We start from the raw sequence: 57,671 nt of genomic DNA on the forward strand, positions 1-57,671 counted from the left end.
GCCAGATCGCCTTCAATTTCATCAGGGGAGGCCAGTTTAGGTTTCACCAGTTGCTGATACATATTGCCGGTAATTTCACTGCCCACGGATTCAAAACTTTCATGCGGGTCAAGGCTGGTAATGATGTCGAGCTGAATCGCCATCACCAGTATTGATGCCGGCGTGGCAGCAAACACGGCATCAAATTTCAGGTAGGACAGCACAGGTATTGCGGAAAAACCGGTAACAAATTGACGCCTGGTAACCATAACTACTCCCATCATGTTGATATATAAAAGTAAAATTAAAAATTACAGTGGCAAACCCTTGACTTAACTCCGGGCAACTGGCTTAAATGAAAAACCGTTGCTTTGCACTCGTCGACGTTTCATATCGAAAAAACTAATGTGAAGCGTACTGTGTTTGTTCAATGCTGGTGCAACATCACGCTGTGACTGCACCCTGTATGAACAAATCTCCGTTGTCTTAGTCATGCTTAATCAAAGGTAGACCTTTTTTATGAATAACGTAGCGCACGGAACTGAAGAATTAATGCCGGTTTTTGATGGACATAACGATGTTTTGCTACAACTTTGGACAGAACATCGTCAGGATCCGGAACGTGCATTCCTTCAGGGACCCGCCAGCGGACAATTGGACCTGCCGCGCTGTCGTGAAGCAGGCTTTGCTGGCGGGCTTTTCGCCGCCTGGGTGCCAACGCCTGACGTTGACCTTGCAAGTAGCGTGCCTGATCGCGCAGTCGATCCCCGTTTTTTGCTGGAAGGTACTCAAAAACATCCTGATTTTTCCCCGACGCCTTCTTTCGATTTTGCACGTGATGTCACATTTGGCATGATGGCGTTCCTGCTCCGAATGGAAGAACACTCGCAGGGAAAGGTGAAAATTTGCCGTACTGCGCAGGAAATCCGTCAGTCGATGGATAACCATGTATTAGCTGTGGTTATGCATATTGAGGGCGCGGAAGCGATTGATGAGGATTTGTATAATCTCGACGTGTTGTACAGCATGGGGCTGCGGTCGCTCGGCCCGGTGTGGAGTCGTCCGAATATCTTCGGCCATGGCGTGCCTTTCAAATATCAGACCTCGCCGGATACCGGTCCGGGGCTGACAGAAGCGGGCGTGCGTCTGGTGAAAGCCTGTAACCAGAAACGCATCATGATCGACCTGTCGCATCTCAATGAAAAAGGGTTCTGGCAGGTGGCAGAACTGAGCAATGCGCCGCTGGTGGCCAGCCATTCCAATGCGTTCAGCATCTGTCCGCAATCACGCAATCTGACGGATAAACAACTGGGCGCCATTAAAGAAAGTCAGGGATTCGTCGGGCTGAACTTCGCGGTGCCATTCCTGCGCGAAGACGGTAAACGCAACGACGATACCGGCACCGATATCATGGTGCGTCACGTCGATTATCTGGTGGAACATCTGGGTGAGGACAGCGTCGGATTCGGATCGGATTTTGACGGTGCGACGATGGCGCCCTTTATGAAAGACGTGCGGGGACTGCCGGTGCTGGTGGAGGCGTTGCGAAAGGCGGGTTACGGTCAGGCACTGCTGGAAAAAATCTGCTACAAAAACTGGGTGAATGTGCTGGAGCGCACCTGGGGAAACTGAGTCAGCAGGCAGGGCAGTAAAAGAAAAGGCAGCCACAACGACGGGCTGCCTTTTTGCTGTGTGCTGCGCAGACTTATTTGAAGAAGTCTGCGCTGACGGTCAGGTTGCCGCCGCTTTTGTTCTGCCACTGGCGGGTAATGTGGTAGAACTTGGCGCCTTTCGCTGCGGCACGGTTTGCCACTTCCTGCGACACGTCGGTGGTGCTGTTGTAGTGACCGGTGAAGGTCGTGGAATCAAACGGCACCATCTGCGCGGCGGTCACGTCATTCACTTCCTGAATTTTCGCGCCGTTGGTTGCAGTGACAGTGTAACGCTGACCGGTAGAGGACTGCGTCTCAAAGAAGCGGCCGACATCACGGCTTGGGCTGCCGGAAGAGGCCACGCCCGGGATTTCAACTTTCGCTGCCGCTGCGCCACCGGCTGCCAGTGCGGCTTTACCGGCTTCAGAATCAGCAGGGATCGCATCCGGAGACTGTACAACGCGTTTTGCTGCATCTTTCTTATAAATAAACGCTGTCACGTACTGATTGCCGCCGCTGTTGGCATCAATCTGGCGAACGATAAAGAAGGAGTATGCCCCTTTCTCTTTCGCGGCTTTGGTGATGGCATCATTGACGTCTGGCTGGCTGCGGTAGAAACCGCTGACCGTCACGGTGTCATATGGCTCAAGGCCGTACGCCACATCTTTCGGCAGCTCGACCACGCCATTGATCACGCGGTAGTGAGTATCTTTACTGACTTCTGGCGCATCTTTTTTATAGATATCTGCAACTACGCGCCAGTTCCCGCTATTGTTAGTGGTGTTGGTATCTTGAATATAAAAATAATCTGCACCCAGCGTATCGGCACGGCGGGAAACAGCGTCAGACGCGTCGCCCAGTGTGTTGAATCGCCCGGTAATAACAATGCGATCAAAAGGCTTGATGGCTGCTGCTTTCTGCGGGCTGATTTCCTGCGCGGCATGTGCAGCAGACAGCGCAGAAACAGAAAACAGGGCCGATGCGATGATCGTTTTTGTCAGCTTCATAAAAAATCCTTTCACCTTGCGCAGTAATGTTGAAACGTGCTGAATTCTTGATGTGTAACAGGTTAGCGGCCGATTATTGCATGTAACAATGCCGAGTGTCTCAGCAATTTATGGCAATAAATAGGGGGTTACCGGTTTAACACCGTTCTTTTTTTACTGCGCATAACTTATATAAGTTTGCTGCATAATCCAAGAGGTGAAATAAATGTTAATTATTCACTATTTTCTAACTTTTATGCCCGAACTGAGCGGCTCAGAATGAACAAATCCTGAGTGATTGATCCGGTATATTGGCCGTTCTCAGGTGGATTAAAGGCATGTTTCTCAGGGTTTGCAGCAGGTTTGCGGACCATATCAACTTTTTTATTATTAATTGCCTGACTATCGCTGTGATACGTAGATTATTGATTAGATATTCAGTAGGTTATACCCAGCCTGAAAAAACTGTTATCGGTGACCTCTATTAACCGACAGGCTTGTACTTGAATTGTTATGTCGATGACACAAATCATCAATGAAAAGGGTGAAGGGAATACTATGCGTATTGGTGTACCAAGAGAGCGGTTGACCAATGAAGCCAGGGTCGCAGCCACGCCGAAAACGGTGGAACAGTTGCTGAAACTCGGCTTTACGGTCGCTATCGAACAAGGTGCCGGTAAGTTAGCCAGCTTTGAAGACTCCGCGTATGAGCAAGCTGGCGCGTCGGTTGTCAACGGTGATGATGTATGGCAATCAGACATCGTTTTGAAGGTTAATGCCCCAGAAAACGATGAAATCGATAAATTACAGGCAGGAACCACGTTGGTCAGCTTTATCTGGCCTGCGCAAAACCCGGAATTAATCCAAAAACTGGCCGACCGTCAGGTGACGGCGATGGCTATGGATTCAGTGCCGCGTATTTCCCGCGCACAATCCCTCGATGCCCTCAGCTCAATGGCTAACATCGCCGGTTACCGTGCGATCGTTGAAGCGGCACACGAATTCGGTCGGTTCTTCACCGGGCAAATCACTGCCGCCGGTAAAGTGCCACCGGCAAAAGTGATGATTATCGGCGCCGGTGTGGCGGGCCTGGCTGCTATCGGTGCAGCAGGCAGCCTCGGTGCCATCGTGCGTGCTTTTGATACCCGCCCTGAAGTGAAAGAGCAGGTGAAAAGTATGGGCGCAGAATTCCTCGAGCTGGATTTCGAGGAAGAAGCGGGCAGCGGCGACGGTTACGCCAAAGTGATGTCCGAAGCGTTCATCAAAGCAGAAATGGCGCTGTTTGCCGCGCAGGCCGAAGAAGTCGACATTATTGTCACCACGGCGCTGATCCCGGGACGTCCGGCACCCAAACTGATCACCCGTGAAATGGTCGCATCCATGAAGCCGGGCAGTGTGATTGTCGATCTGGCGGCGCAGACGGGCGGTAACTGTGAACTGACTGTGGCAGATCAGATCACCACCACCGAAAACGGCGTGAAGATCATCGGGTATACCGATTTGCCGAGCCGTTTACCGACACAGTCTTCTCAGCTTTACGGTACCAACCTGGTTAACCTGCTGAAATTACTCTGCAAAGAGAAAAACGGTGAAATCGAGATCGATTTCGACGATACCGTTGTGCGCGGTGTGACTGTCGTGAGAACCGGTGAAGTGACCTGGCCGGCTCCGCCGATTCAGGTTTCTGCTCAGCCTCAGGCAGCGAAAGCGGCAGAACCTGTCGCGAAAGTAGAAGCCAAACCGGCATCGCCGTGGACCAAATTTATCATTATGGCCGTGGCTGTTGTGCTGTTTGGCTGGCTGGCGAATGTGGCCCCGAAAGAGTTCCTGTCCCACTTTACCGTGTTCGCGCTTTCATGCGTGGTCGGTTATTACGTGGTGTGGAATGTCAGCCATGCGCTGCATACTCCGCTGATGTCGGTCACTAATGCCATCTCAGGGATTATCGTGGTCGGTGCCGTACTGCAAATCGGTCATGGCGGTTGGGTGAGCTTCCTCTCCTTTATCGCGGTGCTGATTGCCAGTATCAATATTTTCGGCGGGTTCACCGTCACTCAGCGCATGCTGAAGATGTTTCGTAAGAACTAAGGGGAATATATGTCTGGGGGTTTAGTAACAGCAGCATATATTGTTGCCGCCATTCTGTTTATTTGCAGCCTGGCCGGGTTGTCAAAACATGAAACATCCAAGCAGGGTAATATTTTCGGTGTCACCGGGATGGCGATCGCGTTAATCGCGACCATTCTCGGGCCTGATTCCGGGAATGTGGGCTGGATCATCGTGGCGATGGTGATCGGCGGTGCGATCGGTGTTTATCTGGCACGTAAAGTCGAAATGACGGAAATGCCGGAACTGGTCGCGATTCTGCACAGCTTCGTGGGTCTGGCAGCGGTTCTGGTGGGCTTTAACAGCTATCTGGATCACGGTGCGGTACCGATGGAAGGCGTGATGGAAAACATCCATCTGACCGAAGTGTTCCTCGGTATCTTCATCGGTGCAGTGACCTTTACCGGTTCGATTGTGGCGTTCGGCAAACTGCGCGGGATTATTTCTTCCAAACCGCTGGCATTACCGCATCGTCATAAACTGAATCTGGCGGCGCTGGTTGTTTCTTTCCTGCTGATGGTGATGTTCGTTCGCACTGACAGCGTGGGCCTGCAGGTAGTGGCATTACTGATCATGACCCTGATTGCGCTGGCGTTTGGCTGGCATCTGGTGTCATCCATCGGTGGTGCGGACATGCCGGTTGTGGTCTCCATGCTGAACTCGTATTCCGGTTGGGCCGCAGCGGCGGCGGGCTTTATGCTCAGCAACGACCTGCTGATCGTCACCGGTGCGCTGGTCGGTTCTTCCGGTGCGATCCTGTCCTACATCATGTGTAAAGCGATGAACCGTTCGTTCATCAGCGTGATTGCAGGCGGTTTTGGTACTGACGGTTCCTCTACCGGTGATGCGGAAGAGATGGGCGAATATCACGAAGCCAGTGCGGAAGACGTGGCAGACATGCTGAAAAACGCCAGCTCTGTGATCATCACCCCGGGCTACGGCATGGCGGTGGCACAGGCGCAGTATCCGGTTCACGACATTACTGCAAAACTGCGCGCGAAAGGCATCAAGGTGCGTTTTGGTATCCACCCTGTTGCTGGGCGTCTGCCAGGCCACATGAACGTTCTGCTGGCCGAAGCAAAAGTGCCGTATGACATCGTGCTGGAAATGGATGAAATCAACGATGATTTCAGCGATACCGACGTGGTGCTGGTTATTGGTGCCAATGACACCGTGAACCCGGCGGCGCAGGAAGATCCGCGCAGCCCGATCGCGGGTATGCCGGTACTGGAAGTGTGGAAAGCGCAGAACGTGATCGTGTTTAAACGTTCAATGAATACCGGTTACGCCGGTGTGCAGAACCCGCTGTTCTTCAAAGAAAATACCCAGATGCTGTTTGGCGATGCCAAAGAAAGTGTAGAGAAAATCCTGCGCGCTCTTTAATGCCAGTCCGCTAATGAAAAAGGCCAGTCAGATGACTGGCCTTTTTTTATCGCTCACTCAAACCTTACTCGTCGTCATCTTCTTCTTCATCATCGGACGTAATAGGGCATTCGAAATCATCTGGCTTGATGGCCAGCAAATCGCATTTCAGATGGTCGATCACCTGTTCGGTGGTATTACCCAAAAATGCGGCGGAAAGTCCGGTACGGCCAATGGCGCCCAGCACCACCACCCCCGCCTGAAGATGTTCTGCCAGGTCAGGAATGACTTCTTCCGGCAACCCTTTTTCTACGTGCGTGAATTTCTCATCAAGCTGGAATTTCTGGCGCAACGCCTTCATGGCGATCAGATGCTGACCACGAATGGCATCGTTATACACGCTCGGGTCGAAATCAGGCAGTTCGATGGCAATATTGATCGGCGTGACCGGATACGCGCCCACCAGATGCACTTCCGTCTGATTTACATGAGAGGCCAGTTCGATGGTTTCTTTCACCAGTTTATTGTTGAGCGGGTCATGGTACGGCTCTTCACTCGACAGATTAACGGCGACCACGGCTTTGCCGCCTTCCGGCCACGGCTGGTCTTTCACCATCCAAACCGGACACGGGCACTTACGCAATAAATTCCAGTCGGTCGGGGTGAAAATCACTGACTCAAGGCGGTCATGCTGATGGGCCATCTTCAGCAGCAAATCGTGATTGTGGGTAACGACTTCCTGGATAATGGCTTCGAAAGGTTTGTTGTGCCAGACGACTTTGACATCAATCGGGATGCCTGCTTCGACATAATAATGGCACTGTTCTTTAATCCACGCTTCCCGTTCACTGATCACACTTTGTCGCATGCTGGTTCGCTCGTCCGGCGACAGCATGGTGGTCATCTCGTAAGAGAAATCATAAATGGAAAGGAATGCTTTGATGCGGCCGCCGTTACGTTGCACCAGATAAACGGCACGACGCAGCGCGGGTTGGTCATCCTGATTGGGGTCTATAGCAACCAGTAAATTCTGATACTTAGCCATGGGGACTCCTTAACACCTGTAAGAGAACGGCGGTCAGTGTATTAAGTACAGAGTAAACCAAGAATAAGCAATCGGACAGCGGAGAAATTGAGTCGGATCAACAAATTATTCCTTGCTGACCCGACAGCAAATCTATCAGGCAGAAACCGGAGCAGATTGACCGGCTAATTGAGAAAGCATTTCATGATTCTCAATGGTGATGTATTTCCCTTTCACACTCAGCATTTCTGATTTCTGGAAACGGCCTAACAAGCGGCTGATGGTTTCCACGGTCAGACCGAGGTAGTTACCGATATCGCCACGGGTCATGGTCAGGCGGAATTCGCGCTGAGAAAAACCACGTTGTGCGAAGCGGCGGGAGAGGTTGTAGATAAACGCTGCCAGTCTTTCTTCGGCGTTTTTCTTCGACAACAACAGGATCATGTCCTGGTCGCCTTTGATCTCGCCACTCATCAGACGCATCATCTGCTGGCGCAGATTCGGCATTTTGCCGGAGAGGTCATCCAGCGTTTCAAACGGGATTTCACAGACCATGGACGTTTCCAGTGCCTGAGCAAAACTCGGGTGCTGCAAGCCACCAATAGCGTCAAAGCCCACTAAATCACCGGCAAGATGGAAACCGGTAATTTGCTCGTCGCCTTGTTCTGTAATGGTATAGCTTTTAATGGTGCCTGAACGGATCGCATAAAGAGACTTCAGTTCATCACCGGCTTTAAACAATGCCTGACCTTTTTGGATCGGCTTTTTCCTTTCGATAATGTTGTCCAGCTGATCGAGTTCATGCTCGTTCAGGGTGAAAGGAATACAAAGCTGGCTGATGCTACAGTCCTGACAATGGATTGCACAGCCACCAGATTGGATACGTCGAATAATACGTTTTTCCGGGATCATAAGAGTCACTCTGGCAATATTGATATGGGTCAATTTTAACATCTTTTGCAGTGAGTGATAAGTAGCTGAAAGGTGCTAAAAGGGCGAAATGTTAAAAAACCCCGTTTTTAAACAGGTTTTTTTTCTAATTATTTTGATCTGCGGAGGGAATTAAGTCGAATTGAGAATCAGTGAGATTTAGAGCAGGGTCAATTTATTAAGAAAAAGAATAACGAAATTTTAATGAATAACACGAATGAATCAATTTATGACGAGAATAGCCTTTAATTTATTATCCGTTTCGGTTCGTTATTTTGTCAGTTTTTTTAACACATTTGATTCGTCTCACTGCGAGGCGGATTATGGCATAAACCGCGACAGCGATCGACTTTGATACCCATTCTCCTCACAACCGCTTACAATGACTGAATTCGTTTAGCTTTCGTTTACTTTTAGGAAAGGTGTAATGCAGTCTGACTCTCTGGGTTTTCCGTTTGAAACCACTCTTGTGTTCGTTATTATCGCCGTTGCCGCGCTGCTGATCGACATCTTTGCCCACCGCAGTCATAAGCCTATCGGCCTGAAAAGTGCCTCCCTCTGGACGGTCTTCTGGATCGCTGTTTCTCTGAGCTTTGCCGGATTCCTGTATATCCACCACGGCAAAGAAGTCGCCAGTCTGTTCCTGACCGGTTATGCGCTGGAGCAGGTGCTTTCTATTGATAACCTGTTTGTGATTATGGCGATTTTCGCCTGGTTTAAAGTGCCGGACGGTTACCGTCACCGCATCCTTTACTGGGGCGTCATTGGCGCGATTGTTTTCCGGGGCATTTTCGTGGTGATTGGTACCAGCCTGCTGGCGCTGGGGCCGTGGGTGGAGATGGTGTTTGCCGTGGTCATTCTCTGGACGGCGATTCTGATGATGCGTGCCGGAAATGACGATGACGAAAATGATGATTACTCTGATCACATCGCCAACCGAATGGTACGCCGTTTGTTCCCGGTGTTTCCGAAACTGGTGGGGCCACATTTTCTGGTCAGCAGCGAGCAGGTCGAAGCCGAACTGGCAAAACCGGAAAATCAGGGTTTCAGCTTTACGGTGAAAAAGGGCGTGCGTTACGCCACGCCGTTGCTGTTGTGTATTGCGGTGGTGGAAATCTCCGACCTGATGTTTGCGTTTGACAGTGTTCCGGCCGTGATTGCCGTCAGCCGCGAACCGCTGATTGTCTATTCTGCCATGATGTTTGCTGTACTCGGATTACGTACCATGTATTTCGTGCTTGAGGCATTACGTAAATATCTGGTGCATCTGGAGAAATCCGTCATTTTCCTGCTGTTCTTCGTTGCCGCAAAACTGGCGCTGAACTCCAGTAATCACCTGTGGCATCACGGCGTAGAAATCAGCGCGATGACCAGTTTGTACGTGGTGCTCGGCGTTCTGGCGTTAGGGATTATTGCCAGCCTGTTGTTCCCGGGCAAAAAAGAAACCGCATAACGTCTTGTCGTGCTTCCCGATGAAAAAACGCTGCCATGGCAGCGTTTTTTGTTGGGGGACGGCGTGGGGAAACCGGCGTTACACGTCACCCTCGTTATCTTTTTCCACCGCCTCATGGATGCGATCCAACATATCCGGGAAGGCGGACTGCACGCGGCTCCAGCTCGGGATAAAGGGCTTTTCGCTGGGCGTATCCACAAAGGCCTGACCGGCTTCCATAATCGCGCCGGAGAACAGTTCCACCGCAGATTCTTCACTGTGCCGGTCAAAAGATAAGCCGTTCATTCGCGCATCGTTTTCAAACCCGTCAATCATATCCAGCGCGTTGCGGTAATACGTGGCTTTAAGGATGCGGAACGACTCGCTGGTAATATTCACGCCGAGAATAGCCATCTTGCGGTACAGCGCCTTGGTGATATCAATACTCATGCGCTGCAAACCGTTCGAGGCATCTTCTTCCGACATAGGCTGATGTTTGTGGTCGTAATTGTCGGCAATATCGACCTGACAGATACGTTTTGTCGCCGTGTTGCGATGCAGTTCAGACAGCACGCCGATCTCCAGCCCCCAGTCGCTCGGGATACGCAAATCATTCAGCACGTCCGTACGCATGGCGAACTCACCCGAAAGCGGGTAACGGAAGGTGCGCAGGTATTCCAGAAAATCGGAATGGCCGTAAACGATTTGCAGGGATTTCAGCAGCGGGAACACCAGTAACCGGCCCACGCGGCCATTAAATTTCCCGTCTGCCACGCGGGCGTAATAGCCTTTACAGAAATCGTAATGGAAATTCGGATTGGCGACCGGATACATCAGGCGGGCCAGCATATCGCGGCTATAGGTGACAATGTCACAATCATGCAGCCCGACCACCGAGGTGCGGCGCGACGCCAGGGTATAGCCGACACAGAACCAGACATTTCGGCCTTTACCCGGCTCGTTGGGCGAGAGGTTTTCTTTTTTCAGCTCCTGATCCAGCGCCGTCAGACGTGGTCCGTCATTCCATAAAATGCGGTGACGCTGGGGCAGACGGGAGAAAAATTCGCGGGCAAATAAAAACTGGTCGCGGTCAGCCCGGTCCAGACCAATAACGATCTCTTCCAGATATGGCACTTTTGTCAGTTCATCGACAATGCGGGTCAGCGCCGGACCTTCAAGTTCTGAAAACAAGGAAGGTAATATTAATCCCATCGAACGGCGGCCGGAAAACACCTGCAAATCGTATTCGAGTTCTTCGACTTTGCGGTTCGTCAGATTATGAAAATTAGTAATGACACCATCCTGATAAAAATCGCTCATACGGTATTCTCCAATTTTAGAATAGATAAAATTATTGGAAGTCTTCTCTGTAAACACAGAACGATAAACAATACAGAAACAAATTTTTAATAAAGACGTTTACCTTTTCAGTTTTGCCTTCAGCGGCGAGCGATAAAATGATCCAGCCCTTGCGACCAGCCCTGCGGGCCAAATTCCGTCGTGCGAAATACGTGTGAAGGAAAATCGCGTTCAAGTGGCATCGGGTGGTCGTGATGACCTTTAATCACGACCGCATGATCCACCGTGTCGAGCATCGATAAATCATTCGGCCCGTCACCCAGCCCGATACTGATCACCGGCTGTCCCCGTTTTTGCTGATACTGTGCCGCCAACCATTGCACGGCCTGTCCTTTCCCGGCACCGGCTCCCATCACATGCCAGAAACGACCGCCGCGCGTCAGGGCCAGACCTTCCCGCGCCAGACATTTTTTCAGGTGCGCAAAATCCAGATCGTTACCAAACCAGACCAGCGGTTCAGAGGCCTCACGTTGCATCGCCAGGGCGGCATCCGTTGCCGACAATCCTGTCCAGACCGCGACCTGTTCCGGCGTGACATCACCGAAACCACGAAACTCAAAATCGTAACGCTGGCGCAATTCCACCAGTGTCTGGCGGATCTCCGGATAGGCTGCGCCGTGAATGTGAAACGGTGCAGCGTCTGCGGTTTGCCACTCCGACGGCAAATGAATGATCGCGCCATTTTCAGCAATATACGGCTGATGAGTCAGATGCAATGCGGCCTGCAAATTCGCCAATTCGGCTGTCGTTTTGCTGGTGGTTAAAATCAGCGGTATCCGTGCCGCCGCGAGTTTATCCAGCCAGGGCTGAGCGGGTTGCCAGCTGTAATCATGATGGTCGAGCAGTGAACCATCCAGGTCAGTAAAAATAATCAAGGGATCATCAAGGTAAGGCATCTTTTCTCCTCAATTGTGCCGGGGAACCGAAGCGAAACCTTGCCGGTTTACTTCTGCCCCAGCAGCTAAGTATAGATATAAAAATGGGTTTTAACGGCAGGCAGGGCATTTCCGGAATTTTTACCGGCCGCGTTTCACCGGCATGCGACTTTACCCGCAGCGGGTTTGCGGTAATAATTTGGCGCAGTTCCACCGCTGAAAAAGGGGTAAGCAGATGAGCGAAGATGATGATTTATTCAGTCAGGAAATGGCCGGAGTACAGCCCCTGGCGTCGGATAAGCGGGTGGTCTACCTCAAAAACTCAGCCACCGGGAACAAGGTCAGTGCGGAGGCGGTGACAGAAATTCGCGAAAACCCGCTGACCACCGGTTTTCTCAATATTCAGCCGTGTGATGAGCCTCTGGAATACAAACATGATGGCGTGCAGCAGGGCGTTCTGGATAAACTCCGGCAGGGAAAATACCCCCTCGCCGCCAGTCTGAATTTGCTGCGCAAGCCCGTTGAACAATGCCGTCAGGAACTGTTTGCCTTTTTCTGTCAGGCGCAGGCCGAAAACTTACGCACGCTGTTGATCATCCACGGAAAGGGACGGGAAGACCAAAGCCACGCGAATATCGTGCGCAGTTATCTTGCCAAATGGCTGAAGCAACTCGATGACGTGCAGGCTTTCTGCGTCGCCTTGCAGAAAGACGGCGGAGCCGGTGCCTGTTACGTCGCGCTGAAGAAAACGGCACAGGCGAAGCAGGAAAACTGGGAACGCCATGCCAAGCGCAGCCGCTGATTCTCTCTGTCCTCCGCAAAGTCACGGCGTGTTTGTTGCGCCGTGGTTTAAGCGTCAGCCTTTACTGTCCTGATACTTTTCAAGCCCGGCGACGGGCACTTAACCGAGCTATTCTCATGTTTTTAAAACCGGTTTATCTGCGCTGTACTCTGTTGTTGTGCGGCGTCAGCCTCTTATCTGCCTGCGATCGAGACGCTTCTGAACAGGACACTCCGCTGGTCATTGAGGGCAAAACCATGGGCACGTTTTACCGTGTCAGTCTGGCTGGCGTGGATAAAAGCCGCGAGGCCGCGCTGCGTGAGCAGATAGAAGCGCAACTGAAAGAAGACGATCATCAGCTCTCCACCTACAAAGACGATTCCGTGCTGTCGCGCTTTAATCAGTATCAGGGCAATGTGCCGCAGCCTGTCAGTGAAGGCATGGCCGACGCCGTTGTCACGTCTCTGCGGATTGGTCGTCTGACCGGTGGCGCGATGGATATTACCGTCGGCCCGCTGGTTAATCTGTGGGGTTTCGGCCCGGATAAACAGCCGGTGAAAACCCCGACGGCGGAGCAAATCAGCGCCGCACGGGCGCTCACCGGTTTACAGCATCTGAAAGTGATCCAGCAAAGTGACGGGCAATACCTGCAAAAAGATCTGGCCGGTATGTATGTCGATCTCTCCACGGTGGGCGAAGGCTACGCCACCGACCATCTGGCGCGTCTGGTTGAAGGGAATGGCATCAGCAATTATCTGGTGTCCGTCGGCGGCGCGGTGGTATCACGCGGACACAACGCGCAGGGCAATCCGTGGCAGGTGGCGATTCAGAAACCGACGGACAAAGAAACCGCCGTACAGGCGATTGTGGATTTGCAGGGCATGGGGATCAGCACCTCCGGCAGCTACCGCAACTATTACGAACTGAACGGCAAACGCCTTTCCCACATCATTGATCCCGCCACCGGTTCGCCCATCACCCACAAACTGGTGTCCGCGACGGTAATTGCGCCGACCGCACTGGAAGCGGACGGCTGGGATACCGGCCTGATGGTGCTCGGCACACAAAAAGCGCTGGCGCTGGCGGAGCAACAGCATCTGGCGGTGTATCTCATCACCAAAGAGGGGGACGGCTTCAAAACCTACATGTCGCCACAGTTCAAAGCCTATCTGAAAGACCCGCAGTCCTGATCCCTGTTGCTTACAGCGCGCCGTGCAGTTTTCCGGAAAGGTAATCGAGAAACGCACGCAGGGCTGACGACTGGCCTTTATGACTGGCATATAACGCCGAAATGGACGATGGCGGCGTATGCCAGTCGGGCAGTAAGTGCAGCAATTTCCCCTCAGCCAGATCCTGTTTGCAGGCCATTTCCGGTAACAGCGCGATCCCCAGCCCGTCCGCTGCGGCCTGACGTAATACCAGCAGATTATTACTGACCAGCCGCGGTGTGAGCGATATTTTGCGCATACCGTCCTGCAAATGCGTCAGTTCCCATTCTCCGCCCGCCCAGGGGGTTTTCCGTACCAGCGTGGGCAGATAACTGAGTTGTTCGATCGCAGGCGGTTGCGGCAGGGCGCGGATAAAGGCCGGACTGGCAACCAGCACATAGTTCAGCGTGCCGAGTGCCTTGCGGTATAACCCGGAGTCTTCCAGCGGTTCATTGTGTGAACGGAGGGTGACATCGAAATTTTCTTCCAGCAGATCCACCGCACGGTTTATGGCCAGCAGCTCCAGCGTGATGCCGGGGAAGCGTGTCAGAAATTCTGTCATCAGCGGGGCGATCACCATTTCAGCCATCATCACCGGGGTGCAAATCCTCAGTAAGCCACGCAGGTTTTGCTGCAAATCGTCGATCACCTGTTGTGCGGCCTGAGCCTGTTGCAGCAACTTCTGGCATTCGGCGGCGTAACACTCGCCGATGCTGGTGACCGAAAAATGGCGCGATGTACGCTGCAATAAACGGACGCCGAGATGGGTTTCCAGTGCATCGACGCGGCGGCTGAGCAGCGATTTCGACACGCCCAGCGCCCGTCCGGCAGCGGTGAAGCCCTGATGCTGAACCACGGCGGCAAACAGGGCCATATCATTTAAATTGTCGTTCATCGTTTCACCTGTTTGTTCTGAATCATGGTTGCGTTGTCATCGTTTTAGAATAGCAACGATGTGTTGCGATAATAGGTATTTCTGAGGATATCAACAACGATTATCCTGCTTGCATTCAACCAGAATCATGAAAACAGGACAGCCAATGAACATTTTGCATATTGATTCCAGCCCTTTTACCGCCGGTTCGGTATCCCGCGAACTTTCCGCCATGATTGTGACGGAACTGTGCGCGCGCCATCCGGAAACCACCGTGACTTACCGCGATCTGGGGGTCACGCCGCCGCCGCATCTTTCTGCTGCCGCCATGAGCCTGCTGCACAACGCCCAGGAAGAAGTGATCACCCCGCAATTGCAGGCAGAACTGGACGGCATTTACCAGTCCATCGAACAACTGACCGCCTGTGATGTGATGGTGATTGGCGCGCCGATGTACAACCATGCGATCCCCGGCAATCTCAAAGCCTGGATCGATCAGGTATGTCAGAAGGGGAAAACCTTCCGCTATACGCCGCAGGGCGTGGTCGGGCTTATTCCGGGGAAAACCGCGTACATTGCCTCCGCACGGGGCGGTGTCTACAGCACGCCGGAAACCCTGCCACATGATTTTCAGGAACCCTATCTGGCGTCCATTCTCGAACTGATGGGCGTGAAGGATTGCCATATTATCCGTGCGGAAGGCGTCAGCCGTCAGGCGATTGGCCGGGAAAAAGGGCTGGCGGAAGGGCGGGAAATGCTGCTTCAGATCCTTAATGCCTGAAGCAGCGTGGGGCGTTTAGTGTTTTGCGGAACTGATCAGCTCAAATAACACCACGGTGCGTGACGTGCAGATATATTCGCGACCAAACTCAACGTTGTGCTCGTTGATGTCCTCCGGCTGGAAGGTATCGAAAATATGCCGCCAGCTTTCACCGTGCGCCACTGAAGGCAGGGTGAACACCACATCTTCGTGGGAGGCGTTGAACAGCAGCAGCACCGTACTTAACGATCCCTGACGCACCAGACCGGTTGGCTGGGCGCGGCCATCGAGCAACATCGCAATGCATTTGGCGTGCGGATCCTTCCATGCCGCGTCAGACATTTCCTGCCCCTGCGGCTGGAACCAGCTGACATCTTTCACCCCCAGTTTTTCATGCAGGGCACCGGTCAGGAAACGCCCGCGATGCAAGATGGGAAAACGCTTGCGCAGGGCAATCAGACGGTAAGCAAACAATAAAAGCGACTGGCCTTTTTTACCGATATCCCAGTTGACCCAGGCAATTTCCGTGTCCTGACAGTAGGCGTTATTGTTGCCGTTTTGCGAGCGGCCAAATTCATCACCGGCAAGCAACATAGGCGTTCCCTGCGAGAACAGCAGTGTCGCCAGCATATTGCGCATCTGACGCATGCGAAGTTCATTGATGGCCGGATCGTCCGTCGGGCCTTCCACGCCGTAGTTCGCCGAAATATTGTTATCACTGCCGTCCTTGCCGTTTTCACCGTTCGCTTCGTTATGTTTATTGGCATACGACACCCAGTCATTGAGCGTAAAACCGTCGTGTGCGGTAATAAAATTCACGGAAGCATAAGGTTTGCGGCCACGATGATTGAACAGATCCGCAGAACCGGAAAGGCGCGTGACAAACTGCGCCAGCTGACCTTCATCGCCGCGCCAGAACTTACGCACGGTGTCGCGGAAGCGGTCATTCCATTCCATCCAGCCCGGCGGGAAACCCCCGACCTGATAGCCGCCGGGACCACAATCCCAGGGTTCGGCGATCAGCTTGCACTGGCTGAGGATCGGATCCTGACGGCAGGTGTCGAGGAAACCGCAACCTTCATCAAAGCCGTAGCTTTCACGTCCGAGAATGGTCGCCAGATCGAAACGGAAACCATCGACCTGCATTTCGGTGGCCCAGTAACGCAGCGAGTCGGTGACCATCTGCAGGACGCGCGGATGACTGAGGTTCAGCGTATTGCCGGTGCCGGTATCATTGATGTAATACCGCTTGTTGTCGGGCATCAGCCGGTAATAACTGGCATTGTCGATACCTTTGAAGGAGAGCGTCGGGCCAAGCTCATTCCCTTCAGCGGTATGGTTGTAAACCACATCCAGAATCACCTCAATCCCCGCCGCGTGCAGGGTGGCAATCATCTGCTTAAACTCATTGACCGTCTGCGTCGCCATATATTGCGGATGGGGCGCGAAGAAACTCAGCGTGTTGTATCCCCAGAAATTGTGCAGACCTTTGTCCTGTAAATGCCGGTCGTCGGTGAAGGCATGAACGGGCATCAGTTCCACCGAGGTGACGCCGAGCGAACGGATATAGTCCACGATATGCGGGGTACTCATGCCGGAAAACGTACCGCGTAAATGCTCAGGCACCGCCGGATGACGCATGGTATAGCCGCGCACATGCGTTTCATAAATCAGGGTTTTCTCCCACGGAATATGCCGTTTGCGCGCCCGCGCCCACGAGAATGCCGGATCGATAACACGGCATTTGGGCAGAAACGGGGCGCTGTCGCTGTTATCAATGTGCAAATCTTTCTTCGGGCTTTGCAGGTCATAGGCGAACAGGGCATCGTCCCATTTCAGCTCGCCGACAATCTGTTTGGCGTAAGGGTCGAGCAGTAACTTGGCAGGATTAAACCGGTGGCCGTCGTGCGGCGCATAAGGGCCATGCACGCGATACGCATACAGCAGACCGGGGCGGGCATCCGGCAGATAGCCATGCCAGACTTCATCGGTATATTCCGGCAGTTCAATCACGTCGTACTGTTCGCCGTCTTCGTTAAAAAGACAGAGTTCCACCTTGGTGGCATTGGCTGAAAACAGCGCAAAATTCACGCCCAGCCCGTCCCAGGTGGCACCCAGCGGCACCGGTAAGCCTTCACGGACCCGCGTGGTGTGTCCGGAATCAAAACTGCGGACAATCTCACCGTCGCTGTAAGGTTCAATAATCCGCACGCCAAACTCATCGACTGCAATATCGGCCTGTAAATGTGACGGAATGGTGCGGGTTTCTTCCGTCGTTACGACAGGTTTACTTTTCTTGCTGGATCGGGCCTTTGCCATACTTGACGTCACTCCGTTTCAGGGAAATCTGACAAAAAATTGCCGAAAGAGGGCCGCCTGCGTCTGCGCAGACGATAACAACGAGTGTAGACCGGACTCTGTAACTTCTCCCGTAAACCGCCGAAAACCATGATAAGGCGCTGTACAAGGCCATGAGCATCGCCGATAGTGAAAGCGAAAAAGCTAGCCTGCTAGTTATTGTCTGACTTTATCCAGAGGAATCTCCATGACCATCGCATTGCTCAGCCATGTTGAACTTGATGCTGGCTATCCTGAGCGGTTTGAAGCCGCCGGTTTTTCCCTTTATTTCGCCACGACGCCAGAACAGCGCGCCAGCCTTGATCCGCACATCGCCGGGAAAATTCGCGCAGTGTTAACCATCGGCAGTATCGGACTGAGCGCCAGTGAAATGGCCGCGCTGCCGGCACTTGAAATCATTTGTGCGCAGGGTGTCGGCTATGAACACATCGACGTTGCTGCCGCCAGACAGCGTGGTATTCACGTCACGCATGGTCCGGGTACCAATAATTCATCGGTGGCTGACCACACGCTGGCGCTGATGCTGGCGATCACCCGCAAAATCCCGCAATTTGATGCCGCCGTCCGGGCCGGTGAATGGAAAAAAACACGCTGGAATACGCCGGGCATGGCAGGAAAACGTCTCGGTGTGATCGGGCTGGGAAACATCGGCGCACTGATCGCACGACGTGCAGCGGGCGGGTTCGATATGGAGATCGGTTATCACAACCGTCGCCCGCTGGAAGACAGTCCGTACCGCTATTTCCTCAGTATCACTGAACTGGCGGCGTGGGCGGATTATCTGGTGGTCGCGACGCCTGGCGGTAAAAGCACCGTCCGGCTGGTGGATGCTGAGGTGCTTCGCGCGCTCGGGCCTGAAGGTTTTGTCATTAACATTGCGCGGGGAAGCGTGGTAGACAGCGGGGCGCTGATCGCCAGTCTGAGCCGTCAGGAAATCGCCGGTGCCGCGCTGGATGTGGTGGACGGTGAGCCGCAGGTGCCAGTGGAAATGCTTTCGCTCAGCAATCTGGTGATCACGCCGCATGTGGCGGGGCGTTCACCGCAATCCGTTGAAAATATGATGGCGCTGGTACTCTCAAATCTCGGGGCGCATTTCGCCGGTAAACCGGTGATGACGCCGGTGCCGGAATAACCGTATTTTGTGCCTATAGTCGTAAAAAGCATAAGTAACCGCTTTTTCTTATTTGTCTGGCATAGCCACAGCCCGTAAGAATAGGGTTTTGGCAAGCTAAGAGGCAGACAGCGGTGAACTTTCAACAACTCAAAATTATACGGGAATCAGCGCGATGCAATTACAACCTGACTGAGGTGTCGAACATGTTGTTCACGTCGCAGTCAGGTGTCAGCCGTCACATCCGCGAGCTGGAAGATGAGCTGGGCGTTGAGATATTTATCCGTCGTGGAAAGCGTTTACTGGGGCTGACAGAACCGGGTAAAGAGTTGCTGGCAGTGGCCGAGAGGATCCTCAACGAGGCGCAAAATATCCGCCGTCTGGCCGATGTATTTTCAAAAGAGGACGCGGGGGTGCTGACCATTGCCACCACCCACACACAGGCGCGTTACAGTTTGCCTAAGGTGATCAAGGCGTTCCGCGCCATCTATCCGGGTGTGCGCCTTGAGTTACATCAGGGCTCGCCACAGGAAGTGCTGGCGATGCTGCTGAGCGGGCAGGCGGATGTGGCCATCGCCAGTGAAAAGCTGATGAATGACCCTTCCGTCGCCGCGTTCCCGTATTACCGCTGGCATCACGCGATTGTGGTGCCGCAGGGGCATCCGCTGACACTGCAACACCCGCTGACGTTGCAGCACCTGAGCGAACAACCGCTGATCACCTATCGTCAGGGCATCACCGGCCGTTCCCGTCTTGATGAAGCCTTCAGCCGCGCGGCGCTGACCGCCGATATCGTGCTCAGCGCACAGGATTCCGACGTCATCAAAACCTATGTCGAACTCGGGCTGGGTGTCGGTATTCTGGCGGATAAGGCGTTTGAAGCGGGGCGTGATACCGGCCTTCAGCTGATCAACGCGGAGCATTTATTCGAAGGCAACACGGTCTGGCTGGGGCTGAAGAAAGCGCAGTTGCAGCGAAACTACGTCTGGCGGTTCATCGAGCTATGTAATCCGGGGCTGTCGGTGACTGAGATTAAAGAGAAGGTGTTCGCAACGGGGGGCGAGCCGGTGATTGACTATCAGATTTAGGCAGCCAGCGGGGACGGTTTTTGGCTCCTCCCCCTGCGAACGGGGAGGCTGGGAGGGGGTATAGCAAACGAAATTAATGCCAAAGCACACTTCAACTCTTTGATTTGTCATTAATACCCCACCCCAACCCTCCCCTTCGCAGGGGAGGGAGCTTACAGAGCACTTTCTCAGGAATGCCTCTTTTGGACATAAAAAAACCGGTCAAATGACCGGTTTTTTACCTTCGCTAAACGCGAAATTCACACCGCCGGTTTGGCGATCACATTGCGATTTTCCATGCGAACTTCCGCAATATTCACGTCAATGATATCGCTCTGACGGTAGGCGACTTCGCCTTTGATCAGCACGGTGCCGGTATCGGCGCTGCACACCAGCTCGTCGCGCACGCTGTGCAGGAACGGCGCAGGGATGAACGCCACGGCACCGATGTCTTGCAGGCGCACACGCAGGCCGCCGCGGGTGACATCAATGATTTCCGCGCTGAACTTCACGTCAGTACCGACTTTGTCTTCCAGATAACGCGCATACAGCCAGTCACCGACATCGCGCTCGGCCATGCGGTTGGCACGGCGGCGTTCTGCCAGCTGGACGGTCATGTCGTCCTGAGGCTTACCGGCAGACTGTTGCAGGATCATCGCTTTCAGCAGACGGTGGTTCACCATGTCGCCGTATTTACGGATCGGGGATGTCCAGGTGGCGTAAGCTTCCAGACCCAGACCGAAGTGTGGCCCCGGCGTGGTGCTGATTTCTGCAAAGGTCTGGAAACGACGGATGCGGCTGTCGAGGAACTGTGTCGGCAATGCATCAAGTTTACGACGCAGGGCGCAGAAACCTGGCAAGGTCAGCAATTCCTGAGCGTTGGCTTCAACGTCATTGGCCTGCAACACGGTGACCGCGTTTTCGACCAGCAGCGGATCAAAACCGGTGTGCACGTTGTAAACGCCGAAACCGAGGCTGTCGCGCAGGGCGATAGCGGCGCAGACGTTGGCGGCAATCATCGATTCTTCAACGATACGGTTAGCGATACGGCGGTGCTCAGCGACGATTTCCAGCACGTTGCCTTTCTCACCCAGTACGAAGCGGTAATCCGGGCGGTCTTTAAACACCAGCGCATGCTCGGTACGCCATGCGCTGCGCACATCACAGACGCGTTTCAGCAGGCGGATCTGATCGGCGATCACATCACTTGCCGGTTGCCATTCGCTTTTCTCATCGGCTTCCAGCCAGTCAGAAACATCGTCGTACGCCAGTTTGGCTTTCGATTCGATGGTTGCGGCGAAGAAACGAATGTCGCTGCCCAGCTGGCCATCCGTGCCCAGTGTGACAGAACACGCCAGCACAGGACGGCTGACGTCCGGCCACAGGGAACAGATATCATCGGACAGTTCACGCGGCAGCATCGGGATGTTGAAGCCCGGCAGATAGTTGGTGAACGCGCGTTTTTTCGCGATGTTGTCCAGCTCGCTGCCTTCGCTGACGTAAGCCGTCGGGTCAGCAATAGCGATGGTCATTTGCAGGGTGCCGTCGCCGTTATCTTTGACATACAGCGCGTCATCCATGTCCTGCGTGCTGCCGCTGTCGATGGTGACAAATGGCAGGGCAGTCAGGTCTTCACGGGTCAGGCCTTCGTCGCGCAGTTCCGCGATATCGGATTTCGGCGCTTCACGTTCGAGATTATGACGTGCCAGCGTGACCCACCACGGCGCGAGATCGTCGGTGCCGGTGGTGATCCATTCGGTGATTTCAGCCTGGAAGCTGTGATCGCCTTCTTTCAATGGGTGGCGACGCATTTCAGCCACACACCAGTCGCCGTCGCTCACTTCATGATTGATATTGCGGGCAACGCGGCACTGAATGGCATCACGTAATAAAGGATGATCCGGGATGATGGAAAGACGGTCGTCTTTCTTCGTTACGCGGCCCACAAAGCGGCTGAGGAAAGGTTCAACCAGGGTTTCCGGCTGGACGACTTCACGCTCTTTTTCGGTTTGCAGCGAGGCAATAACGCGGTCCCCGTGCATGACTTTTTTCATGTACGGAGGCGGAATGAAATAGCTTTTTTGGCCGTCTACTTCAAGAAAGCCAAAGCCTTTCTCAGTGCCTTTTACGATGCCTTCGACACGTGGGGTCTGAGAGTGAAGTTGCTGTTTTAACTGCGCGAGCAGCGGGTTATCTTGAAACATATCGTCCAGAAAATTGGGGGTTAATGTGGCTCGATTAGCGGCAGACAGTTTTACGCGATCTGACCCCGTCGGGCAAGCGGCATCTGCCCCTTTCGCCTCATAACCCTGAAGCGAAAGGGGAGATTTGCGCGATGTCGCGCAGGGATAGTTTAGGCGATACGTTGCAGGTCGGTTTTTTGTTCGCAGCGACGGATGGTCACCGGAACGGCTTTGGAGGTCGGGGTATGGGTCTGATCACCAAAACTGGACATCGGGACCAGCGGGTTGGTTTCCGGATAATAGGCTGCCAGATTACCGCGCGGGATATCGTAGCTGACCAGTTTGAAACCGGACACCTTACGCTCGATTCCGTCATTCCACAGCGTTTCGATTTCCACCAGTTCACCGTCTTTCAGGCCCAGATCCGCCAGATCCTGCGGATGAATGAACAGCACTTCGCGCTGGCCGTAAACGCCACGATAACGGTCATCGAGGCCGTAAATGGTGGTGTTGTACTGATCATGCGAACGCAGCGTTTGCAGGGTAAATGGTGCATTCTGATCGCCCATCGGAATCAGCACCTCAGGCAGCGGGGCGGCGCTGAAATTGGCCTTGCCGCTCAGGGTATTGAACTTCAGTTCTGCCGCCGCATTGCCCAGATAGAAACCGCCTTTAATATCGCAGCGCGCATTGAAGTCTTTAAAGCCCGGGATCGTGGCTTCAATGTGATCGCGGATCAGATTGTAATCGTCAGCCAGCGCCATCCAGTCGAGGTATTTATCACCCAGCACGGCATTGGCGATACCACAGACAATGGCGGTTTCAGAACGCTGTTCTTTGGATAACGGAATGCCGACACCTTCGGACGCGTGCACCATGCTGAAAGAGTCTTCCACAGTGATGAACTGCGAACCGGTCGCCTGCATATCCAGCTCGGTACGACCCAAAGTAGGCAGGATCAGCGCTTCTGCGCCCGGCGTCAGGTGCGTACGGTTCAGTTTGGTGCTGATTTGCACGGACAGATCCAGATTGCTCAGCGCCTGCTCGGTACGCGGGGTATCCGGTGCGGCGGCGGCCAGATTCCCGCCGAGGCAGATCAGCACTTTGGCTTCTTTGCGCAGCATGGCTTCCAGCGCTTCAACGGTGTTATGACCCGGCACGCGTGGCGGAGTGAATTTGAAGTGGCTTTCCATCGCATCCAGCAGGGCGGTCGGCGCTTTTTCGTCGATACCCATGGTGCGGTTGCCCTGCACGTTACTGTGACCACGAACCGGACATAAACCCGCGCCCGGTTTACCCAGCTGACCAAACAACAGTTGCAGGTTGGTGATTTCACGCACCGTCGGCACGGAGTGTTTATGCTGCGTCACGCCCATTGCCCAGGTACAAATCACGCGTTCAGCATTCATATAAATAGACGCCGCTTCACGCAAATCCTGTTCGCTCAGACCGGACTGTTCAGTGATTTTTTCCCAGCTGGTGGCATCGACCACGGCCAGATACTCATCAACACCGGCACAGTTTGCCGCAATGAATTCGTCATCAAACAGGGAAGGCTGACCGGATGCGATACGTTCGCGGTGCGTCTGTAATAAGGCTTTCACGATACCGCGCACGGCCGCCATGTCACCGCCAAGGTTTGGCTGGTAATAGGCGGCGCTGATGCGACCTGCTTTCGGTGTCACCACTTCCAGCGGTTTTTGCGGATCGGCAAAACGTTCCAGACCACGTTCACGCAGGGTATTGAAGCTGACCACTTTTGCGCCACGGTCGGAGGCATGACGCAGGCTGTGCAGCATACGCGGATGGTTGGTACCCGGATTCTGGCCGAAGACAAATATGGCATCGGCTTTCTCAAAGTCATCCAGACGGATGGTGCCTTTACCGACACCGATACTTTGCTTCAGGCCCACGCCGCTCGCTTCGTGACACATGTTAGAACAGTCAGGGAAGTTATTGGTCCCGAACATACGGCCAAATACCTGATACAGATAAGAGGCTTCGTTACTGGCGCGGCCGGAGGTGTAGAAATCCGCCTGATCCGGGCTTTCCAGTCCTTTCAGATGGCTGGCGATCAGCGAGAACGCCTCGTCCCAGCTGACAGGTTCGTAATGGTCGGTGGTGCGGTTGTATCGCATCGGGTGAGTCAGACGACCCTGATATTCCAGGAAGTAATCGCTCTGGGCGCGCAGTTTGCTGACGCTGTGCCGGGCGAAGAATTCCGGTTCGACAGCTTTGCGGGTGGCTTCCCAGCTGACGGCTTTGGCACCGTTTTCGCAGAAACTAAAGGTACTGTGATTGTCGTCACCCCAGGCACAGCCCGGGCAGTCGAAACCGCGACCTTTGTTAACACGCATCAGGTTACGTAAGTTTGAAAGGACTTTCTTACTGTCGAAGACGAAACGGGTGGTTGATTCCAATGCACCCCAGCCACCGGCCGCGCCGTGGTAGGGTTTGATCTCAGTTTTGAATTTCATAGTTATGCTTCGCAGGTGGTTTTTGTCTTGTCTGTAAACAACCGGCACGGTGAAATGTTAATCCGATTGTTAATTTTATGTCACAAGTTTAGGAGGGAGATACGCGAACGTCTAATCGAATGCCATGATGGTGCGATAAGTATTATCTATCGCAGAAAAATATCGGGGAATAACGCAAATTCCTTGTCCGCAAAGGGGCTGTTCAGGGATTTTCATCCGCTGGCAAAACAGCGGGTTGTGATAATAAAACCTGATGGCGGGCGGAAAGACCGTTTCAGGCTGAATTTAACACAACTTGTAACAGAACCGTTTCATTATGAAATGGTTAGCAAAAGACTAAGGGTTTTTCTGCAAGGGGTTTTAGTGCACCCTATGCCGCAGATTTTTATCCCATAGTTTTTTTATATATGGCCGGAGCTATCAATGCGCCGTTCATATTGCGTGTTTAAGGAAGATTCAGTGAAACGTAGTGTAATGAGTGTCTTATCTTGTGTGTTGATGTTCTCCGCAGGCAGTGCGAAAGCTATCGCGCCACTGGATTTCCCTGTTGTGCCGCCGAGCATTGATGCCGCTTCTTTCGTGCTGATGGATTATGCCAGCGGAGATGTGCTGGCCGCAGGCAGCCCGGACGAACGCCGTAATCCCGCCAGCCTGACCAAACTGATGACAGGTTATGTCATTGACCGCGCATTGGATCACAAAAAAATCACCATGGATGACGTGGTGACAGTGCCGCAGGAAGCCTGGGTTGCGGGCAATAAAAGTCTGGCCGGTTCTTCCCTGATGTTCCTCAAACCGGGTGACCGTGTTTCGGTGCGTGACCTGATCCGCGGCATCATCATTACTTCCGGTAATGACGCCTGTGTGGCGATGGCCGATTACGTGGCGGGCAGCCAGGATTCATTCGTCGGAATGATGAATCAGTACGTAGTGAGCATGGGCCTGACCAATACCCATTTCGAAACCGTACACGGTCTGGATGCGCCGGGACAATACACCACTTCTTACGATCTGGCGAAGCTGTCTCGCGCCATTATCGGCGGTGAACCTGAGGAATATCATATGTATGCCGAGAAATCGCTGACCTATGACAACATCACTCAGCAAAACCGTAACGGCCTGCTGTGGGATAAAAACCTGCAGGTGGATGGCCTGAAAACCGGTCATACCGAAAGCGCCGGTTTCAACATCATTGCGTCGGCAACGCAGGGCGATCGTCGTCTGATTGCGGTGGTGATGGGCGGTAAAAGCTCAAAAGGCCGTGAAGAACAGGCGCGTAAACTGCTGACCTGGGGATTCCGCGAATACACCAGCAAACAGATTTTCAAAGCGGGTCAGACCGTTTCGGATGAGCACGTGTGGTTTGGTGCCGCTCCGCAGGTGAAAGTCGGTTCCATGAGCGATGTGTTCATCAGTGTCCCGCAAGCCGATGCCGATAAGCTGAAAGCCCAGTACGTGCTGACTAATCCGCAAATCGATGCCCCGCTGAAGAAAGGTCAGGAGCTGGGTAATATCAACATCGTGGATAACGGCAAAGTGATCAAAACCGTGCCGCTGGTGGCGCTGGAAGATGTGGCGCAGGGCGGGATCATCAGCCGTGCCATTGATTATGTGAAACTGAAAATCTGATCCTGCGTCATTCTGAAAAAGATACCGAGCCTGCCCGCAAAGCAGGCTCTTTTTTTGTGCCTAATGCACCATCGCTGGACATTCTGCTCCCCGGAGGTGACGGCGTTTTTTGTCACAGCCCGCCACAGACGCCGATTTCATTCATTGAAAACCGAGTTAAATCAATGTGGCACAGTTGTTGCTCAATCCTTATTTCTTGCTAGCAATCTGACCATTTTCGCTGGCTTCGACAGGAAATAAGGGAGATGACGAATGACGACATTACCTATGCCCATGACAGTGGCGGCCGGAACCCGGTGGCGGCAGTTAATTTTGGGGCTGATTTGCATGGCAGCCATTTCCAGTCCGCAATACGTCTGGACGCTGCTGACTAAGCCGCTGGCGCTTAAACTGGGTGTACCGCTGGCAGAATTACAGGTCACTTTTTCGTTACTGATTATCCTGCAAACTTTCTTTTCTCCTTTTCAGGGCAGCCTGATTGAACGTTTCGGTCCGCGTAAACTGATCTCCATCGGCACGTTGTTATCCGGCTTCAGCTGGGTGCTGACGTCACAAGTTAGCAGCATTACCGGTCTGTATCTGGTGTATGGCTGCATCGGCGGTTTGGGTACCGGCATCGTCTATGTCGGTGTCGTCGGGCTGATGGTGCGCTGGTTCCCGCATAAACGAGGCTTCGCGGCAGGTATGGTCGCGGCAGGCTACGGAATGGGGGCGATACTGACCACTTTCCCCGTATCGGTCTCTCTGACCAGCCGGGGACTGGAAAGTACGCTGACCCTGTTTGGCATCATCTTCGCTTTGATTGGTTTTTTGGCAAGTCAGGGATTACGGATGCCACCGTCTGCCAGTGACCGGCAGGATGTGCCGGTTGTGGTCACGGAAGGCAAACAATACCGCCCCAAACAAATGCTCCGACAACCGCTTTTCTGGCTGATGTTTTTCATGATGGCAATGATGTCTACGTCGGGGCTGATGGTCACGTCGCAAATGGCGGTGTTTGCCCATGACTTTGGTATCACTGACGCCGTGGTGTTTGGTATGGCGGCCTTGCCGCTGGCGCTGACCATTGACCGTTTTACCAACGGGCTGACGCGTCCGCTGTTCGGTTTTATCTCAGATAAATTTGGTCGCGAGCAGACAATGTTTATCGCCTTTGCACTTGAAGGTTGCGCGATGATTTTGTGGCTGATGTGCCGCGATAATGCAGTGTTATTTGTGCTGCTCTCGGGCGTGGTGTTTTTTGGCTGGGGCGAAATTTTCTCGTTGTTTCCGTCAACGCTGACCGACACGTTTGGCAGCCAGAATGCCACGGCTAACTATGGCTGGTTGTATATGTCTCAGGGTATCGGATCTATTTTTGGCGGCCCGCTGGCGGCGTTGATTTACCAGCATACCGGCGGCTGGAACATCGTGTTTACCTGCGCCATTACCTTAGATTTTGTCACCGCTATTCTGGCGCTGTGGGTACTGAAACCCTGGCGTGCCCGATTTATGCAGGCTTCGGCAACTGAGCCACAGTAAAAACACAGAAGGCGCCCATTCGGCGCCTTTGTTATCCCATGCGTACTCTAACTATCACAACGTCACATCAAACTTCACGGCCTGATAGTCGAGGATCGCCTGATTGATTTCCTGGGTGGTGTTCATCACAAACGGGCCGTGAGAGACCACAGGTTCATTGATTTTATCGCCGTGACCGAACAGGAACGTCGCGTCATCCTTTGCCGTGATGGTCACGCGATCTTCGCTGTTATCCAGTTCAATCAGATGCCAGGCCTGTGCCCCGGTGCCATCAATGATCAGACGTCCTTTCACGGTGTAGAGGAATACCTGTCGCGCAGCCGGTGCCGGTAAGGTGACTTCGCTGCCTGCGGACATCTGTACCGTCATCATGGTGACGCCGGTCAGTGATTCCACAGGCCCTGTGACGCCCGCCACGGTGCCGGAAATCAGGTTAATCACGCCGTGACCTTTGCTGAGCGGGATCTGCGGTATGTCATGCTCCTGCAACCCGACATAACCCGGTGCCGTCATTTTCAGGCGGGAAGGCAGATTCACCCACAATTGCAGGATTTCCAGTTCGCCACCGGTCTGTTTGAACGATTCCGGCGACAGCTCAGAATGGATCAGACCGGAACCGGCAGTCATCCACTGTACGCCGCCCGGCCCGATCACGCTCTCATGGCCGCCGGTATCGCTGTGCGCCAGTTCCCCCCGCAGGATAAAGGTCACGGTTTCAAAACCGCGGTGCGGGTGCGGGCCAAAAGGCAGGCCGAGATTATCCGGCGCGTAAACCTGCGGGCCGTGATGATTGAGAAACAGGAATGGATCCAGTTGTTCCAGCTGCGGTCCGGGCACTGGACGGCGGGTTTGCAAATCACGAATATCATCGCGATAGGCTTTGTATTGCTGAACAATTTTACGGGTCATGGTGATGCTCCGGGAAAACTTTGGGCTTTTTACGAAGACTAGCGGGGTTTGCAGAGGTTGTCACAGAGGAATGTTAACAAGCTGTAAGTCAGGCAGAAGCAGCGGGGCGACCGGCTCACTGTCGCCCCGACCGGTCAGAATACTTTGGAAGAAAAATCCGTTTTCACTTCGCTTTCAATGTAGGTATTTAACCCCCATCCGGCGCGGGCGAGTTCCTTCATTTTTTCGAGATGTTCCGGGCCAGGATGGCGGATGTCGTAGAGATAAACGTGATTGTTTTTGAAACGGACTTTGATCGAGTTGGCATCAATCTGGAAGCTGACAACCTGTGAATCACCGCTTTTGTTGGCGTAATTTTCCATGCTGTATCCTGTTAGCTAAGCCTGATTTCGGGCGACGTCTTCTATTAACCACGTCTGGCATTTTCTAACAGGGTGACAGTTCACAGTTTACGGAACGTGTTTTAAAACAAGAGCTCCGGCGATAAACCAGAGCTCCCGCATCCGCGGATTATTTCAACAAGAACGAATGGTCAAAGGTACCTTTGACATTCAGCGCGACGGGTAATAATCCCTGCGCATGATAGAAATCAGCCGTCTGTTGTTGCTGTGTTTCGGTCGCGGCATCGATCGCCTGCCAGTATGATTGACGACGTTCGAACCCCAGTTTCGCGGCATCCAGCGGGAAGCCGATAATTTTCGCCAGTTTCTCGCTGTAAGCATCCAGATTTTTATATGCCCAGATTTGTGAATCACTCAGGCGTTGCAGATAGTCCACAATGGCCTGACGCTTTGCCGGATCTTTCAGCGCAGTATCTGTCGCGGCGAGGAAACTGTTACCCGACCACAATCCACGGCCATTCACCACAACCCGCAGATGATCCTGCGTTTCAGCAAACGCGGTATAAGGTTCCCAGGTTGCCCAGACATCCACGGAACCCTGCGTCAGCGCCAGTTTCGCATCGCTTGGCGGCAGGAAACGGAAGGTGACGTCTTTGGCGCTCAGCCCGGCGGAAGCCAGTGCTTTCAGGGCGACGAAATGTCCGATTGATCCCCGGTTGGTGGCGATACTTTTGCCTTTCAGATCCGCTGCGCTTTTTATCGGGCTGTCGGGTTTCACCAGCAGCGCCGTGCCGTAGGCATCTGACTTATCGACCGCGATGGCTTTTACCTGCGCACCGGCGGCTTCTGCAAATAACAAGGGCGCATCGCCAATAATACCGACATCCACGGCCTGCGCGTTCAGGGCTTCGGCTAAGGGTGCCGCCGCCGGGAATTCTGACCATTCAATTTTGTAGGGCAGGTTATCAAGTTTATTTGCCGCTTCCAGCTGTGCCCGCATGTTGCCTTTCTGATCGGCGACCCGCAGGGTAACTTGTTCCGCTTGTGTGGCGGACACCGCACCGGTCAGTGTGACCAGCAGCAGAAGATTTCTCACATTCAGTCGCATCGGGTTTCCTTAACTCAGTGCCGTTGCAGCAGTGTCTTTTTGGGCTTCCCGCGCGGCGATTTTCTGCTTTGTCAGGGGGATCAGGCTTTTACCGTATTCCACGGCGTCATTGAGCGGATCAAAGCCACGGATCAGGAAGGTGGTGATGCCAAGATCGTAATATTTCAGCAGCGCATCCGAGACCTGTTCCGGCGTGCCGACCAGCGCGGTGGAGTTGGAACCGCCCCCAATCAGTCCGGCAATCCCAGTCCACAGGCAATCGTCCAGACGATCACCCTGCGCGACGGCATTCAGCAACCGCTGCGCACCGACACTTTGCGGTTTCGGTGCCAGCGCCTGACCTTTTTCCGCCTGCTGCGCCCGGGCTTTCTCCAGGATCTGATCTGCTTTCGCCCAGGCTTCTTCTTCGGTTTTCCCCAGGATAGGGCGGAAGGAAATACTGAAGCTGATGTCACGCTGATGTTCTGCCGCAGAGGCTTTCACGGCTGCGACGGTTTCAGCCGCACTGGCCAGCGGTTCACCCCACAGCGCAAACACGTCGGCCTGTTTACCGGCTACGCGAATGGCATCCTCAGATGACCCGCCAAAAAACACCGGAAGTTTTTTCTGATAAGGCTTAATGGCGGAGAAGGCGTTTTCAGCCTGATAAAACTCGCCCTGATGATCAAAGCCGGTTTCTGAATACCAGCTCTGTTTCAGCACATCGATGTATTCATCGGTACGCTGATAACGGCCAGATTTCGCCACATAATCCCCGTCACGGCGCTGTTCCGCATCGCTGCCACCGCTGATGATATGTACCGCCACGCGGCCATCGAGCAGATGATCGAGTGTTGCCAGTTTACGGGCGGCCAGTGTCGGCGCGACAAACCCCGGACGGTGCGCGAGCAGGAAATGAATACGGGAAGTGCTGGCACCGGCATGGGCGGTCACCAGAAAGGCATCAGGCTGGTCGGAGGCATACGCCACCAGAATACGGTCAAAACCGGCATCTTCATGGGCTTTGGCAAAATCAGAGATGTATTTTTTATCGAAAATCGGGCCGGACGGCGGGATGATTTCAGATGCCAGACGGTGGCCGATCATACCAATAAATTGCACGCTCATAGGCTGTCACTCCTCGGGGTGAGGCCAGCGGATGAAAGTCTGCGCTGGCAGGAGTTATCACCATAAACGGCAACTTACTATGTGAGAAATTCATTATTCTCATAAGCTAATATAAAATATGTGCATAAATGGGATGGATTGGGTTTGCTACCCAAACCGGCTTTTAAGTTCAAGTTCAAGTTCAAGTTCAAGACCGTGGGCGTCGGCCCACACCGACCAGAGACCCGGTAACGCGCGGGCCTCTGGACTCCGCGCTTTTTTAACTGCGCGCTATCGCTGGACACTATGTTTCAGATACCACAGTGACAGGCTGGAAATCTTGCCGCTGCGCGGTGCCTTCTCTCGGTCCCGGAGCCTTTGGTCTCCGGGCCGCTCCGTTCAGCAAGATTTCTGAATCGCCCGCACGATCTCAAATTCAAAACCCATTGGCTTTAAATATTCAAAAAAAGTGAGGTTGTGCAGTAGAAGCCGGAGGCCGGTTCCAAAATCACGCCGGACGAGAGGTGGAAAACCGCGTGTCTTTTTACGCGGGTTGTAACCCGATGGGAGGGCACCGCGCAGCGGCGGGATTTTGCGGCTGTCACAGTGCTTTCTGAAACATAGTCTTGAGCGGTAGCGCGCAGTGAAAGAGCCCGGGGGTCTTGGGGGCGGCGGCGACAGGCCGCCCCCAAGTCGGTGTGGGCCGACGCCCACGACCTTGACCTTGACCTTAAAAAGGCCCGTTTGGGTGGCAACCCAAAAAAAACAACATTTACTGTTTCCGTAACTGTTCTGCATTCAACACAATATCGTGCCCTTTTTTCTCGGTGCGACCACTCAGGCTGACGATATCGGCGGGGGTTATTTCCTGACCGTTCCAGGCGGATTGCTTAATATGCACATCCATCGTGCCGGTCTGGTCACGGAAAATATAAGAATTCTCGCCGGTTTTTTTAATTAAATACCCTTCAACCGTCACCCAGTTGAGTGACTGAGTTTTCTTGATCCTGGCAACATTATTGGTGTGGGCATCCTGCATACCACGCTGACCGCTGTCCTGTTCGTGCGGCGGCGGCGGTGTGTCGTCATTTTTGAATCCGCCGCCGGTATCGGCCATGACCTGCGTGTTGATTGCACAGGCGGCCAGCAAAATAATAATCCATGATTTCATTTTTAGTATCCTCTGCCTTATTTCCGGTAATAAAAAGCATGGCAGAAAATAACTGTTTTACTAGCAAACGGAGCGGTTCCAGATTATTCCCGAAGACTGTTTGCGCTGTGTATCGGTAAATCCAGACCCTGCGCAATCGCCGCCGCAAAGGCATCAATGGCCGGTATCTGGCTTGCCGGAACATTCGGGTAGATCAGCCACAACTGGCTGCGTGGCGCAAAATCTTTCAGGGCATAAATCGCCAGATCCGGGCGCAGGGCGTGATGTTCCACCAGCGCGCGGGGCATCAGCCCGAGGCCACGGCCTTCGGCGATCAGCGAAAGTTGCAGCGTGGTGCCGAACGCCTCGAGATTAATCAGCAACGGCAAACCCTGCTCGGTCAGCGCCCGTTGCAGGGCAGCGCGAAAACCACACCCTTGCGGATTCAGGATCCAGCCGCGCTGATAACACTCCTCCAGTCTCTGCGGTAAAGCCTGTGCCTCTTTCGGGCCGACCACCACCAGATCCACCGCGCCGAGCGGTTGGTTTTCCACGCCTTCCGGAAATTGCTTGCTGACCGGGAATAACACCACCGCAGCCTCCAGTTCCTGTTGCTGTACGCGCAGCAACAACTCTTCTCCCCAGCCGCTGGAAAGACGGGGCTGGATATCAGGAAACTGGGCAGACAACGTTTTCAGCGCGGGCAGCAGACTGCTTTCACTCAGGCTTTGTGGCACGGCCAGACGCAACAGGCCGGAGGGCGGGCTGTCAGCGGCCACCAGATCGCTGAGCGCATCGACCTCGCGCAGGATATGACGACATTGCTGATAAACACGGTTACCCATCAGTGTCGGTTTCAGCGGTTTGGTCTGGCGGTTCAGCAATGGAATGCCCAGGGATTCTTCAAAGTTTTGCACCCGGCGGGTGATGGCGGGCTGAGTCAGCCCCAGTTCTTCAGCGGCAAGGCGGGTGGATTGCAGGCGGATCACCGCCACAAAGGCGGTCAGGTCTTCAATTTTCATGGGCACTCAGTATCAGTAACGAATCAGGGCAGGATAAATCAATTATGCGCATGACGCTGGATCCCAATGCACATTTTTATGTGTGATTTGCATATTAGCTTATCCATAAAATGAATTTTGCTTGAGTTTCGCCGGTGCTAGCCTGAAGGGAATACAGACGGCAGTTAAGAAAAGAGGTGAGTGATGAGCAGGTTACAGCTAGCGCCGCTGCGGCAATTTCTGGCAGATTTCACCCGGCTGGTGCAGGCACCGCACGGACAAACGGAAACCCTGAGGCAGGGCAGCGAACTGCTGGCGACCCTGATCGCTGGCGACAGCTGGCTGCCGGATGAATTTGCGCAGCCGCACCCTGAGCATTATCAGCAATACCTGCTGTATGCCGATCCGCTGTCCCGCTTTTCTGTGGTGAGTTTTGTCTGGGGACCGGGGCAAAAAACACCGATCCACGATCACCGTGTCTGGGGGCTGATCGGTATGCTGCGCGGCGCGGAAATCAGCCAGAACTACAGCCGCCATCCGGGCGGCAGTCTGCAACCCGAGGGTAAAGCCATCACCCTGCAACCGGGCGATGTCGAAAAAATTGCGCCCGACCAGCTGGATATTCATCAGGTCAGCAATGCGTATCTGGATCGGGTGTCGGTCAGTATTCATGTCTATGGCGACAATATCGGTGCGGTATCCCGTGCGGTGTATCAGCCAGACGGGAGCGAAAAAACGTTCATTTCCGGTTATTCCAGTGCTTATCTTCCCAACCTCTGGGACCTGTCAAAAGAGAAAAATCATGACTGATTCATCGGCATTACCTTTGCGTCATTTTGCCCAGCTGCGTGATGCCTTGCGTGAAGGGCGGGAAGTGGCACTGATCGACCTCCGTGAAGAAGCGGCGTTTGCCACCGGCCATCCGTTATTCGCGGCTAATCTGGCACTCTCAAAGCTGGAACTGGAAATACTCGATCGCGTACCGAATCGCCGGACAGCCATCACGCTGTATGACAACGGTGAATTTTACGACCAGCAACGTGGTCAGCGGAAAACCACACGCGCCGCCGCTTTGCTGACATCGCTGGGCTATCAGGATATTGCCTTACTGGCGGGCGATCTGGCGGGATGGAAAGAAGCTGGCGGTGAGATCTTTATTGATGTGAATGCGCCTAGCAAGGCATTCGGTGAATGGGTTGAGCATCATTATGACACGCCGTCACTGAGCGCGGAGCAGGTGCTGGCTTTGCAACAGCAGGGCGCTAACCTCGCGGTGCTGGATGTCCGTCGTTTTGATGAGTTTCAGGCGATGAGTATTCCCGGCGGTGTCAGTGTGCCGGGCGGCGAACTGGTACTGCGGCTGAAGGATGTGGTGCCAGACCCAAACGCCCAGATTATCGTCAATTGCGCCGGACGCACCCGCAGCATTATTGGCACTCAGTCGCTGATTAATGCCGGGGTAAAGCAGCCTGTCGCGGCCTTGCGTAATGGTACGATTGGCTGGACGCTGGCGGGACAAGCACTTTCGCATCTGCAACATAAACAGTTTCCTGCGCTGAGTGAGGATTCCCGCCGGATTGCCATGAAAGGTGCGCAGGCGCTGGGGATCCGCGCGGGTGTGCGCTCCGTGACGCTGTCACAAATCGCCGACTGGCAGCAGGATACGTCACGCACACTTTATCTTTTTGACGTGCGTACCGCGGAGGAATTTCGGGCAGGGCATTTATCCGGTGCGCGGCATGTTCCCGGTGGACAACTGGTTCAGGAAACCGATCACTACGCCACGGTTCGCGGTGCGCGGGTCGTACTGGCCGATAACGACGGGGTGCGCGCCCGTATGGCGGCATCCTGGCTGGCGCAAATGAACTGGGAAGTGTATATCGCAGAAACCGGCACGGAGGACTTTACACAAACCGGTGACTGGAAAGCGCAGGTTGCCCCTGCACCGGCGGTAGAATCCGTTAAACCTGAACAGTTACTCAGCTGGCTGAGCGACGGCAAAACCGGTGTTATTGATCTGACCACCAGCGCGAATTTCCGCAACCGTCGCATTCCGGGTGCTATCTGGACGACAAGAGGCAATATCCCGCAGGTGATTGCCTCACAGCCGGAAAAGGAAAGGTGGGTCGTCACCTGCACCAGCGGTTTACTGGCACGTTACGCTGTCACGGAAGTCGCTGCGCTGACCGGCAAAACGGTGTACCTGCTGGAGAAAGGCACGGTGGGCTGGATTGATAATGGTCTGCTGCTGGAACGCGGAGATTCGCCGTATCTGGATAATGCACAGGATCGCTATCGTCGCCCGTATGAAGGCACAGATGTCAGCCCGCAGGCGATGCAGGATTATCTGGACTGGGAATACGGACTGGTTGCACAACTGGAAAAAGACGGGACACACGGCTTCAGATTGCTGGAGGGATAATGTCTTCATACTGAGACCTCTGCGTAAGGCACGCAGAGGATCAGTTACTGCTTAACGGCGGCCACGCGGATGGGTACGTGCGGTCCAGTCATACGTTGCCGACGTACTTGGAACGGCTTTATTACGGCGCTTTTCAGCACGCGCTCTGGCAGCGACTTTTTCTTTTTCTTCCATCAGTTTGTCGATGTAGTCATCTTTGATCCGGTTATTTTCCGAATTCGTCAGCTCACGGCCCTGCGCCTTGCGGGCTTTATCCAGCAGTGTTTTCAACTCACGCTGTTCGCTTTCCGTCATATCTTGTTGGGTCAGTCTTTTCATGGTTACTGCGTCCTGAGAGGAAAGTGGCTACCAGTGTAGTCGAAATGGTTGCAGGAGTCGCTGCAACGGGCGACTTTAAAATCAAAATCTTGGGTTTGGCAGCCAAACGGGCTTGCCTTTCAAGGTCAAATTCAAGACCGTGGGCGTCGGCCCACACCGACCAGAGACCCGGTAACGCGCGGGCCTCTGGACTCCGCGCTTTTTTTAACTGCGCGCTGTCGCTGGATACTATGTTTCAGTTACCACAGTGACAGGCTGGAAATCTTGCCGCTGCGCGGTGCCTTCTCTCGGTCTTCGAGCCACAGGTCTCGAAGCCGCTCCGTTCAGCAAGATTTCTGAATCGCCTCTGGCTTTTTTTAAAGACAAAATCAGTAAGGTTGCGCAGTAGAAGCCGCAGGCCGGTTCCAAAATCACGCCGGAGGAGAGGTGGAAAACCGCGTGTCTTTTTACGCGGGTTGTAACCCGAACGGAGGGCACCGCGCAGCGGCGGGATTTTGCGGCTATCACATGGCTTTCTGAAACATAGTCTTGAGCGGTAGCGCGCAGTGAAAGAGCCCGGGGGTCTTGGGGGCGGCGGCGATAAGCCGCCCCCAAGTCGGTGTGGGCCGACGCCCACGGTGTTGACCTTGACCTTAAAAAAGGCCCGTCTGGGCGGCCACCCCCAAGATGCCCGTATGGATTTATTCTACCGTCGAATACTTCACGTAGTGATTCGAACAGTTAAAGTGCGCGACATAGCTCAGGGTGCCATCGGGACCTTTCGCACTGAACGGGATGTGATATGTCCCTTTGTCTTCTTTGGCGTCGTCGCTGATGAAATTCAGTACCGGCACGGAGGTGCCCATATTGTCTTTATCATTCCCCCAGTTCGGGATGCGGTTTTCCATGTAGTCACGGGTGACGGTATCAATGGCATTGTTTTTGCTGATTTCAGCACACGCGCCTTCTGTGGAACGCTGCATCCACCATGGATAGACATAGACCGATCCCAGCATCAGCACCATCAGCAGGAAAATGACCGAAACGATCCCGATTAAAACGACTTTACTCATAATGCTTGCTACTCCTGAAAATTATCAGTCAAATCATAATCTGCCTGAATAAATCAATATCCATCCCAGGCGCGAAAGCGCGTATGTTACGCCAGTTAGTCAGCAGAGGTTAAGTAATATCAGCCTTTCTGTTGCATTCGCTTACAGAAGCCAATACCGCCAGCAGAACGGCGGTGTTAGCCTTTTTGATACCGTTATTATTAACACAAGGAGTAAGGCATGAGTCAGCAACAACCGATCGTCGCGGTACTGGGTCTGGGCGCGATGGGGCATGCATTTGCCGCAAACCTGATTAAAAAGGGCTTCACCACCCGCGTATGGAACCGTACCGCCACGCGGGCAGATTCGCTGGTTGCCGCCGGGGCGACATTGGGGCAGACGCCGCGTGAAGCGGCTGAAGGCGCTGATGTGGTCATCACCATGTTAGCGGATGCCAAAACGTCTCTTGAGGTTTATCAGGGCGATAACGGTTTGCTCGCCGGTCTGAAACAGGGCGGCATTATTGCCCAGATGGGCACGCTGGGCGTGGAAGGGACGGGATCTCTGATTGCGCTGATCAAACAGCAACGTCCGGACGTGGTGTTCCTTGATGCGCCGGTTTCCGGTACCAAAGCACCGGCCGAACAGGCGCAGATTGTGGTACTGGCCAGCGGCGATCGCGACGCTGCACCGGCAATTGAGCCGGTGTTTGCGGCCATTTCCAAAGCCACCAAATGGCTGGGTGAGGCCGGGCGTGCATCGAAAATGAAGCTGGTGGTGAATGCCTGGCTGATCGCCATGATGGAAGGGATCGCGGAAAGCACGCAACTGGCTGAAGAACTGGGGTTCACGGCCGATGAACTGTGGAATGTGCTGGAAGGCGGTCCGCTGGCGGCCCCTTATATCAAAGGCAAAATGGAGATGTTCAAAAGCGGCGATTACACCCCGCAGATGCAGCTGACCTGGGCGCTGAAAGATATTAATCTCGCCCTCGATGCAGGCAAAAATCTTCAATTACCGGTGATGAAACGTATCAGTCAGACCTGGCAAAGCGCGGTCGACGGCGGGTATGGCGATCAGGATCTGGCGGTGGTTTATCGCTACCTTGGTAACAAATAGATCGTCCTGCCCACGGACGGGCAGTCTTTTAACAAAAATCATTCATAACCCCTGCGTATAAATCAGTCCATCTGGCTATTGGTTATCCGTTCCGCCGCTGTGTTAGCGTGGCGTAATGTAGATAACATCCTTGCGGAGCCTGTATGAGCCAGACATCAACCCTTATCCCGCTGATCGACTTCAGTCAGTTTTCCGCCTCGCCGGAACAGCGTGAAGAATTCCTTGAACAATTACGTTATGCCGCCCGTGAAATTGGTTTCTTCTATCTCAAAAATCATGGCGTTGACGCACAACTGCTGAAGGATGTTCAGCGGGTCGCGCGGGAATTTTTTGCCTTGCCGGAAGAGGATAAGTTGGCGGTGGCGATGATCAATTCCTCCCATTTTCGTGGCTATAACCGTGCCGCTTCCGAAATTACCCGGGGTCAGCCGGACTGGCGTGAACAGTTTGATCTCGGGGCTGAGCGTACGGCATTGCCGGTCACCGCGGACACACCAGCATGGGCGCGGTTGCAAGGCCCTAATCAGTGGCCGGAGGCGCTGCCGGAATTACGTCCGTTATTGCTGCACTGGCAACGGGAAATGACGGCGATGTCGCTGCGTCTTTTACGTGCCTTTGCGCTGGCGTTGAAATTACCCGAAGAGGCGTTTGATCCGCTGTATGGCGAAAAGCCCAACGAACACATCAAACTGATCCGCTATCCGGGACGCGCGCAAAGCAGTGGCAATCAGGGCGTCGGCGCGCATAAGGATTCCGGCTTCCTCAGTTTCTTGCTACAGGATGAACAGCGTGGCTTGCAGGTGGAAGTCGAGGAAGGCCAGTGGGTGGATGCGTTGCCGGTTCCCGGTACGCTGGTGGTGAATATCGGTGAGTTGCTCGAGCTGGCCACCAACGGTTATCTGCGGGCCACCGTGCACCGCGTGGTGTCGCCGCCAGAGGGCGGTGAACGCCTGTCGCTGGCCTTTTTCCTCGGGGCGCAGCTGGATGCCGTGGTGCCGTTATTTCCGCTGCCCGACAGTCTGGCAAAAGAAGCGCGGGGCGAGGCCAGTGATCCGCTCAATCCGTTATTCCGCGACGTGGGTTTCAACTATCTGAAAGGGCGTCTGCGCTCACATCCTGATGTGGCGCAGCGTTATTACGCCGACATTGTCAGCGCTGAAATTACGGGCTGACCGGTGCCTGTGCGGTATCGACGCTGACTACCGTCGACATGCCCGGGCGCAGTTGCTCACTTTGCGATTGCCCCGGTTCCAGTTCAATCCTCACCGCGATACGCTGCGAAATCTTGGTAAAGTTACCGGTCGCGTTATCTGCTTTCAGTACGCTAAATTCCGAACCAGCCGCTGGCGAGATCCGCACCACGTGGCCTTTAAACGGATGATCGTTCAGCGCATCGACGGTGAAAGAGGCCGGTGTGCCAACCGCCATACCCGCCAGCTGACGCTCTTTAAAATTCGCCGTTACCCAGACCATTTTGGGGGTGATGGACGTCAGTTGTGTTCCGGCACTGACATATTGCCCGAGACGCGCGCTGACTTCCCCGAGCTGCCCGTCTGACGGCGCAATGATCTTGGTATGTTGCAGATTGATTTGCGCCACCTGAACTTTGGCTTCTGCGGCCTTTAACGCCGCCGCCAGCGAAGCCTTATTGGTATCGACTAACGCCAGATCCTGACGGGCAATATTCACTGAGGCGCGGGCTTTGGCGACATTGGCCTGTGCGGTCAGCAACGCGGCGTGAAGTTCATCACCGGTGGTTTTGGAAACCAGCCCTTTCTCCAGTAACGGTCCGTTACGACCGGTATCCAACGCGGCCTTGCTTTGCGTGGCCTGAGCACTTTGCAGTTCGGCCTCGGCCAGTTGCAGGCTGGCAGCGCGCGATGCACGATTCTGCTCCACATTTTGCAGTGAAACCTTCGCCTGTGCGGCGGCCGCTTCGGCCTGTAACAACTCCTGACGGTAGGTGCTGTCGTCGATCACAAACAGCACATCGCCTTTTTTAACCGCCATGAAATCCTGCACGCTGACGTCGGTGACATAGCCGGAAACCTGCGGGCTGAGCAGGGTGACATTACCGCGCACATAGGCGTTATCCGTCGTTTCAACCTGTGAGTTGAAGGGGAATAATTGCCAGCTGTATAACACAATCATGACCCCGATAATCCCGAGGCAAAGCACCACAATAATGGATGGATAACGAAAGATATTTTTCATCAGTTTTTCCGCGTGACTCTTTTTTGTTCATCTGTAAAAGCGAGTGATTCAGGCGACAGCCTCAGTGGCTTCGCGTCTTTTCGTCTGGATCCGTCCGACAATAATGTGCGCGCAAAGCACGGCAAAACAGCCCAGCGACATGTAAAACACCACCAAAAAAACATCGTTGTAGGCCAGCAATCCGGCCTGCTGTGTCACTTTCTGACTCAGTTGTGCCAGACCTTCGGCGCTCAGTTGCGTGCCGTCGTTTAACACCGGTTTCAGAAAATGGCTGTATTGAGAAACGCGCTCGACCACTAACGGATTTTGCAGGCTGATATTTTCTACCAGCGCGCTGGAATGAAATTTCTCCCTCAGGATCTGAACAGTCCCGAGGAAGGCGCTGCCAACCTGTGCGCCGACGTTCTGGGTGGAGAGAAACACCAGAATAAAACTGATGATCTGACTCTGACCAAACTGCAATGCGCGGATAAACCCAAGCCACAGTGAGGTCGGCAGGAAAATCGCCCCGGCAAAGGCAATCATTCCCTGCGTCAGATAAAACTGTTCAGGGCGCGTATCCACGGTGGAATGGGCATCCATAAACGAGGCGACGGCGATCAGGGCTATGGAAAACAGATGGATATAGACAATCCGGTTGGCTTTGTGAATGATGCTGACCACCACCAGTCCGGCGAAAGTCGCGCCGAGGATCACACAAAACAACGTCACCAGTTGGTCATTGAGCAGCCCGACCAGATTCAGAAAGCCGACCATGCCGGTGGTCTGTTCGGAAAGCAGCATGCGCACAAACAACATTGAGCCGGTGAACAGCAGCATTTCCGGCGTCATCAGCCAGCGCAAATCAATGATCGGATTTTTACGCTTCAGCTCGACCATAAAAGAGAGTGTCAGCGCGATGATTCCGACCACCAGCACTTCGCCAATCCAGTCTTTTTCCTGCCACCAGTAATAGCGGCCCATGGTCAGCACCACCGACATACAGGCCACGGCCGTGGCGATCAGCGGATAACTGATCCAGTCCGTCCGCTCGAAAACTTTCACCCGGGGCGGATGCGTCAGCGGCAAAATCCAGATAATCGTCAGACAGATCAGCGACAGACCGGATTCCAGCGTCGTCAGCTGATGCCAGTGCCCGAGATCTAACAGATGCGGCGAGATAATGCGCGACACCGGCAGGGCAATCTGACTCCCCGCCAGCCCGAAACACAATCCTGCCGTCAGCTTTTTGGCGGGCGGGAAAATCTCAAACATATAAAACAACGCCAGCGGACCGAGCGACGCCATGGCAAAACCCATCACTGCCCGCACGGCCAGTGCAGTCTGGAAATCATGCGTGAAAGTTTGCGCCATCGAGGCGACGGCAAAAAACAACAGGCCATACTCGCCGAAACGACGGAAACCAAACTGGGTGCGAATTTTGTATAACAGGATCGTACCGGTGACGCTGGTGGCGGTATAGGCGGCGACCAGCCAGTAACTTTCCACATTGGAAATCCCCAGCGAACCCTGAATGCCCGGCAGATTTGAGCTGACCAGATTGATCCCCAGCCCCTGCGTCATGCCGATAATCAGCGACGCCAGCGCATAAACCCCAATCCTCAAACGCGGAAATTGCCAGAGCCAGGTGCTGACCTGAACGGCAAAAGGGTGATGCTGCGACGGCGGCACCGGGGGCGGCGTATCGGCTTTCGGTACTTCGGGCGGTGCAGGCTGGCTTTTTTGTGGTGATGCATCCCGTGTTGATAATTCACCGGCATCCTGCCGGACATCTGAATCAGAACCCGTCGTCATCGTTATGCCTTGTAAGTCATTACCCAACTAGTTTGTAGCTTGCTACATAATGTAATAAGGCGTTTCAACGGTGTCTAGCCAATTATTCATATCAGTGATATTTACAAACGAAAATAACGAATAACAAATCAGTAACGGAAGTGATTAGTGCAGGCGATGGCGGGGGGGAATTCGGGAGAAAAACGCCACTACAATGCGGCGATATTGGCAGTGATACTGGCGAGAACGCCACGGGCGATATCCACATCTTTTTGCGGAATGCCTTCCATAACGCGGATCAGAATATCATCCGTCATGCTGCGAACCTGATTGGCCAGTTCGGTACCGGCTTCGGTCAGCCTGATATCTTTGGAGCGGCGGTCAGTTTCACCAGGGCAACGTTCCAGCAGCCCCAGCTCAGCAAGGCTGTCGAACAGGCGGATAGCGGTGGGGTGTTCCACTTCCAGCAACGATGTCAGTTCGCCCTGAGGCAGGCGACCCCTGGCGGCTTCGAGGTGTAATAACACCTGACCCCGTGCCAGCGTCAGACCAATGGTTTTGAATCGGGCATCACAATAGGTTCGCAGCTGACGACCGATATGGATGGTTTCAGGCAGGAAACGGACGGCAGGCGAGGTGGCTTCCGGGCGGCGGTGTAATGTGGTCAAAGGCGATCCTCAGCGACGGGGCGTAAGCAGGTTTTTTATGGCGTCAGAGTAGCACGATATGCAACATTTACCAGAAAAGGCAGGCCGCTGTTAACATTTTGAGACAAGTGGAAGAGGCGTCGCAGCAGGGTTTTCAGAAACCCGTTAGTCTGTTTTTCTGACGTTTCCTTTATCCCTCTTATGGAGAAAATACGATGCAACCGGTCATCAACATGATTACGCTGGGCGTTAAAGACTTAGCGGTGGCGACTGAATTTTATCAGCACGGACTCGGCTTTCCCAAAGTCGTCATCGATTCCGACGGGGTCAGTTTCTTCGAACTGGCAGGGGCGTGGCTGTCTCTTTTTCCGTGGGAAGAACTGGCAAAAGACGCAGAAGTCAGCGCGGCAGGGCAAGGTTTTCGCGGTGTCGCACTGGCGCAGACGGTCGCCAGTGAAGCCAAAGTGGATGCGATCCTGGCTCAGGCCGTAAAAGCCGGAGGCAAACTCATCAAGCCGGGGCAGAAAGTGTTCTGGGGCGGATATTCGGGCTACTTCGCCGATCCGGACGGACATCTTTGGGAAATCGCCTACAACCCGTTTATGAAAATCGGCCCGCAGGAAGAGTGAAAGTCATTATATTAGTTACAACATACAATTTATTTCTTTAAACAGGGTGACAGTCTGCAAGCCATAAAAAAACACCGCCATACGGCGGTGTCTGTCATTATTCTGGCAGGAAAAGAGGATCTTATAAACCGCGTTTTTCCATTAACAGGGCAAGATCCACCAGACGGTTTGAGAAGCCCCATTCATTGTCATACCAGGCTAGAATCTTAACCAGTTTGCCGCCGATCACCAGCGTTGACAGCCCGTCGATGATAGAAGAGCGCGGGTCGCCACGGTAATCACTCGAGACCAGCGGCTCTTCGCTGTAGCCCAGAATGCCTTTAAGCGGACCGGATTCAGCAGCTTTACGGAACGCGGCATTGATTTCTTCCACCGTTGCTTCACGTTTCAGGTTCACGGTTAAATCGACGATGGATACGACAGGAACCGGCACACGCAGGGAATAACCGGTCATCCGTCCGTCAAGTTCAGGGATGACTTTCCCGATGGCTTTAGCGGCGCCGCTGGAATAAGGCACGATAGAAACAGCCGCCGCACGCGCACCGCGCAAATCTTTTTCAGGCTGATCGTGTAACGCCTGACTGTTGGTGTAAGCGTGTGTGGTGTTCATCAAACCGTGCTCGATGCCGAAGGTCTGATGCAGAACCTGCGCGGCAGGGGCAAGGCCATTGGTGGTACAACTGCCGTTGCTGACCACTTTGTGTTTTGCCGGGTCGTACTCGCCGTCATTAACGCCCATCACGATAGTGATGTCGTCATTTTTGGCCGGTGCGGAAATGATCACGCGTTTGGCTCCGCCTTTGGTGATATGCACTTCAGCTTTGGCTTTTTCAGTAAAGAAGCCGGTCGCTTCAATGACAATATCCACGCCGACACTGCTCCACGGAATAGCCGCCGGATCTCTTTCTGAAAAGACTCGTACCGTTTTGCCATCGACCAGCAGCTGGCCTTCGCCCGCTTCAACATCTGCCTTTAAGGTGCCGGACAGGGAATCATATTTCAGAAGATGCGCGAGGGTCTTACTGTCGGTAAGATCGTTAATCGCCACCACCTGAAAGTCATCACGCCCCAGTGCAGCGCGCAACACATTCCGCCCAATCCTGCCGAAACCATTGATACCTACTTTGACCATGATGAACTCCTTAGTTATCTGACTTACGATTAATTTAGTCCGAAGGAGATATGGCGTAAATGACAATAAAAGATCAATTTACGCCAACATGCGTGAACAAAAACGTTCTCTGTATTCTTTGGGTGTCAGTTGTAAATTTCTTTCAAACACACGGCGCAAATTCAGCCCGCCACCAAAGCCGGTGGAAAGGGCGATCCGCCCGATGCTTTGCGTCGTCTGTTCCAGAAGTTGTCTTGCGGCGCTCAGTCGCGCTTCTTCCACGTATTTGGCGGGAGTGATGCCGGTTTCACGGGTGAAGACCCGCGTGAAGTTTCGCGGACTCATCGCCACGCGTTCTGCCAGGCTTTCGACCGATAAGTCACCGGTCAAATTCTGCATGAGCCATGTCTGAAGTTCGCGGATGGGGCCGTCACTGGCCTGATTCAAAAGATAGCGGCTGAATTGCGACTGTCCACCCGGACGCCGCAGAAACATCACCAGATCCTGTGCGACATCTCTGGCCAGGCTGAAACCGTGGTCATCTTCAACCAGAGCCAGGGTGAGGTCGAACCCCGAACTGACGCCGCCGGATGTCCAGACCGGTCCGTCCTGAACATATAACGGCCCGCGTTCGACCACGATCTGCGGGTATTCAGCCTGCAACGCGTCCAGCAATCGCCAGTGTGTGGTGGCATGGCGACCGTTCAGCAATCCCGTTTTCGCCAGCAATACGGCACCGCCACAAACAGACACCACGCGGCGGGCATAGGGTGCTGCCTGTTTCAGCCAGTCAACCACGCCGGAGCCTTCTTCATCCGTCAGGCCCTTGCCGGTGATCATAATGGTGTCACGGGGCAGCGTCGGGTCAAGGTCACAAAGCCGGTGGTCGGCCAGCAGATTCAGGCCGGAAACGCCGTGTACCACGCGGTGCGGTTGCGTCGTCGCCACCGTGACCTGATACGGCGAACCGGACGCATCGGGTGGCAACAGACGGTTGGCCTGCATGAGGATATCGGCAATGCCTGCCGCTTCGAATAACATGCCCCCGTCGGGGACGATAATCAGAAATGTGTTCATGGCATTAAAAATACAATCTGTATTAAATAAGTCAAACCGCTTGATGCTTTTATCCGCATCGTCAGCCAGCGGATGAACATAAAAGCAGGGCGCCCGGACAGGATTCCGCATTTTTGGCACAGGCTGACTGCCAAAAAGTACGCATTACTGCATGACCGGAAGTGACGATAACGGTATCTTATCAGCGCGGAGAATTACTCATATCAACCCTGGAAGATTATGATTTCAACATTAAAAAAACCATTACAATTCAGCATGTTGGTCATGCTGATGATTCTGGCTGGCTGTTCCAGCAAACCTCATTATAAAAAATACGATACGCATGCCTTTGATGATGAAATCGAGGATGCCGCTGATGAATACAAAGTCGATCGTAAACTTGTTAAAGCGATTATTCAGGTCGAATCCGGTTTCAATCCGGAAGCCGTCAGTCCTTCAAATGCCATCGGCCTGATGCAATTGAAAGCCTCGACCAGTGGTTGTGACGCATACCGTTATAAAGGCAAACGGGGTTGTCCTGATGATGACGATTTACTGGATCCGGAAACCAACATTGATTTGGGCACCGCCTATATCAGCGCATTACAACGGCAGCAGCTAAACTGGATCAATGATCCGCTGACACGGCGTTACGCCACCGAAGTTGCATATGCCAATGGCGCCGGTGCGTTACTGCGTACTTTTTCCAGTAACCGGCAAACGGCCATTCAGATGATCAACCAGCTGACGCCGGATGCCTTTAACTGGCATGTGCGTCAGTATCATCCTGCGGCGCAGGCACCCAGATACATGGCGAAAGTTGAGAAGGCGTACGCCGGTTTATAACCTTTAAGCGTGTTAAAAATGGATGCGCTACGTGAATTTTGCAGTACTACGGTACTGATTGATTCTCAGAATCGACGTAGCGCGATCAGGTTGAAATGTCAGATTCAGTGCAAACGGAGGGTTTGAATGCCGGACAATATGTTCAGAGACATTCCTCAGGCAGCAGGCGACCGGGAAAAAGAAACCTTTGAAGATTTGCTGACCCGGCCAGGTCTGCGTATCGAGCGGATCGTGTCGACCGGACAGGCCAGTCCGCCGGGGTTCTGGTATTGTCAGCCGCAAAATGAGTGGGTGCTGGTTCTGCAAGGTTCGGCAGGTTTGCAAATCGAAAACGAAACAGAAGTGCGGATCATGAAATCAGGCGACTTCGTGAATATCCCGTCGTTATGCAGACACCGTGTCGAATGGACAGATCCTGATGAAACCACCTTATGGCTGGCCATTCACTATGATGATGACAGAGACAAAGGGGCGGGTGAGGCGTGATACAGGAAGAATAAAGGTCTGGTGCGCAGCTCTTTATCTTATTTAACATAATATACATTATACGCACTTTGATTATCTACCTGATATCTTCTACATTAACCTTGTATCCGGCCGCACATATCCTTTCAGGAGGTTTTTTAGTGATCATCGCTCAGTTGTCTGACATCCATGCTCATGAACATAACGATAACCTCACCCGACTTGATCGCGCCCTGGCATGGCTGGATCTCATGTCGCCGGACGCCCTTGTACTGACCGGCGATTTGATTGACGACGGCTGGTTTGATGGTTATGAGATCATTGCAGGTAAACTTAACGAAAGAACCTTTCCATCTTTTATCCTGCCTGGTAATTCTGATGACCGCGCAGTGATGAAGTCCGTTTTGGATGGTCACTACTGGAATCACACCTCAACCCATGGCGCTCTGCATTTTGTTGCAGACATCGGTGAGCTTCGTCTTATTGGCCTTGATACCACCCTCAGAAATAGCGCTGCCGGATCGGTCGGCGAACATCTTCCGTGGCTTACCGATATTCTGGCCACTGACGGTCCCACAGCATCGATTCTTTTTATGCATCATCCGGTTATCCGCAGCGGCATACCGCCTTTAGATCAGATAATGTGTCTTGATGCGGCAAAATTGGCTGAGTGTTTATCTGACCATCCGCGAAAACCCCTGGCAATCACCTCGGGTCATGTTCACCGGCCAATGGCGGGAAACCTGGCCGGAATCCCGGCTTATATCTGTGGATCACTCTGTCCGGAAAACCCGTTATGGTTTGGCTCCGACATCGTTCCTCCGGTGAACAACTGCCTGTCATTTATGATCCACCGCTACGCTGACGGCGAACTGGTCACCCACCCTGTTCTTCTTTAATGCCATCACTGAGGATTATTGAACCGTTTACAATCTCCATTCGGCTCGTATAATGAGCCAAATAGACTTTCTATTCGGCTCACAGGTTTCCCGTTATGGATAATCAACAATGGATCTGGCAAAAATCTGACTGGCCACAGTTGAACTGGGATGACGATGTTATCCAGCCCATGTTGCGGCAGACTCGCCTGAAAATGGGCAAACTGGTGGGTAAAGTCGAATCCCGCTCCGGGCATGAAGCCACTGAGTATTCGCTCGAAGCCATGCTGAGCAACATTCTTTCTTCTTCTGAAATCGAAAATGAACGGCCCGATGCCCGTTCTGTTCGTTCGTCTTTGGCAAAACGGTTGGGACTTGCGGAACACCCGGCGGGCACAATGACGGAACGTTCGGAAGGTCTGGCAAAAATGATGATGGATGTATTTGATCCCCATAATCCTTTGCTTTCAGAAACCCGTTTGTTCCAGTGGCATTGCTGGTTGTTCCCCGAGCCAGCCCCGTTGTATTTAAGGCGGGGGCAATGGCGTGGCGAGGAGACAATGCGCGTCGTTTCCGGGCGGATTGGGCATGAGAAAGTGCATTACCAGGCGCCTCCCCGTGAACAATTAACCGAAGAACTTCAGCATTTTATCGGATGGTATAACCAGTCATTCGACCGACCGGCTCTGGATCCGCTGCTTCGGGCTGCTATAGCCCATTTCTGGTTCATTACGCTTCACCCGTTTGAAGATGGTAACGGACGGATCACCCGGGCACTGACGGACATGGCGCTGTTTCAGGCCGATCATGACAGCGTCCGTTTATATGCCATGTCGGAGGCCATACTGCGTCACCGCAGCGGATATTATGATGTTCTTGAAGCCACCCAGCGCGGAGGCATGGATCTGACCCGCTGGCTCAGCTGGTTTTTGCAAATGCTTGAAACCACGATGGATACAGCAATCCAGCGCATTGATCAGATCCTGGAGAAATCTCGGTTCTGGCAGATTTACCACGCGAGTCATTTCTCTGATGAACAGAGAAAAGTCCTCAACCGCTTACTCGATGGCGGAGAGAAAGGTTTTTCAGAAGGCATAAATGCCAGCCAGTATCAGAAAGTCGCCAAAGTCAGTAAGGCCACGGCAACACGGCATCTGGCCGATCTCGTTTCTCTTGGTTGTCTGATAAAATCAGCCACCGGCGGGCGCAGCACCCGCTATACCATCAACCGGAACTTCTCGTGTATCAACGCAGGAAAACTCATGAAAAACATCACTTTTTACGGCCGTTTTGAAACGGACATCCTTGCCGGACGCAAAACGATCACACTGCGTGAAGCCAGCGACGCAGATTTTAACGCAGGCGATCAGGTACGTGTCAGCCGTTATGAAGACGGGGTGTTTTTCTGCAACATTGAGGTTATTGCAGTCACACCGGTTCATTTCGATGCGCTGAATGAGCAACATGCCGCGCAGGAAAACATGACTCTCGCGGAGCTGAAACAGGTGATCAGCGAGATTTATCCGGGGCTGAAAGAATTGTTTATGATTGAATTTCGCCTGCTTTGAGGATGCAGCGCGCGGCGGATTCCCTTCCCCGCGCGCCCTTTTCTTCAGCCTTTCCAGCGTGAATTTCGGATCACTGAGCAGAAATTCCCTCTGACAAATCCGGGATCTTTATCGGCTATAACGTCAGCTTTCACGTTGCCGAATGTCGTGTCTGGTTTGTTTTTGATGCCGTCATAAAATGCCTGAATAATGTCTTCCTTGAAGGCCGGTGTCCGTGGATGGGCGTCCACCACGGCGTGACGGACATCATCGTTGTAACCCTGATAATTAATCCCCAGCACATCCATTTCCACACCGGCCGTCACCAGCGCAATGACCGGATCCATAAATTCCGGGATCCCGGGCGTGGTATGCAGCGCAATTGCCGTCCAGACCTTGTCGATATCCTGCGGGCTGACGCCATGCTGTTGCATAAACTCACGGGCCGCGTTCGCCCCGTCAACTTCAAAGCGTTTGTCACAACTGCAATGTTCATGAGTCAGCCCCATGTCATGAAACATGCAGCCAATATAAAGCAGTTCAAGATCGACCTTTAACTGACGTTGCTGCCCGGCCAGGGCTGCCCAGTAATACACACGGCTGGAATGATGAAACAGTAAATCAGTTTCTGTGTCGCGGACCCGTTCAGTCGCCTCGCGGGCCATCTTACTGTCGGGAATACGAATGCCATTGATGTTCAGCGTCATAATGTTTCTCCTGTTGGCTTGAATGAAATCAGGATAAGCGGCAGGATGAATGTCATCAATCGTCGCATCAAGACGATATGAGACATAACCGTAATCTGCGACAGGAAACCCTTCAATGGCAAAACACATCATCATTCTTGCGGTACCGGGCGTGCAGTTGCTCGATGTCTCGGGGCCGCTGGACGTTTTCGCCGAAGCCAATCAGCAGCGCGGCCGTGAGGTGTATAAACTGAGCGTGATGGCCGTCAGCGAAGATCGGGTTGTGCCAACCTCGTCCGGTGCAAAACTTCTGGCGGATATCTCCCTGTCCTCCGCCCTTTCGTCGCCTGCCGATACCTTTCTGGTTGCCGGTGCACCGGTACTGGACCCCTTCATCACCGATGAAATGCTGAAAGAAGATATTCGTCGGCTTAGTCTGCAATCCCGGCGTTTTGGCTCCGTGTGTACGGGCGCGCTGTTACTTGCCGCTGCGGGATTACTCGACGATTGTCACGTCACCACGCACTGGTCGGTCGCCGGTCAGCTCAGGACGCAATACCCGCGGGTGAATGTTGAGGAAGATGCCATTTTTATTGCTGACGGCAGGCTACGCACCGCAGCGGGGGTGACGTCCGGGCTGGATTTAGCCCTGCATATGGTGGAAGAAGATCTCGGTCGGGAAACTGCGCTGGATGTCGCCGCACAGCTGGTGATGTTCTTTAAACGTCCGGGCGGACAGTTACAGTTCAGCCGTCATGGTCAGGCATCGCTAAGCGGGCGTTCCGCCCTGCAGGATGTACAACGCTGGGTGATGAACTCACTGGATCAGCCGCATAATGTGAAAAGTCTGTCCCGGCATATGGGCATCAGCGCCCGGCATCTGACACGGTTGTTCAATCAGGAACTGAAGCAGTCCCCGGCGGAATGGCTGGAACAGCAGCGGGTATTTCATGCCAGAACGCTGCTGGAATCCGGGGAACTGGCCATCAAACAAATTGCGGCACAGTGCGGGTTTTCAGGTGTTGATGTGCTGCGACGGGCATTTGTGCGGCAGCTTTCTGTGACACCGTCACAATATAAAAAGCATCACACCCGCTGAATAAACACGGTGTTTTTGCTATAAAACGGCCACCTGTGCCCGACGAAAACACGCCGGATGATGGGTATTAATCAGGCCGGTAGCCTCCATCCAGGCATAGACAATGGTCGGGCCGACAAATTTAAATCCCCTCTTTTTGAGATCTTTCGAAATGCGTTCTGACAATGCATCTTTCGTGGGCACCGGCCCGCTATGCTGAATCGCTTTTCCGCCGATTTGCGCCCAGATCCATTCACCGAAATCTTCCCCTGCCTGCTGCATAGCAAGGTACGCGCGGGCGTTGTTAATCACCGCCGTGATTTTGCTTCGCGAACGGATAATATCGGCGTTATTTACCAGCCTTTCGATGTCCTCTTCCGTGAAGCCGGCGATTTTTGCAGGTTCGAACTGGCAAAAAGCCAGCCGCAATGCGTCTCGTTTTTTCAGCACAATGCGCCAGGATAACCCGGCCTGAAAACCATCCAGCATCAGTTTTTCCCACAATGCGCGGCTGTCACGAACCGGCTTGCCCCATTCATTGTCATGATAGGCGATCATCATGGGGTCAGTTGTGCCCCAGGGGCAGCGGATAAGGTCGGTCATAGCGCACTCACGATGGAAGAAGTTTCGCTATTCTAACCCGATATCCGGCCTGAAGTGGTAAACTTGCTTTCCACCCTGCCTGACGACTATCTCACTGAATTTGATGAATTCCCCATGATTAAGGTGTGCACGTTTTATGATTATGGCCTACACTGTATGTTGTAACTAACTGGAGGATGTATGGCGGATTATGATTTGATTGCCCGGATGAACGGCTGTTTTAATGAGCTTGAACTGGCACTGCACGATCTGGGGAATTTCCTGAATCAGCTGGAATTATTGCAGGCACGGGTCTTTGCCCTGCCCGAAATAGTGAAAGGTGAAGAGCATAATCCTGCGGATAAAATCAGCGTGACACCGCACACCGGTGAAGCCGCACAAACACTGGCGTTACAACATTTTCAGCGCCTGTTCATTCATCATAATAATGAAAATGTCAGCAGTAAATCGGCAGTACGCTTGCCCGGCGTGCTGTGTTATGCCGTTGATCCTGCGGAACATCAGTCCGCCCTGCTGCTGATAGAAGAAGTGAATAAACTCAAAGCCGAGCTGGAACATATTGTCACCGTTGAATCGGGTCTTGCCCGTGAACAACGCTTTGAGTTTGTGCATACCCACCTTCGCGGTCTGATCACCCTGAATGCTTACCGTTCGGTGACCTGGCTGAATGATCCGGACTCCGTGCGCTTTGGCTGGGCAAATAAGCACATTATAAAAAATGTGACCCGCGATGAAGTGCTGGCACAACTGGAAAAAAGCCTGAATGCCGGACGGGCGGTCTCGCCTTATACCCGGGAGCAATGGATGGAGAATATTAACCGCGAAATGAATGATGTGAAGCGACTGCCGGAACATGCGGCGCTGAAATTTAAACGACCGGTGAAAGTGCAACCCATTGCCCGCGTGTGGTATCGCAACAGTCAGAAACAGGTGCAACATCCCTGCCCGCTGCCCCTGATTGCGTTATGTCTGCGTTCGCCAATGATGCAGGTACCGAAGCTGGGAGTATTGCCGGATTATGATGTCACGATGATCAAACACAAATATAAACCGCAGTCGCAGCCGCTGAGTCTGCTGATTAAACGCCTGCACCTTTATACCGATCATCCTTTATAAATCAGCCAGAAAAAAGGTCCGGTTTCCCGGACCTCATGTCATCATCAGCAATATGCTACTTATGCCTTCATGCTGCCTACCATTGCTTCCGGACGCACCCATTCGTCGAACTGTTCTTCGGTCAGATAACCGAGTTTCAGCGCCGACGCCTTAAGGGTCAGCCCTTCTTTATGGGCTTTCTTGGCGATTTCCGCCGCCTTGTCATAGCCGATATGCGTATTCAGCGCCGTCACCAGCATCAGCGATTCATTCAGCAGTTGCGTGATACGGTCACGGTTAGGTTCGATACCGACCGCGCAATGCTCGTTAAAACCGCTCATGCCATCCGCCAGCAAACGGACAGATTGCAGGAAGTTGTGGATCACCAGCGGACGGAACACGTTCAGCTCAAAGTTACCGGATGCGCCGCCAATATTGACCGCCACGTCGTTGCCCAGCACCTGCGCGCAGAGCATGGTCATGGCTTCGCACTGCGTCGGGTTCACTTTGCCCGGCATGATGGAACTGCCCGGTTCGTTCTCCGGAATCGAGATCTCGCCAATGCCGCAACGCGGGCCGGAAGATAACCAGCGCACATCGTTGGCGATTTTCATCAGTGACGCCGCAAGCCCCTTCAGCGCACCGTGGCCGTGAACCAGCGCATCGCAGGTGGCCAGCGCTTCGAATTTATTCGGTGACGTCACAAACGGCTGTCCGGTCAGTTCAGCCAGTGCTTTTGCCACACGCACCGCGTATTCCGGATGGGTATTCAGCCCGGTACCGACCGCCGTGCCGCCCAGCGCCAGCTCGGCAATATGCGGAATACTGTTTTCGATGTGCGTCAGGCTGTGCGCCAGCATCGCCACCCAGCCGGAAATCTCCTGCCCAAGTGTCAGCGGTGTGGCGTCCTGTAAATGCGTACGGCCAATTTTTACGATGTCGCGATAGGCTGTGGCTTTGTCGAAGAGTGTTTTATGCAGCACCTTCAGTTGCGGGATCAACGTTTCGCGCAGTTCAATCACCGCCGCGACGTGCATGGCCGTCGGGAAAACATCGTTCGAGCTTTGGCTTTTATTCACATCATCGTTCGGGTGAACTTTACGTTCTTCCCCGCGCACGCCGCCGAGAATTTCACTCGCCCGGTTGGCCAGCACTTCATTCATGTTCATGTTGGTCTGGGTGCCGGAACCGGTCTGCCAGATGGACAGCGGGAATTCGGCAGAATGTTTGCCAGCCAGCACTTCATCGGCGGCGGCAATAATGGCGTTGGCCCGCTCTTCCGGCAGCAGTCCCAGATCCATATTGACACTGGCTGCCGCGCGTTTGGTGAGTGCCAGCGCGTGGATCAGCGCCGTGGGCATTTTTTCAGAGGAAATACGAAAATGCTCGAGGGAACGTTGTGTTTGCGCGCCCCATAGCTTATCTGCCGGAACATCAATTGGCCCCATTGAGTCTTTTTCAATGCGTATAGCTGCCATTACTGTCTCCTTAGCTGCTTATTTACGATGCAATTTACGGTGCTCTTTATGATAAAAAAGCGGATTCTGCAGGTGTTGTAAAATACCGCGCGCGCTCCCACGCATCCTGTCGCGGCCAATAGATTATAGTGACATATAAGCCAGACGTATAATTCGAACCGATCCCCATTCCGAAATTGCCCTTTCATCGCACTTTTTAGCGCTTCAATGTTGTAAACCCTGCTTTGTCATTGTCTACTAGGCGCAATATTTTCTATTCAGGATGAAGCAATGCAAAAGATGCATAACGGTGTACAAAACTACGCCTGGGGCAGCAAAGACGCGCTGACAAAACTCTACGGGATCACCGATCCGCAGAACCGTCCGATGGCCGAATTGTGGATGGGTGCCCATCCGAAAAGCAGTTCTCAGGTTGAGAATACCAGTGGTCAGACGATTTCCCTGCGTGATCAAATCACCGCCAGCCCCGATGAGCAGTTAGGTAAAAAAGTCGCCAGGCGTTTTGGCGAATTGCCTTTCCTGTTTAAAGTGCTTTGCGCCGATCAGCCTCTTTCCATTCAGGTTCACCCGAGTAAAGGTGCCGCTGAAATAGGTTATGCCAAAGAAAATGCCGCCGGAATTCCTCTGGACGCGGCTGAACGTAACTACAAAGATCCGAACCATAAACCTGAACTGGTCTACGCCCTGACGCCTTTCCAGGCGATGAACGGTTTCCGCGAGCTGCGCGACATTGTTTCCCTGCTGCAACCGGTCGCCGGTGCGCATCCGCTGATCGCCAGTTTCCTCAACTTCCCGGATGTCGATCACCTGCGCGCCCTGTTTGCGGGCTTACTGAGTCTCGAAGGTGAAGATAAATCCCGCGCGCTGGATGTGCTGAAATCCGTGCTGGATGAACAACACGGCGAGCCGTGGGACACCGTCCGCAGTATTGGCGAATTCTATCCTGACGACAGCGGTCTGTTCTCTCCGCTGCTGCTGAACGTGATTACGCTGCAACCGGGCGAAGGCATGTTCCTGTATGCCGAAACCCCGCATGCTTATCTGAAAGGTGTCTCGCTGGAAGTGATGGCGAACTCTGATAACGTGCTGCGTGCCGGTCTGACCCCGAAATACATTGACATTCCGGAACTGCTGGCGAACCTGAAATTCAACGCCAAGCCCGCCGGAGAGCTGCTGACCACGCCGGTGGCGAAAGGCGCGGAACTCAACTTCCCTATTCCGGTCGAAGACTTTGCGTTTTCGATCCACAGCCTGTCTGCACAACCTCAGACGCTGGAGCAGGACAGTGCAGCGATTGTTTTCTGTATCGAAGGCCAGAGCATTTTGGTAAAAGACCAGGAAACACGGGTGCTGAACCCTGGTGAATCCTGTTACCTGTCTGCCAGCGAATCGCCGGTGAATGTCAGCGGCAATGGCCGGATCGCACGGGTCTTCAATACACTCGGTTAAATGATCATTTGCTTAAACAAAACGGGGCTAACTGCCCCATTTTGATGATTTTTTTGCTGATTCAGCTACACTGAAGAAACTAATAACGCCGGAAGGCGTTTTTTATTTTCGGGACATTTCATAAGGATAAACAGAGATATGAAGAAGTCATTAGTCGCTGTAAGCGTCATTGTCGTCATTGGCGCGGCCTGGACAGGCGTCTCGTGGTATACGGGCAAACTGATCGAACAACATATGGATGAGCAGGTTGCCGCAGCCAACAGCCAGCTGCAAAGTGCGTATCCGAAAGCCGGTCTGAAAGTCAGCTATCAGGATTATCAGCGCGGGCTGTTCAGCAGCAAAATGCGTATCGTTCTGCAACCTGAACCTGCCGCTGCCACCGCCGGCACCAGTGTGCTGAAAACCGGTGATGAAATTGCCTTCATCGAAACCATCGATCATGGTCCTTTCCCTGCCGCTCAGCTGAAAAAATTCAATCTGATCCCAAGCATGGCGTCCGTGCATTCAGAACTGCAAAATACGCCGACAGTGAAAGGCCTGTTTGATGTGACCAAAGGCAAATCGCTGATCACCATTGATACGCGTGTTTCCTACAGTGGCGCGAGTGCTTCAGCCGCTGACATTATTCCGGTGACCTATCAGAAAGAAGACAGCGTGCTGGCCTTCTCCGGCGGCAAAATCAATGTCGATGTGGACAAAGACATGACCGCCATGAAGCTGGACGCGAACACCGACAGCATTGCCCTGACCTCGAAAAACCAGTGGGGACAGCTTGAGAAAGTCACTCTGGCCGGTTTCAGCATGGACAGCGACACCAAACAAGGTAAGTTCCAGGTTGGCGTGGGCGATCAGAACCTGACCGTTAAGCAAATTCTGGTGAACGTAGACGGTAAAGACGCCGGTTCTCTGGATAACTTCAAACTGGTGAGCAAATTCTCTGAAAACGGCAATAACATCGCCGGTCAGCAGGATTACACCATCGACGCGCTGAAAATTCAGGGTGCGGATTTTGGTTCAGCCAAACTGACCCTCAAGCTGGATAAACTGGATGGTGCTGCAATGAAGCAATTCGCAGACAACTATAACCAGCAATCCCGCGCCCTGCTGTTGCAGCAAGGCCAGCTTGATCCGGCCATCTATCAGCAGCAGGCCGCAGATTTACTTCTGGCTAACCTGCCGTTGTTGCTGAAAGGCAATCCAAGCATCAGCGTTGCGCCGCTGAGCTGGAAAAACAGCAAAGGCGAAAGCAGCTTCACCCTGCAACTGGATCTGAAAGATCCGGCCGCAACACCGGCACCGACACAGGATCAGATGTTGTCTCAGCTGGTGAACAAAGTGGATGCTAAGCTGACCATTCCGTTGCCGATGGCGACACAGGTCACCACGCAGGTTGCGCAGCTGGAAGGCTACAGCGCTGACGATGCGGCGAAACTGGCTCAGCAGCAGGTTCAGGGGCTGGCCGCAATGGGTCAGATGTTTAAACTGACTACCGTGAAAGACGACACCATTTCCAGCACGTTCCATTACGCTGACAATCAGGTTGACCTGAATGGCCAGAAAATGACCTTGCAGGAATTTGCAGGTCTGTTCGGGATCCTGGGCGGGCCAGCAGCGCCAGCACCTACTCCGGAGCAGGAAACGCCAGTGGTTCCGACCCCCGCGCCAGCTCAGTAACTGTTTTTACTCCTCCCCTGCAAAGGGGAGGAGTAATGTATCCCTCCCGATCCCAAAGGATTTCAGGCGTGACCACCCCCACCGACCTTCTCCATCTGCACGACGTCTCATTTACGCGTAATAATATCCCTTTACTGGAACCGGTTTCACTCTCGCTGGAACCCGGTGAATTCACATTACTGACCGGCCCCTCTGGCAGCGGGAAAAGCACGCTGCTAAAGATTATTGCGTCATTGCAAAATCCGACCGGCGGTAAGGTTTATTTCAACGGCGAAGACATTGC

The 57,671-nt window shown here is 53.5% G+C and carries 51 protein-coding genes and 1 pseudogene (2 of these 52 running past the window's edge); 26 read left to right on the plus strand and 26 right to left on the minus strand.

Features of this window, described 5'->3' with window-relative positions:
• A protein-coding gene (locus EYY67_RS02805) for an ABC transporter substrate-binding protein (protein WP_119826018.1) crosses the window boundary here: on the minus strand, positions 1-248 show its 5' end (the start). 1,348 nt of this gene lie to the left of the window's left edge; the window shows 248 of its 1,596 coding nt (coding positions 1-248); its start codon is at positions 246-248; its stop codon lies beyond the left edge, outside the window.
• A 250-nt stretch (positions 249-498) separates the two neighbouring features.
• On the opposite strand from EYY67_RS02805, the gene EYY67_RS02810 reads away from it, so the two are divergent.
• Positions 499-1,611, plus strand: coding sequence for a dipeptidase (locus EYY67_RS02810; protein WP_095922007.1), 1,113 nt, complete (start codon positions 499-501; stop codon positions 1,609-1,611).
• Between the two features lie 73 nt (positions 1,612-1,684).
• Here the strand turns inward: EYY67_RS02810 and ydgH are convergent, their stop codons facing one another.
• Entirely contained in the window at positions 1,685-2,638 is a 954-nt protein-coding gene (ydgH, locus tag EYY67_RS02815) for a DUF1471 family protein YdgH (protein WP_095922008.1), read from the minus strand.
• A gap of 537 nt (positions 2,639-3,175) precedes the next feature.
• On the opposite strand from ydgH, the gene pntA reads away from it, so the two are divergent.
• Positions 3,176-4,705, plus strand: a complete 1,530-nt coding sequence (gene pntA, locus EYY67_RS02820) for a Re/Si-specific NAD(P)(+) transhydrogenase subunit alpha (protein ID WP_119826022.1) — start codon at positions 3,176-3,178, stop codon at positions 4,703-4,705.
• 9 nt (positions 4,706-4,714) lie between these two features.
• Positions 4,715-6,106, plus strand: coding sequence for a Re/Si-specific NAD(P)(+) transhydrogenase subunit beta (pntB, locus tag EYY67_RS02825; protein ID WP_095922010.1), 1,392 nt, complete (start codon positions 4,715-4,717; stop codon positions 6,104-6,106).
• 64 nt (positions 6,107-6,170) lie between these two features.
• On the opposite strand, the gene uspE is transcribed toward pntB, so the two are convergent.
• A complete protein-coding gene (gene uspE, locus EYY67_RS02830) occupies positions 6,171-7,130 on the minus strand; it encodes a universal stress protein UspE (RefSeq protein ID WP_095922011.1) in 960 nt (319 codons plus the stop codon).
• A 135-nt stretch (positions 7,131-7,265) separates the two neighbouring features.
• Complete coding sequence (locus tag EYY67_RS02835) at positions 7,266-8,021, minus strand: FNR family transcription factor (RefSeq protein WP_013575564.1); 756 nt, start codon at positions 8,019-8,021, stop codon at positions 7,266-7,268.
• 445 nt (positions 8,022-8,466) lie between these two features.
• Between EYY67_RS02835 and EYY67_RS02840 the strand changes: the two genes are divergently transcribed.
• On the plus strand, positions 8,467-9,492 hold the full coding sequence (locus tag EYY67_RS02840; protein ID WP_131692778.1) for a TerC/Alx family metal homeostasis membrane protein: 1,026 nt from the start codon (positions 8,467-8,469) through the stop codon (positions 9,490-9,492).
• Positions 9,493-9,570: 78 nt separating this feature from the next.
• On the opposite strand, the gene EYY67_RS02845 is transcribed toward EYY67_RS02840, so the two are convergent.
• Both EYY67_RS02845 and EYY67_RS02850 read right to left on the minus strand, forming a co-directional pair.
• Positions 9,571-10,791 (minus strand): glycosyltransferase family protein, encoded by a 1,221-nt coding sequence (locus EYY67_RS02845; RefSeq protein WP_095922013.1) that lies wholly within the window; start codon positions 10,789-10,791, stop codon positions 9,571-9,573.
• Between the two features lie 119 nt (positions 10,792-10,910).
• Positions 10,911-11,726, minus strand: a complete 816-nt coding sequence (locus EYY67_RS02850) for a mannosyl-3-phosphoglycerate phosphatase-related protein (RefSeq protein ID WP_131692779.1) — start codon at positions 11,724-11,726, stop codon at positions 10,911-10,913.
• Between the two features lie 214 nt (positions 11,727-11,940).
• On the opposite strand from EYY67_RS02850, the gene smrA reads away from it, so the two are divergent.
• Complete coding sequence (gene smrA, locus EYY67_RS02855; protein WP_095922015.1) at positions 11,941-12,507, plus strand: DNA endonuclease SmrA; 567 nt, start codon at positions 11,941-11,943, stop codon at positions 12,505-12,507.
• A 116-nt stretch (positions 12,508-12,623) separates the two neighbouring features.
• Entirely contained in the window at positions 12,624-13,676 is a 1,053-nt protein-coding gene (gene apbE / locus EYY67_RS02860) for an FAD:protein FMN transferase ApbE (protein WP_095922016.1), read from the plus strand.
• 10 nt (positions 13,677-13,686) lie between these two features.
• Here apbE and EYY67_RS02865 read toward each other — a convergent pair whose 3' ends face one another.
• Positions 13,687-14,589, minus strand: coding sequence for a LysR substrate-binding domain-containing protein (locus EYY67_RS02865; RefSeq protein ID WP_131692780.1), 903 nt, complete (start codon positions 14,587-14,589; stop codon positions 13,687-13,689).
• Positions 14,590-14,734: 145 nt separating this feature from the next.
• Between EYY67_RS02865 and EYY67_RS02870 the strand changes: the two genes are divergently transcribed.
• A complete protein-coding gene (locus EYY67_RS02870; RefSeq protein ID WP_131692781.1) occupies positions 14,735-15,349 on the plus strand; it encodes an FMN-dependent NADH-azoreductase in 615 nt (204 codons plus the stop codon).
• A gap of 15 nt (positions 15,350-15,364) precedes the next feature.
• Here the strand turns inward: EYY67_RS02870 and glgX are convergent, their stop codons facing one another.
• The gene (gene glgX / locus EYY67_RS02875; protein ID WP_119826030.1) at positions 15,365-17,647 is read right to left on the minus strand and encodes a glycogen debranching protein GlgX; all 2,283 of its coding nucleotides are present in this window, start codon (positions 17,645-17,647) and stop codon (positions 15,365-15,367) included.
• Between the two features lie 226 nt (positions 17,648-17,873).
• Here glgX and EYY67_RS02880 point away from each other — a divergent pair, with 226 nt between their 5' ends.
• Positions 17,874-18,818, plus strand: coding sequence for a 2-hydroxyacid dehydrogenase (locus EYY67_RS02880; RefSeq protein WP_131692782.1), 945 nt, complete (start codon positions 17,874-17,876; stop codon positions 18,816-18,818).
• A 113-nt stretch (positions 18,819-18,931) separates the two neighbouring features.
• Positions 18,932-19,885, plus strand: coding sequence for an HTH-type transcriptional regulator Cbl (gene cbl, locus EYY67_RS02885; RefSeq protein WP_119826033.1), 954 nt, complete (start codon positions 18,932-18,934; stop codon positions 19,883-19,885).
• Positions 19,886-20,124: 239 nt separating this feature from the next.
• Here cbl and EYY67_RS02890 read toward each other — a convergent pair whose 3' ends face one another.
• Positions 20,125-22,068 (minus strand): exoribonuclease II, encoded by a 1,944-nt coding sequence (locus tag EYY67_RS02890; protein WP_095922022.1) that lies wholly within the window; start codon positions 22,066-22,068, stop codon positions 20,125-20,127.
• A 149-nt stretch (positions 22,069-22,217) separates the two neighbouring features.
• On the minus strand, positions 22,218-24,524 hold the full coding sequence (locus EYY67_RS02895; RefSeq protein ID WP_131692783.1) for an FdhF/YdeP family oxidoreductase: 2,307 nt from the start codon (positions 24,522-24,524) through the stop codon (positions 22,218-22,220).
• A 459-nt stretch (positions 24,525-24,983) separates the two neighbouring features.
• On the opposite strand from EYY67_RS02895, the gene EYY67_RS02900 reads away from it, so the two are divergent.
• Positions 24,984-26,153 (plus strand): serine hydrolase, encoded by a 1,170-nt coding sequence (locus EYY67_RS02900; RefSeq protein ID WP_131692784.1) that lies wholly within the window; start codon positions 24,984-24,986, stop codon positions 26,151-26,153.
• Between the two features lie 252 nt (positions 26,154-26,405).
• A complete protein-coding gene (gene oxlT, locus EYY67_RS02905) occupies positions 26,406-27,674 on the plus strand; it encodes an oxalate/formate MFS antiporter (protein ID WP_131692785.1) in 1,269 nt (422 codons plus the stop codon).
• A 54-nt stretch (positions 27,675-27,728) separates the two neighbouring features.
• On the opposite strand, the gene EYY67_RS02910 is transcribed toward oxlT, so the two are convergent.
• The 6 genes from EYY67_RS02910 to EYY67_RS02935 form a co-directional block, all read right to left on the minus strand.
• Positions 27,729-28,583, minus strand: coding sequence for a pirin family protein (locus tag EYY67_RS02910; RefSeq protein ID WP_131692786.1), 855 nt, complete (start codon positions 28,581-28,583; stop codon positions 27,729-27,731).
• Positions 28,584-28,717: 134 nt separating this feature from the next.
• The gene (locus EYY67_RS02915) at positions 28,718-28,945 is read right to left on the minus strand and encodes a hypothetical protein (RefSeq protein WP_015697366.1); all 228 of its coding nucleotides are present in this window, start codon (positions 28,943-28,945) and stop codon (positions 28,718-28,720) included.
• A gap of 148 nt (positions 28,946-29,093) precedes the next feature.
• Positions 29,094-30,032: an ABC transporter substrate-binding protein gene (locus EYY67_RS02920; protein WP_131692787.1), complete on the minus strand. Its 939-nt coding sequence runs from the start codon at positions 30,030-30,032 to the stop codon at positions 29,094-29,096.
• Positions 30,033-30,041: 9 nt separating this feature from the next.
• Positions 30,042-31,139 carry an LLM class flavin-dependent oxidoreductase gene (locus tag EYY67_RS02925; protein ID WP_131692788.1) on the minus strand — a complete coding sequence of 366 codons (1,098 nt, stop codon included), beginning with the start codon at positions 31,137-31,139 and terminating at the stop codon, positions 30,042-30,044.
• Between the two features lie 751 nt (positions 31,140-31,890).
• Positions 31,891-32,289 carry a YgiW/YdeI family stress tolerance OB fold protein gene (locus tag EYY67_RS02930; RefSeq protein ID WP_131692789.1) on the minus strand — a complete coding sequence of 133 codons (399 nt, stop codon included), beginning with the start codon at positions 32,287-32,289 and terminating at the stop codon, positions 31,891-31,893.
• An 83-nt stretch (positions 32,290-32,372) separates the two neighbouring features.
• Entirely contained in the window at positions 32,373-33,290 is a 918-nt protein-coding gene (locus EYY67_RS02935; RefSeq protein ID WP_131692790.1) for a LysR family transcriptional regulator, read from the minus strand.
• Between the two features lie 183 nt (positions 33,291-33,473).
• Between EYY67_RS02935 and EYY67_RS02940 the strand changes: the two genes are divergently transcribed.
• Entirely contained in the window at positions 33,474-34,079 is a 606-nt protein-coding gene (locus tag EYY67_RS02940; protein WP_131692791.1) for a cysteine dioxygenase family protein, read from the plus strand.
• Positions 34,072-35,691 (plus strand): rhodanese-like domain-containing protein, encoded by a 1,620-nt coding sequence (locus EYY67_RS02945; RefSeq protein ID WP_131692792.1) that lies wholly within the window; start codon positions 34,072-34,074, stop codon positions 35,689-35,691. Before EYY67_RS02940 ends, EYY67_RS02945 begins: the two co-directional genes overlap by 8 nt.
• A 51-nt stretch (positions 35,692-35,742) precedes the next feature.
• On the opposite strand, the gene EYY67_RS02950 is transcribed toward EYY67_RS02945, so the two are convergent.
• Positions 35,743-36,009, minus strand: coding sequence for a YjbD family protein (locus EYY67_RS02950; RefSeq protein ID WP_095922033.1), 267 nt, complete (start codon positions 36,007-36,009; stop codon positions 35,743-35,745).
• 680 nt (positions 36,010-36,689) lie between these two features.
• Complete coding sequence (locus tag EYY67_RS02955) at positions 36,690-37,061, minus strand: YebF family protein (RefSeq protein ID WP_131692793.1); 372 nt, start codon at positions 37,059-37,061, stop codon at positions 36,690-36,692.
• A 219-nt stretch (positions 37,062-37,280) separates the two neighbouring features.
• Here EYY67_RS02955 and EYY67_RS02960 point away from each other — a divergent pair, with 219 nt between their 5' ends.
• On the plus strand, positions 37,281-38,159 hold the full coding sequence (locus EYY67_RS02960; protein WP_131692794.1) for an NAD(P)-dependent oxidoreductase: 879 nt from the start codon (positions 37,281-37,283) through the stop codon (positions 38,157-38,159).
• A 143-nt stretch (positions 38,160-38,302) separates the two neighbouring features.
• Complete coding sequence (locus tag EYY67_RS02965) at positions 38,303-39,331, plus strand: isopenicillin N synthase family dioxygenase (RefSeq protein WP_131692795.1); 1,029 nt, start codon at positions 38,303-38,305, stop codon at positions 39,329-39,331.
• On the opposite strand, the gene EYY67_RS02970 is transcribed toward EYY67_RS02965, so the two are convergent.
• From EYY67_RS02970 to EYY67_RS02980, 3 genes are all read right to left on the minus strand, one after another.
• Entirely contained in the window at positions 39,321-40,373 is a 1,053-nt protein-coding gene (locus EYY67_RS02970; RefSeq protein ID WP_095922037.1) for an HlyD family secretion protein, read from the minus strand. The genes EYY67_RS02965 and EYY67_RS02970 overlap by 11 nt on opposite strands.
• 48 nt (positions 40,374-40,421) lie before the next feature.
• Complete coding sequence (locus EYY67_RS02975; RefSeq protein WP_095922038.1) at positions 40,422-42,167, minus strand: MFS transporter; 1,746 nt, start codon at positions 42,165-42,167, stop codon at positions 40,422-40,424.
• A gap of 188 nt (positions 42,168-42,355) precedes the next feature.
• The gene (locus EYY67_RS02980) at positions 42,356-42,814 is read right to left on the minus strand and encodes a MarR family winged helix-turn-helix transcriptional regulator (RefSeq protein ID WP_095922039.1); all 459 of its coding nucleotides are present in this window, start codon (positions 42,812-42,814) and stop codon (positions 42,356-42,358) included.
• Positions 42,815-43,008: 194 nt separating this feature from the next.
• Between EYY67_RS02980 and EYY67_RS02985 the strand changes: the two genes are divergently transcribed.
• Positions 43,009-43,422, plus strand: a complete 414-nt coding sequence (locus tag EYY67_RS02985) for a VOC family protein (RefSeq protein ID WP_095922040.1) — start codon at positions 43,009-43,011, stop codon at positions 43,420-43,422.
• Positions 43,423-43,543: 121 nt separating this feature from the next.
• On the opposite strand, the gene gap is transcribed toward EYY67_RS02985, so the two are convergent.
• Together gap and EYY67_RS02995 are read right to left on the minus strand one after the other, a co-directional pair.
• Entirely contained in the window at positions 43,544-44,554 is a 1,011-nt protein-coding gene (gene gap / locus EYY67_RS02990) for a type I glyceraldehyde-3-phosphate dehydrogenase (protein ID WP_131692796.1), read from the minus strand.
• Positions 44,555-44,632: 78 nt separating this feature from the next.
• Positions 44,633-45,610, minus strand: a complete 978-nt coding sequence (locus EYY67_RS02995) for a GlxA family transcriptional regulator (protein WP_119827402.1) — start codon at positions 45,608-45,610, stop codon at positions 44,633-44,635.
• Between the two features lie 219 nt (positions 45,611-45,829).
• Here EYY67_RS02995 and EYY67_RS03000 point away from each other — a divergent pair, with 219 nt between their 5' ends.
• From EYY67_RS03000 to yqfB, 5 genes and pseudogenes are all read left to right on the plus strand, one after another.
• Positions 45,830-46,435 (plus strand): transglycosylase SLT domain-containing protein, encoded by a 606-nt coding sequence (locus EYY67_RS03000; RefSeq protein ID WP_131692797.1) that lies wholly within the window; start codon positions 45,830-45,832, stop codon positions 46,433-46,435.
• 126 nt (positions 46,436-46,561) lie between these two features.
• The gene (locus tag EYY67_RS03005; RefSeq protein ID WP_131692798.1) at positions 46,562-46,921 is read left to right on the plus strand and encodes a cupin domain-containing protein; all 360 of its coding nucleotides are present in this window, start codon (positions 46,562-46,564) and stop codon (positions 46,919-46,921) included.
• A gap of 140 nt (positions 46,922-47,061) precedes the next feature.
• The gene (locus EYY67_RS03010) at positions 47,062-47,799 is read left to right on the plus strand and encodes a metallophosphoesterase (protein WP_131692799.1); all 738 of its coding nucleotides are present in this window, start codon (positions 47,062-47,064) and stop codon (positions 47,797-47,799) included.
• Positions 47,800-47,894: 95 nt separating this feature from the next.
• A pseudogene (locus EYY67_RS03015) lies at positions 47,895-48,998 on the plus strand (Fic family protein); the annotation flags it as partial.
• A gap of 42 nt (positions 48,999-49,040) precedes the next feature.
• Positions 49,041-49,346, plus strand: coding sequence for a N(4)-acetylcytidine aminohydrolase (gene yqfB, locus EYY67_RS24440; RefSeq protein ID WP_165497937.1), 306 nt, complete (start codon positions 49,041-49,043; stop codon positions 49,344-49,346).
• 44 nt (positions 49,347-49,390) lie between these two features.
• Here the strand turns inward: yqfB and EYY67_RS03020 are convergent, their stop codons facing one another.
• The gene (locus EYY67_RS03020) at positions 49,391-50,032 is read right to left on the minus strand and encodes an HD domain-containing protein (RefSeq protein WP_095922046.1); all 642 of its coding nucleotides are present in this window, start codon (positions 50,030-50,032) and stop codon (positions 49,391-49,393) included.
• 115 nt (positions 50,033-50,147) lie between these two features.
• Between EYY67_RS03020 and EYY67_RS03025 the strand changes: the two genes are divergently transcribed.
• On the plus strand, positions 50,148-51,110 hold the full coding sequence (locus tag EYY67_RS03025) for a GlxA family transcriptional regulator (protein WP_131692801.1): 963 nt from the start codon (positions 50,148-50,150) through the stop codon (positions 51,108-51,110).
• 18 nt (positions 51,111-51,128) lie between these two features.
• Here EYY67_RS03025 and EYY67_RS03030 read toward each other — a convergent pair whose 3' ends face one another.
• Positions 51,129-51,692, minus strand: a complete 564-nt coding sequence (locus tag EYY67_RS03030) for a DNA-3-methyladenine glycosylase I (protein WP_095922048.1) — start codon at positions 51,690-51,692, stop codon at positions 51,129-51,131.
• A 180-nt stretch (positions 51,693-51,872) separates the two neighbouring features.
• On the opposite strand from EYY67_RS03030, the gene tus reads away from it, so the two are divergent.
• Positions 51,873-52,808: a DNA replication terminus site-binding protein gene (tus, locus tag EYY67_RS03035; RefSeq protein ID WP_095922049.1), complete on the plus strand. Its 936-nt coding sequence runs from the start codon at positions 51,873-51,875 to the stop codon at positions 52,806-52,808.
• Positions 52,809-52,867: 59 nt separating this feature from the next.
• Here tus and fumC read toward each other — a convergent pair whose 3' ends face one another.
• On the minus strand, positions 52,868-54,265 hold the full coding sequence (gene fumC / locus EYY67_RS03040; protein WP_095922050.1) for a class II fumarate hydratase: 1,398 nt from the start codon (positions 54,263-54,265) through the stop codon (positions 52,868-52,870).
• 270 nt (positions 54,266-54,535) lie between these two features.
• Here fumC and manA point away from each other — a divergent pair, with 270 nt between their 5' ends.
• The 3 genes from manA to fetA form a co-directional block, all read left to right on the plus strand.
• Entirely contained in the window at positions 54,536-55,714 is a 1,179-nt protein-coding gene (gene manA / locus EYY67_RS03045; RefSeq protein WP_131692802.1) for a mannose-6-phosphate isomerase, read from the plus strand.
• Between the two features lie 138 nt (positions 55,715-55,852).
• On the plus strand, positions 55,853-57,388 hold the full coding sequence (locus EYY67_RS03050; RefSeq protein ID WP_131692803.1) for a YdgA family protein: 1,536 nt from the start codon (positions 55,853-55,855) through the stop codon (positions 57,386-57,388).
• 68 nt (positions 57,389-57,456) lie between these two features.
• Positions 57,457-57,671, plus strand: the start of a protein-coding gene (gene fetA, locus EYY67_RS03055; RefSeq protein WP_131692804.1) for an iron efflux ABC transporter ATP-binding subunit FetA. 451 nt of this gene lie beyond the right edge of the window; 215 of the gene's 666 nt are visible here — the first part of the coding sequence; its start codon is at positions 57,457-57,459; its stop codon lies beyond the right edge, outside the window.

The organism is Rahnella victoriana (assembly GCF_004330295.1).
GTDB classification, from domain to species: domain Bacteria; phylum Pseudomonadota; class Gammaproteobacteria; order Enterobacterales; family Enterobacteriaceae; genus Rahnella; species Rahnella victoriana.

Excerpts from the sequence above, each read along its gene's own strand:
- EYY67_RS02810 (WP_095922007.1), top strand. The coding sequence starts at position 499 with ATGAATAACGTAGCGCACGGAACTGAAGAATTAATGCCGGTTTTTGAT.
- ydgH (WP_095922008.1), bottom strand. The coding sequence starts at position 2,638 with ATGAAGCTGACAAAAACGATCATCGCATCGGCCCTGTTTTCTGTTTCT.
- pntA (WP_119826022.1), top strand. The coding sequence starts at position 3,176 with ATGCGTATTGGTGTACCAAGAGAGCGGTTGACCAATGAAGCCAGGGTC.
- pntB (WP_095922010.1), top strand. The coding sequence starts at position 4,715 with ATGTCTGGGGGTTTAGTAACAGCAGCATATATTGTTGCCGCCATTCTG.
- uspE (WP_095922011.1), bottom strand. The coding sequence starts at position 7,130 with ATGGCTAAGTATCAGAATTTACTGGTTGCTATAGACCCCAATCAGGAT.
- EYY67_RS02835 (WP_013575564.1), bottom strand. The coding sequence starts at position 8,021 with ATGATCCCGGAAAAACGTATTATTCGACGTATCCAATCTGGTGGCTGT.
- EYY67_RS02840 (WP_131692778.1), top strand. The coding sequence starts at position 8,467 with ATGCAGTCTGACTCTCTGGGTTTTCCGTTTGAAACCACTCTTGTGTTC.
- EYY67_RS02845 (WP_095922013.1), bottom strand. The coding sequence starts at position 10,791 with ATGAGCGATTTTTATCAGGATGGTGTCATTACTAATTTTCATAATCTG.
- EYY67_RS02850 (WP_131692779.1), bottom strand. The coding sequence starts at position 11,726 with ATGCCTTACCTTGATGATCCCTTGATTATTTTTACTGACCTGGATGGT.
- smrA (WP_095922015.1), top strand. The coding sequence starts at position 11,941 with ATGAGCGAAGATGATGATTTATTCAGTCAGGAAATGGCCGGAGTACAG.
- apbE (WP_095922016.1), top strand. The coding sequence starts at position 12,624 with ATGTTTTTAAAACCGGTTTATCTGCGCTGTACTCTGTTGTTGTGCGGC.
- EYY67_RS02865 (WP_131692780.1), bottom strand. The coding sequence starts at position 14,589 with ATGAACGACAATTTAAATGATATGGCCCTGTTTGCCGCCGTGGTTCAG.
- EYY67_RS02870 (WP_131692781.1), top strand. The coding sequence starts at position 14,735 with ATGAACATTTTGCATATTGATTCCAGCCCTTTTACCGCCGGTTCGGTA.
- glgX (WP_119826030.1), bottom strand. The coding sequence starts at position 17,647 with ATGGCAAAGGCCCGATCCAGCAAGAAAAGTAAACCTGTCGTAACGACG.
- EYY67_RS02880 (WP_131692782.1), top strand. The coding sequence starts at position 17,874 with ATGACCATCGCATTGCTCAGCCATGTTGAACTTGATGCTGGCTATCCT.
- EYY67_RS02890 (WP_095922022.1), bottom strand. The coding sequence starts at position 22,068 with ATGTTTCAAGATAACCCGCTGCTCGCGCAGTTAAAACAGCAACTTCAC.
- EYY67_RS02895 (WP_131692783.1), bottom strand. The coding sequence starts at position 24,524 with ATGAAATTCAAAACTGAGATCAAACCCTACCACGGCGCGGCCGGTGGC.
- oxlT (WP_131692785.1), top strand. The coding sequence starts at position 26,406 with ATGACGACATTACCTATGCCCATGACAGTGGCGGCCGGAACCCGGTGG.
- EYY67_RS02910 (WP_131692786.1), bottom strand. The coding sequence starts at position 28,583 with ATGACCCGTAAAATTGTTCAGCAATACAAAGCCTATCGCGATGATATT.
- EYY67_RS02915 (WP_015697366.1), bottom strand. The coding sequence starts at position 28,945 with ATGGAAAATTACGCCAACAAAAGCGGTGATTCACAGGTTGTCAGCTTC.
- EYY67_RS02920 (WP_131692787.1), bottom strand. The coding sequence starts at position 30,032 with ATGCGACTGAATGTGAGAAATCTTCTGCTGCTGGTCACACTGACCGGT.
- EYY67_RS02925 (WP_131692788.1), bottom strand. The coding sequence starts at position 31,139 with ATGAGCGTGCAATTTATTGGTATGATCGGCCACCGTCTGGCATCTGAA.
- EYY67_RS02930 (WP_131692789.1), bottom strand. The coding sequence starts at position 32,289 with ATGAAATCATGGATTATTATTTTGCTGGCCGCCTGTGCAATCAACACG.
- EYY67_RS02935 (WP_131692790.1), bottom strand. The coding sequence starts at position 33,290 with ATGAAAATTGAAGACCTGACCGCCTTTGTGGCGGTGATCCGCCTGCAA.
- EYY67_RS02940 (WP_131692791.1), top strand. The coding sequence starts at position 33,474 with ATGAGCAGGTTACAGCTAGCGCCGCTGCGGCAATTTCTGGCAGATTTC.
- EYY67_RS02945 (WP_131692792.1), top strand. The coding sequence starts at position 34,072 with ATGACTGATTCATCGGCATTACCTTTGCGTCATTTTGCCCAGCTGCGT.
- EYY67_RS02950 (WP_095922033.1), bottom strand. The coding sequence starts at position 36,009 with ATGAAAAGACTGACCCAACAAGATATGACGGAAAGCGAACAGCGTGAG.
- EYY67_RS02955 (WP_131692793.1), bottom strand. The coding sequence starts at position 37,061 with ATGAGTAAAGTCGTTTTAATCGGGATCGTTTCGGTCATTTTCCTGCTG.
- EYY67_RS02960 (WP_131692794.1), top strand. The coding sequence starts at position 37,281 with ATGAGTCAGCAACAACCGATCGTCGCGGTACTGGGTCTGGGCGCGATG.
- EYY67_RS02965 (WP_131692795.1), top strand. The coding sequence starts at position 38,303 with ATGAGCCAGACATCAACCCTTATCCCGCTGATCGACTTCAGTCAGTTT.
- EYY67_RS02970 (WP_095922037.1), bottom strand. The coding sequence starts at position 40,373 with ATGAAAAATATCTTTCGTTATCCATCCATTATTGTGGTGCTTTGCCTC.
- EYY67_RS02975 (WP_095922038.1), bottom strand. The coding sequence starts at position 42,167 with ATGACGACGGGTTCTGATTCAGATGTCCGGCAGGATGCCGGTGAATTA.
- EYY67_RS02985 (WP_095922040.1), top strand. The coding sequence starts at position 43,009 with ATGCAACCGGTCATCAACATGATTACGCTGGGCGTTAAAGACTTAGCG.
- gap (WP_131692796.1), bottom strand. The coding sequence starts at position 44,554 with ATGGTCAAAGTAGGTATCAATGGTTTCGGCAGGATTGGGCGGAATGTG.
- EYY67_RS02995 (WP_119827402.1), bottom strand. The coding sequence starts at position 45,610 with ATGAACACATTTCTGATTATCGTCCCCGACGGGGGCATGTTATTCGAA.
- EYY67_RS03000 (WP_131692797.1), top strand. The coding sequence starts at position 45,830 with ATGATTTCAACATTAAAAAAACCATTACAATTCAGCATGTTGGTCATG.
- EYY67_RS03005 (WP_131692798.1), top strand. The coding sequence starts at position 46,562 with ATGCCGGACAATATGTTCAGAGACATTCCTCAGGCAGCAGGCGACCGG.
- yqfB (WP_165497937.1), top strand. The coding sequence starts at position 49,041 with ATGAAAAACATCACTTTTTACGGCCGTTTTGAAACGGACATCCTTGCC.
- EYY67_RS03020 (WP_095922046.1), bottom strand. The coding sequence starts at position 50,032 with ATGACGCTGAACATCAATGGCATTCGTATTCCCGACAGTAAGATGGCC.
- EYY67_RS03025 (WP_131692801.1), top strand. The coding sequence starts at position 50,148 with ATGGCAAAACACATCATCATTCTTGCGGTACCGGGCGTGCAGTTGCTC.
- EYY67_RS03030 (WP_095922048.1), bottom strand. The coding sequence starts at position 51,692 with ATGACCGACCTTATCCGCTGCCCCTGGGGCACAACTGACCCCATGATG.
- tus (WP_095922049.1), top strand. The coding sequence starts at position 51,873 with ATGGCGGATTATGATTTGATTGCCCGGATGAACGGCTGTTTTAATGAG.
- fumC (WP_095922050.1), bottom strand. The coding sequence starts at position 54,265 with ATGGCAGCTATACGCATTGAAAAAGACTCAATGGGGCCAATTGATGTT.
- manA (WP_131692802.1), top strand. The coding sequence starts at position 54,536 with ATGCAAAAGATGCATAACGGTGTACAAAACTACGCCTGGGGCAGCAAA.
- EYY67_RS03050 (WP_131692803.1), top strand. The coding sequence starts at position 55,853 with ATGAAGAAGTCATTAGTCGCTGTAAGCGTCATTGTCGTCATTGGCGCG.